Origin of the sequence: Mesorhizobium sp. M5C.F.Cr.IN.023.01.1.1 (assembly GCF_003997585.1) — a bacterium.
GTDB lineage: Bacteria > Pseudomonadota > Alphaproteobacteria > Rhizobiales > Rhizobiaceae > Mesorhizobium > Mesorhizobium wenxiniae.
In genome coordinates this window covers 57,672-115,342 of the sequence record NZ_RZSU01000003.1, presented here as the reverse complement: position 1 = coordinate 115,342, position 57,671 = coordinate 57,672, and the positions used below count along the sequence as shown (strand labels likewise).

At 58.2% G+C, this 57,671-nt stretch carries 48 protein-coding genes and 1 pseudogene (1 of these 49 only partly in view); 32 read left to right on the top strand and 17 right to left on the bottom strand.

Annotated elements, in window-relative coordinates; translation table 11 throughout:
- The first annotated feature begins 162 nt into the window (after positions 1-162).
- The 4 genes from EOA78_RS02425 (at position 163) to EOA78_RS02410 (ending at position 2,956) form a co-directional block, all read left to right on the top strand.
- Positions 163-369 carry a sugar phosphorylase gene (locus EOA78_RS02425; RefSeq protein ID WP_127313710.1) on the top strand — a complete coding sequence of 69 codons (207 nt, stop codon included), beginning with the start codon at positions 163-165 and terminating at the stop codon, positions 367-369.
- Between the two features lie 63 nt (positions 370-432).
- Positions 433-1,839 carry a Do family serine endopeptidase gene (locus EOA78_RS02420; protein ID WP_127313709.1) on the top strand — a complete coding sequence of 469 codons (1,407 nt, stop codon included), beginning with the start codon at positions 433-435 and terminating at the stop codon, positions 1,837-1,839.
- Positions 1,840-1,997: 158 nt separating this feature from the next.
- Positions 1,998-2,435 (top strand): DUF2267 domain-containing protein, encoded by a 438-nt coding sequence (locus EOA78_RS02415; RefSeq protein ID WP_127313708.1) that lies wholly within the window; start codon positions 1,998-2,000, stop codon positions 2,433-2,435.
- Positions 2,436-2,491: 56 nt separating this feature from the next.
- Positions 2,492-2,956, top strand: coding sequence for a YbhB/YbcL family Raf kinase inhibitor-like protein (locus tag EOA78_RS02410; protein ID WP_127313707.1), 465 nt, complete (start codon positions 2,492-2,494; stop codon positions 2,954-2,956).
- A gap of 28 nt (positions 2,957-2,984) precedes the next feature.
- Here the strand turns inward: EOA78_RS02410 and EOA78_RS02405 are convergent, their stop codons facing one another.
- Both EOA78_RS02405 and EOA78_RS02400 read right to left on the bottom strand, forming a co-directional pair.
- Entirely contained in the window at positions 2,985-4,460 is a 1,476-nt protein-coding gene (locus EOA78_RS02405) for an FAD-dependent oxidoreductase (protein ID WP_127313706.1), read from the bottom strand.
- Positions 4,461-4,539: 79 nt separating this feature from the next.
- Positions 4,540-5,451: a hypothetical protein gene (locus tag EOA78_RS02400; protein ID WP_127313705.1), complete on the bottom strand. Its 912-nt coding sequence runs from the start codon at positions 5,449-5,451 to the stop codon at positions 4,540-4,542.
- 300 nt (positions 5,452-5,751) lie between these two features.
- On the opposite strand from EOA78_RS02400, the gene EOA78_RS02395 reads away from it, so the two are divergent.
- Positions 5,752-6,711 carry a PfkB family carbohydrate kinase gene (locus EOA78_RS02395; protein WP_164783607.1) on the top strand — a complete coding sequence of 320 codons (960 nt, stop codon included), beginning with the start codon at positions 5,752-5,754 and terminating at the stop codon, positions 6,709-6,711.
- A 211-nt stretch (positions 6,712-6,922) separates the two neighbouring features.
- Complete coding sequence (locus EOA78_RS02390) at positions 6,923-7,567, top strand: hypothetical protein (protein WP_127313703.1); 645 nt, start codon at positions 6,923-6,925, stop codon at positions 7,565-7,567.
- Between the two features lie 112 nt (positions 7,568-7,679).
- Here EOA78_RS02390 and EOA78_RS02385 read toward each other — a convergent pair whose 3' ends face one another.
- Positions 7,680-8,738 (bottom strand): LacI family DNA-binding transcriptional regulator, encoded by a 1,059-nt coding sequence (locus EOA78_RS02385; RefSeq protein ID WP_127313764.1) that lies wholly within the window; start codon positions 8,736-8,738, stop codon positions 7,680-7,682.
- A gap of 208 nt (positions 8,739-8,946) precedes the next feature.
- Between EOA78_RS02385 and EOA78_RS02380 the strand changes: the two genes are divergently transcribed.
- The 7 genes from EOA78_RS02380 (at position 8,947) to EOA78_RS02350 (ending at position 16,534) form a co-directional block, all read left to right on the top strand.
- The gene (locus EOA78_RS02380; protein ID WP_127313702.1) at positions 8,947-9,936 is read left to right on the top strand and encodes an autoinducer 2 ABC transporter substrate-binding protein; all 990 of its coding nucleotides are present in this window, start codon (positions 8,947-8,949) and stop codon (positions 9,934-9,936) included.
- Between the two features lie 89 nt (positions 9,937-10,025).
- Positions 10,026-11,540, top strand: coding sequence for a sugar ABC transporter ATP-binding protein (locus EOA78_RS02375; protein WP_127313701.1), 1,515 nt, complete (start codon positions 10,026-10,028; stop codon positions 11,538-11,540).
- Complete coding sequence (locus EOA78_RS02370; protein ID WP_127313700.1) at positions 11,533-12,534, top strand: ABC transporter permease; 1,002 nt, start codon at positions 11,533-11,535, stop codon at positions 12,532-12,534. The genes EOA78_RS02375 and EOA78_RS02370 overlap by 8 nt, the downstream gene beginning before the upstream one ends.
- Positions 12,531-13,526 (top strand): ABC transporter permease, encoded by a 996-nt coding sequence (locus EOA78_RS02365; RefSeq protein ID WP_127313699.1) that lies wholly within the window; start codon positions 12,531-12,533, stop codon positions 13,524-13,526. The genes EOA78_RS02370 and EOA78_RS02365 overlap by 4 nt, the downstream gene beginning before the upstream one ends.
- A 5-nt stretch (positions 13,527-13,531) precedes the next feature.
- Positions 13,532-14,380 (top strand): sugar phosphate isomerase/epimerase family protein, encoded by an 849-nt coding sequence (locus EOA78_RS02360; RefSeq protein WP_127313698.1) that lies wholly within the window; start codon positions 13,532-13,534, stop codon positions 14,378-14,380.
- A 4-nt stretch (positions 14,381-14,384) separates the two neighbouring features.
- Complete coding sequence (locus tag EOA78_RS02355; protein WP_127313697.1) at positions 14,385-15,845, top strand: FGGY family carbohydrate kinase; 1,461 nt, start codon at positions 14,385-14,387, stop codon at positions 15,843-15,845.
- Complete coding sequence (locus tag EOA78_RS02350) at positions 15,842-16,534, top strand: class II aldolase/adducin family protein (RefSeq protein ID WP_127313696.1); 693 nt, start codon at positions 15,842-15,844, stop codon at positions 16,532-16,534. The genes EOA78_RS02355 and EOA78_RS02350 overlap by 4 nt, the downstream gene beginning before the upstream one ends.
- A 92-nt stretch (positions 16,535-16,626) precedes the next feature.
- On the opposite strand, the gene EOA78_RS02345 is transcribed toward EOA78_RS02350, so the two are convergent.
- Positions 16,627-17,100, bottom strand: coding sequence for a phosphatidylglycerophosphatase A (locus tag EOA78_RS02345; protein ID WP_127313695.1), 474 nt, complete (start codon positions 17,098-17,100; stop codon positions 16,627-16,629).
- A gap of 362 nt (positions 17,101-17,462) precedes the next feature.
- Between EOA78_RS02345 and EOA78_RS02340 the strand changes: the two genes are divergently transcribed.
- Complete coding sequence (locus EOA78_RS02340) at positions 17,463-18,089, top strand: CDP-alcohol phosphatidyltransferase family protein (protein WP_127313694.1); 627 nt, start codon at positions 17,463-17,465, stop codon at positions 18,087-18,089.
- Positions 18,090-18,238: 149 nt separating this feature from the next.
- On the opposite strand, the gene EOA78_RS02335 is transcribed toward EOA78_RS02340, so the two are convergent.
- Positions 18,239-18,913 carry a protein-L-isoaspartate(D-aspartate) O-methyltransferase gene (locus tag EOA78_RS02335; RefSeq protein WP_127313763.1) on the bottom strand — a complete coding sequence of 225 codons (675 nt, stop codon included), beginning with the start codon at positions 18,911-18,913 and terminating at the stop codon, positions 18,239-18,241.
- A gap of 575 nt (positions 18,914-19,488) precedes the next feature.
- Between EOA78_RS02335 and EOA78_RS02330 the strand changes: the two genes are divergently transcribed.
- The gene (locus EOA78_RS02330) at positions 19,489-20,481 is read left to right on the top strand and encodes a glycosyltransferase family A protein (protein WP_127313693.1); all 993 of its coding nucleotides are present in this window, start codon (positions 19,489-19,491) and stop codon (positions 20,479-20,481) included.
- Positions 20,482-20,670: 189 nt separating this feature from the next.
- On the opposite strand, the gene EOA78_RS02325 is transcribed toward EOA78_RS02330, so the two are convergent.
- A complete protein-coding gene (locus tag EOA78_RS02325; protein WP_127313692.1) occupies positions 20,671-21,969 on the bottom strand; it encodes a polysaccharide biosynthesis/export family protein in 1,299 nt (432 codons plus the stop codon).
- Positions 21,970-22,096: 127 nt separating this feature from the next.
- Between EOA78_RS02325 and EOA78_RS02320 the strand changes: the two are divergent.
- The 5 genes and pseudogenes from EOA78_RS02320 to EOA78_RS02300 all read left to right on the top strand — a co-directional run.
- A pseudogene (locus tag EOA78_RS02320) lies at positions 22,097-22,201 on the top strand (molybdate ABC transporter permease subunit); the annotation flags it as partial.
- Positions 22,202-23,507: 1,306 nt separating this feature from the next.
- A complete protein-coding gene (locus EOA78_RS02315; protein ID WP_127313691.1) occupies positions 23,508-24,290 on the top strand; it encodes an FkbM family methyltransferase in 783 nt (260 codons plus the stop codon).
- 359 nt (positions 24,291-24,649) lie between these two features.
- Positions 24,650-24,865, top strand: a complete 216-nt coding sequence (locus tag EOA78_RS02310) for an exopolysaccharide production repressor protein (protein WP_127313762.1) — start codon at positions 24,650-24,652, stop codon at positions 24,863-24,865.
- A gap of 568 nt (positions 24,866-25,433) precedes the next feature.
- Positions 25,434-27,308 carry a Wzz/FepE/Etk N-terminal domain-containing protein gene (locus tag EOA78_RS02305; protein WP_127313690.1) on the top strand — a complete coding sequence of 625 codons (1,875 nt, stop codon included), beginning with the start codon at positions 25,434-25,436 and terminating at the stop codon, positions 27,306-27,308.
- A gap of 661 nt (positions 27,309-27,969) precedes the next feature.
- The gene (locus EOA78_RS02300) at positions 27,970-29,088 is read left to right on the top strand and encodes a glycosyltransferase family 4 protein (protein ID WP_164783606.1); all 1,119 of its coding nucleotides are present in this window, start codon (positions 27,970-27,972) and stop codon (positions 29,086-29,088) included.
- A 558-nt stretch (positions 29,089-29,646) separates the two neighbouring features.
- On the opposite strand, the gene EOA78_RS02290 is transcribed toward EOA78_RS02300, so the two are convergent.
- The 3 genes from EOA78_RS02290 to EOA78_RS02280 form a co-directional block, all read right to left on the bottom strand.
- On the bottom strand, positions 29,647-30,612 hold the full coding sequence (locus EOA78_RS02290) for a glycosyltransferase family 2 protein (RefSeq protein WP_127313687.1): 966 nt from the start codon (positions 30,610-30,612) through the stop codon (positions 29,647-29,649).
- Positions 30,609-31,889 (bottom strand): O-antigen ligase family protein, encoded by a 1,281-nt coding sequence (locus tag EOA78_RS02285; RefSeq protein WP_127313686.1) that lies wholly within the window; start codon positions 31,887-31,889, stop codon positions 30,609-30,611. Before EOA78_RS02285 ends, EOA78_RS02290 begins: the two co-directional genes overlap by 4 nt.
- Before the next feature lie 274 nt (positions 31,890-32,163).
- Entirely contained in the window at positions 32,164-34,218 is a 2,055-nt protein-coding gene (locus tag EOA78_RS02280; protein WP_127313685.1) for a hypothetical protein, read from the bottom strand.
- A 153-nt stretch (positions 34,219-34,371) separates the two neighbouring features.
- Here EOA78_RS02280 and EOA78_RS02275 point away from each other — a divergent pair, with 153 nt between their 5' ends.
- Complete coding sequence (locus tag EOA78_RS02275) at positions 34,372-35,223, top strand: sulfotransferase (RefSeq protein WP_127313684.1); 852 nt, start codon at positions 34,372-34,374, stop codon at positions 35,221-35,223.
- A gap of 195 nt (positions 35,224-35,418) precedes the next feature.
- Here EOA78_RS02275 and EOA78_RS02270 read toward each other — a convergent pair whose 3' ends face one another.
- The 4 genes from EOA78_RS02270 to EOA78_RS02255 form a co-directional block, all read right to left on the bottom strand.
- Positions 35,419-36,915 (bottom strand): lipopolysaccharide biosynthesis protein, encoded by a 1,497-nt coding sequence (locus EOA78_RS02270; RefSeq protein ID WP_164783604.1) that lies wholly within the window; start codon positions 36,913-36,915, stop codon positions 35,419-35,421.
- Positions 36,916-37,250: 335 nt separating this feature from the next.
- On the bottom strand, positions 37,251-38,480 hold the full coding sequence (locus EOA78_RS02265; protein ID WP_127313682.1) for a glycosyltransferase: 1,230 nt from the start codon (positions 38,478-38,480) through the stop codon (positions 37,251-37,253).
- Positions 38,477-38,713, bottom strand: coding sequence for a hypothetical protein (locus EOA78_RS02260; protein WP_127313681.1), 237 nt, complete (start codon positions 38,711-38,713; stop codon positions 38,477-38,479). Before EOA78_RS02260 ends, EOA78_RS02265 begins: the two co-directional genes overlap by 4 nt.
- A complete protein-coding gene (locus tag EOA78_RS02255) occupies positions 38,710-39,960 on the bottom strand; it encodes a glycosyltransferase (RefSeq protein WP_127313680.1) in 1,251 nt (416 codons plus the stop codon). The genes EOA78_RS02260 and EOA78_RS02255 overlap by 4 nt, the downstream gene beginning before the upstream one ends.
- 437 nt (positions 39,961-40,397) lie before the next feature.
- Between EOA78_RS02255 and EOA78_RS02250 the strand changes: the two genes are divergently transcribed.
- Positions 40,398-41,495, top strand: a complete 1,098-nt coding sequence (locus tag EOA78_RS02250; protein WP_127313679.1) for a polysaccharide pyruvyl transferase family protein — start codon at positions 40,398-40,400, stop codon at positions 41,493-41,495.
- A 324-nt stretch (positions 41,496-41,819) separates the two neighbouring features.
- The gene (locus EOA78_RS02245; RefSeq protein WP_127313678.1) at positions 41,820-42,557 is read left to right on the top strand and encodes a class I SAM-dependent methyltransferase; all 738 of its coding nucleotides are present in this window, start codon (positions 41,820-41,822) and stop codon (positions 42,555-42,557) included.
- Positions 42,558-42,871: 314 nt separating this feature from the next.
- On the opposite strand, the gene EOA78_RS02240 is transcribed toward EOA78_RS02245, so the two are convergent.
- Positions 42,872-43,324, bottom strand: a complete 453-nt coding sequence (locus EOA78_RS02240; protein ID WP_127313677.1) for a hypothetical protein — start codon at positions 43,322-43,324, stop codon at positions 42,872-42,874.
- A 306-nt stretch (positions 43,325-43,630) separates the two neighbouring features.
- On the opposite strand from EOA78_RS02240, the gene EOA78_RS02235 reads away from it, so the two are divergent.
- The 5 genes from EOA78_RS02235 to EOA78_RS02215 all read left to right on the top strand — a co-directional run bounded on the left by EOA78_RS02235 (position 43,631) and on the right by EOA78_RS02215 (position 50,594).
- Positions 43,631-46,207: an SGNH/GDSL hydrolase family protein gene (locus tag EOA78_RS02235; protein WP_127313676.1), complete on the top strand. Its 2,577-nt coding sequence runs from the start codon at positions 43,631-43,633 to the stop codon at positions 46,205-46,207.
- Positions 46,204-46,464, top strand: a complete 261-nt coding sequence (locus tag EOA78_RS02230; RefSeq protein WP_206523335.1) for an acyl carrier protein — start codon at positions 46,204-46,206, stop codon at positions 46,462-46,464. The genes EOA78_RS02235 and EOA78_RS02230 overlap by 4 nt, the downstream gene beginning before the upstream one ends.
- An 8-nt stretch (positions 46,465-46,472) precedes the next feature.
- Positions 46,473-48,035 carry an amino acid adenylation domain-containing protein gene (locus EOA78_RS02225; protein WP_127313675.1) on the top strand — a complete coding sequence of 521 codons (1,563 nt, stop codon included), beginning with the start codon at positions 46,473-46,475 and terminating at the stop codon, positions 48,033-48,035.
- Positions 48,035-49,183 (top strand): acyl-CoA dehydrogenase family protein, encoded by a 1,149-nt coding sequence (locus EOA78_RS02220; protein ID WP_029356095.1) that lies wholly within the window; start codon positions 48,035-48,037, stop codon positions 49,181-49,183. Before EOA78_RS02225 ends, EOA78_RS02220 begins: the two co-directional genes overlap by 1 nt.
- Before the next feature lie 259 nt (positions 49,184-49,442).
- Positions 49,443-50,594, top strand: coding sequence for a glycosyltransferase (locus EOA78_RS02215; RefSeq protein ID WP_127313674.1), 1,152 nt, complete (start codon positions 49,443-49,445; stop codon positions 50,592-50,594).
- A gap of 370 nt (positions 50,595-50,964) precedes the next feature.
- On the opposite strand, the gene EOA78_RS02210 is transcribed toward EOA78_RS02215, so the two are convergent.
- On the bottom strand, positions 50,965-52,332 hold the full coding sequence (locus EOA78_RS02210; RefSeq protein WP_164783603.1) for an exopolysaccharide biosynthesis polyprenyl glycosylphosphotransferase: 1,368 nt from the start codon (positions 52,330-52,332) through the stop codon (positions 50,965-50,967).
- Positions 52,333-52,721: 389 nt separating this feature from the next.
- On the opposite strand from EOA78_RS02210, the gene EOA78_RS02205 reads away from it, so the two are divergent.
- Positions 52,722-53,444, top strand: a complete 723-nt coding sequence (locus tag EOA78_RS02205) for a Crp/Fnr family transcriptional regulator (protein ID WP_127313672.1) — start codon at positions 52,722-52,724, stop codon at positions 53,442-53,444.
- A gap of 325 nt (positions 53,445-53,769) precedes the next feature.
- On the opposite strand, the gene EOA78_RS36390 is transcribed toward EOA78_RS02205, so the two are convergent.
- Positions 53,770-53,958, bottom strand: coding sequence for a hypothetical protein (locus tag EOA78_RS36390; RefSeq protein ID WP_206533400.1), 189 nt, complete (start codon positions 53,956-53,958; stop codon positions 53,770-53,772).
- A 206-nt stretch (positions 53,959-54,164) separates the two neighbouring features.
- On the opposite strand from EOA78_RS36390, the gene EOA78_RS02195 reads away from it, so the two are divergent.
- Entirely contained in the window at positions 54,165-54,458 is a 294-nt protein-coding gene (locus tag EOA78_RS02195) for a hypothetical protein (RefSeq protein ID WP_127313671.1), read from the top strand.
- Between the two features lie 264 nt (positions 54,459-54,722).
- Complete coding sequence (locus tag EOA78_RS02190) at positions 54,723-56,063, top strand: SGNH/GDSL hydrolase family protein (protein WP_245477098.1); 1,341 nt, start codon at positions 54,723-54,725, stop codon at positions 56,061-56,063.
- A gap of 61 nt (positions 56,064-56,124) precedes the next feature.
- On the opposite strand, the gene EOA78_RS02185 is transcribed toward EOA78_RS02190, so the two are convergent.
- Complete coding sequence (locus tag EOA78_RS02185) at positions 56,125-57,165, bottom strand: EscU/YscU/HrcU family type III secretion system export apparatus switch protein (protein WP_127313670.1); 1,041 nt, start codon at positions 57,163-57,165, stop codon at positions 56,125-56,127.
- Between the two features lie 84 nt (positions 57,166-57,249).
- On the opposite strand from EOA78_RS02185, the gene EOA78_RS02180 reads away from it, so the two are divergent.
- Positions 57,250-57,671: the 5' portion of a tetratricopeptide repeat protein gene (locus EOA78_RS02180; RefSeq protein ID WP_127313669.1), read on the top strand. The gene runs 382 nt beyond the window's last position; 422 of the gene's 804 nt are visible here — the first part of the coding sequence; it begins with the start codon at positions 57,250-57,252; its stop codon lies beyond the right edge, outside the window.

The following is a 57,671-nucleotide window of genomic DNA, read 5'->3' as shown; positions in this document are numbered from 1 at the left end:
TATGGCATTCAAGGACCGTTCTCTCGGGCTCTACGAGAGACCCTTGCGCAGAGATCATCGTGTGAAATTCCCGCAATCTCGTCAGGGAACTTTTCTGGAGGGACATGGTTGGAATGTGCGGCCGAAAGAATCCGGGCGTGTAGCCGTGCAAGGAGGTTCGCCATGAAGCTTCGCGAGTTGATGGACCAAGTGAAGGATCTGCCGCCGGATACCCTCGTCTGTGCCGCCGAGATTGACGAGGCCTTTGCGGCCAACATTGCTGGCATAGAAGCAGTAGAAAGTGCCCGGATTGAAAGCCGCAAGCCGGACGGCACCGAAGCTGTCGAACTCGCCAACGGGAGCGACAAGGTTGTCGTGATCCGCTGGTGAACCGCTGGCTCATGCTGGAGCTGTCGCGTGCCTGATCACTGAACGCTGGAGGAGTCGCAGACCATGCTTCCGGTTTTGAACAAAAGACTTTGCGCCTGCCTGATCGCCGGAACTCTGATGCTCTCGGCCGGCGGCTTTGCTCCGCTCGCAGCCCAGGAAATCCCAAACGACTTCACGGGAATCGTGCGCGAGAAAATTCCGGCCGTGGTCGCAATAACCACCCGACAGATTATCCAAGACCAGGCGACGTTGAACGACCTTCTTAGTCCTTTCGATGGCCGCGGCCTGGGACCGGCTCAACCGCGGGTGCGAGAGGCTCTTGGCTCCGGCTTTGTGATCAGCCCCGATGGGTACATCGTCACCAACAACCATGTCGTTGCCGATGCAAGCGAAATTCGTGTCGTATTCTCCGACAAGGAGACGCTGCCTGCGCGGCTCGTCGGCCGCGATGCGGCAACCGACCTCGCGGTGCTGAAGATCGACCCACGGCCCAACATAACAACGACCGCCTGGGGTGACTCAGATGCAGTACAACCCGGCGCATGGACCATCGCGATCGGCAGTCCGTTCGGGCTCGGTGGGACAGTCACCGTCGGCGTGCTTTCGGCCCGTTCGCGCGACATCAATGCCGGTCCTTACGACGACTTTCTCCAAACCGACGCCTCAATCAATCGCGGCAATTCCGGCGGTCCCCTGTTCAATGCGCGCGGCGAAGTGATCGGGGTCAACACGGCTATCGTATCTCCCACAGGTGGCAGCATAGGGATTGGCTTTGCGGTACCATCCCGTACCGCCCGTAACGTCGTCGACCAGTTGATCCGCACCGGCAGGATCGAGCGCGGTTTCATCGGGGTGCGTCTCCAGGAGATCACGCCCTCGATTGCCGAGGCGCTTGGAATACCCGGCAGCAAGGGAGCGCTCGTGGCCTCGGTCGAGCCCGGCAGTCCGGCAGAGCAGGCGGGTATACAGGCGGGAGACGTGATTACGCGCTTTGACGGCAAGGACATCCAGAGCGTCCACGATCTGACGCTCGCGGTTGCGAGCCAAACGCCGGGAACAAAAACGACGCTCACAAGGAACCGCGCAGGCAGCCAACAGGAGATAGCTCTGACTATCGGACAGCGCAACGATGAGGAGGGACAGACCGGCGCCGTTCCAAAGTCGGAAACGGCGGACCCGCGTCTGGGATTGTCGCTCAGCCCCATCCCGGATGAGGCGCGCCAGCAGCTCGGACTCCAGCCGGACACCACAGGCGTATTCGTGCAAGAAGTGGCTCCCAACAGCCTCGCCGCCGAAAACGGCTTTCAGCCTGGCGATGTGATCGTCTCGGCCAACAACCGGAATGTGACACAGCCGTCGGATATCCAAGAGGAGTGGACGAAATCGCGCCAGCAGAACAGGCCCATATTGTTCCGCATCAACAGGCAAGGACAATCTGTTTTCGTCGCCGTGGCCATGGCCAAATCTTGACGGGCCAAATCTTGACGGGAGCACACTGAGCGAAAGCTTGGCCGGATGGATCACACGCCCTCGCGAGAGATGGCCTTTAAGCTTGGGGGACGGGAACAACAGCCGACCACGGTCGTTTCGTCTAATGAGTCATTCAAACCGTTGAACAGGAGGCTTCGATGAGCGCCACCGGACTCGACGTATTCGACAAGACGCTGCAGACCACAAACATCTGGCTCGACGAGATCATGGCCGAGATGGGACCGGATCGGCAGATCGCATGGCATGTTCTTGGAGCGGTGCTCCACGCGCTGCGGGACCGCATGCAGCCGGACCTTGCAGCCCACCTCGGCTCGCAGCTGCCGATCCTGGTGCGCGGCGCCTATTACGACCAGTATCAGCCTTCCAAGACGCCCGAGAAGTTGCGGTCGCTCGACGAGTTTCTGGCCAAAATCAAGGCGGAGCTGGAATTCACCCGACCGGTCGATTCTAAGGATGCATTCAGGGTCGTATCCAAGGTACTCGCTCACCATGTGGACGAGGGGCAGATGATCAAGGTTTGGGAATCCTTGCCCGCAGAAATCAGGCGCGTCGCGGAAGCTCAGCAAGCGGCGTGAAATAGCGCCAGATATCGTTAGTCTCGGCTGTAGTGCTTCTTATTGGGGAAATGGAAATGCCACTCACCCTTATCAGCCCTGCGTTCCCGGCGGGCGGGAAAATCCCTGAAAGGTATACCCGCGACGGCCAGAACGTCTCGCCGCCACTGAAGTGGTCCGGTGTTCCGGATGATGCGAAGAGCCTTGTTCTTGTCGTGCAGGATCCCGACGCGCCGAGCGGGATTTTCGGGCACTGGGCGGTGTTCAATATCCCGCCCGATGCCAGCGAGCTAGCCGAGGCGCAAGATGGCAAGCCAGGTCCGTCGGCACTTCGGCAAGGCACCAACGATTTCGGCAATGCCTATTACGACGGCCCACAGCCGCCGGTGGGACATGGCGTCCATCATTATCATTTCCGGCTGGCCGCGCTCGACGTGCCGAGCCTCAGTGTGCCGGGACAGGCGGGCGTGCAGTCTGTCTGGAATGAAGCCCGCAAGCACGCGCTGGAGGAGGCTGAGCTGGTCGGAACCTACGCACGGTAACGCCGGGTCGTGTCAGTCGCCGCCTTTCTTACAGCACGGCCGGCGAAAGCGGTTTTCGAGCCGGGCCATGGATGACCGAACCGTCGGCGGCGAAAATCGACCCATGGCAAGGACAGTCCCAGGTGTTGTCTGCGTTGTTCCAGGTCACGGTGCAGCCCTTGTGGGTGCATGTCGCCGAAACCGGGTGAAGTACCCCTTCAGTGTCTCTCCACGCCGCGATCTTTTCGTCACCCCTGACGACCACACCGCCCATGCCGGGCACGATGTCGTCGAGGCTTGAGACAATCGATTGGCTGCCGCCATTCTTGTGAAAGTCCTCGGGATAAGACCGCGCCGGATCATAGAGCTTTTGCCATGGGCTCGGCCGAGCGCAGATCAAATCCGCGATCATCGTGCCCGCGGCCGTTCCGTTGGTGATGCCCCAGGCGTTGAATCCCGTGGCAATATGAAAGCCGGAGGCTTTGCCCGGATCGGGTTCGCCGGCATACGGAACTCTATCGGCCGTATCATAGTCCTCGTTACACCAGCGCCACGCAACGTCCCCAACCGGAAGGCTCATTCTTGCCCATTGTTCCAGCTCGACGAACCGTTTCGCCACGTCGCCGTCCTGGCCTGTGTCGAATTTGGGGCCGAGCGCGACCAGCAGCGGGCCTTCGGCATCGCGGCCGGTGCGGATGGAATGCGTTGGATCGTCGATGCCGATGAAGATGCCGTCGACAGCAAGAGGGTCATCGATCCGAAACGCCATGGCAGTGTGGCAGCGCGGCTGGGTCCGGTTCGCCATACCGACGGGGCTCTTCACCGTCATGTTGGTGGCGACGACCACATGCTCGGCGTGAACGGTGCCGCTGTCGGTGACGACGCGCCAGCGGCTTGCCTCGCCGATCGAGATCGCGCGGCTGTTTTCGAAAATCCCTCCGCCACGGGCCGTCACCGCTTGAGCCAGGCCAACCAGATACATCGCCGGATTGAACTGCGCCTGGTCTGAAAAACGCAGAGCGGCGGCCGTTTCGAAAGGGAGCGGCGCGCGCTCGAGACTATCGGCGTTCAGCCCAACTTGCCGCGCGGCCTCTGCCTCGGCCACGATCTCCGCGCGCCGAGTTGCATCGCAGGTGTAGGTATAGGCGTCTTTGGCCTCGAGATCGCAGGGAATGCCATAGTTGCGAACCCATTCCCGGATCTGGACAGCGCCGGCGGAATTCGCATCGGCATAGGCTTGCGCCAGGTCCCGGCCGAAGGTCTCGATGAGATGGCGATAGATCAGCGCGTGCTGCGTCGTGATCTTGGCCGTCGAGCGGCCGGTCACCTGGCCGCCTGTCCGCAGGCCTTCGATGACGATCACCGACCGACCGGCCTCGCAAAGGCGAAGCGCCGTCGTGAGCCCGACAATCCCGGCGCCCACGACAACGGCCTCGGCATGGATCGATCCCTCGAGCGGGGGATAGTTCGTAGCGGTGGCTGCCGCCACCCAACAGCTTCCCAGTTTTCCACAAAGAATGGCCATTTCACCGGCGTCCCATGCGTTTCGAGGCATCTCCATCGACAACCCGCGCCGGCGCGAAAACGTTCCGGATTTACCGTCTTCAGTTGTTGTTTGGCCGTCCGGAAGACACAAACGCACCGGGAAGATGCGAGATGCAAGCCATCACCCAGGTGATCGCCTCGCGATCGTATTCGTCGCCGGAGCGCCAATTCTCGAAGAAAGTGTTCAACCTCCCGATACGCTCGGGCCAGACGCCGGCGGCCTGCAGGCCCAGCGACACGCCGTAATTGGTGAAGGCGAACTTCGTATCGGGCAGCCACGGCGCGCGGCTGAAATAGCCCGGCGGGTCGACCCACATCGTTTCCAAATTCCGCAGCGAACGTTTCGTCTGCGCTTTGGCCCATGGCTCGGCGGGAAAGAAGTGGGCGAGCCACAGCATCATGCCGAGGCCGAGATCCTGTTCGATGTCGAGGGTGCGCCAGTCGCGCTCCATCAGGTCACGCATCTGCGCGATCTCGGGCGCCAGTGCGTCTTCATCGAGCATCCGGTAGGAGACGTAACCATCGTAGGCGTCCATACTGCCGAGACCGTAACCGGGATAAGGACTGCTCAAATCCTCCTGCATTTTCCAGATCACGCCGCGGCCGGGGATCACGAAGGCCGGATGAATGTCGCGCGCCAGCGCAACGCCGCGCGCGCGGTATTGCGGTTTCAGATCGCCGAGACGCGCCAAGGCGAACAGCCACATCGCCAGGTAGTGGAAATACTGTCCGTCGCGATCTGCCGCTTCGCCGATCCTCAATCCGCGCGGACGACCGAGCACACGCTCGACGTCCGCCACCAGCCGCTCAGCCTCACCCAGCCAATGTTCCTCGCCGAGATCCTTGTAAAGCGAGACATAGAGCACGACCCCAAAAGCATCGGTCCAGAGATAGCGCAGGCCGTTGGGCCAGATGCCTTCGGCGCGCATCCAGTCGAGTTTTCGCAGGACATAGTCAACGTCGCGCAGCATAACGCTGGTCTAGAGCCCGAACGGAAAGTATCGGGTGCTCCGGCCTTGGCATGCTTTGGCCCGAGCGGAGTGCCGACCGGCTATGTGCGCGTCGCAGTTGCGAGCATGCGGCATGTCGAGCATGTCTGCCTCCGTTGCGATTAGTCTGGGGTCAGATCGCAAACGATCTGGTCGGCGGCGGGTTCCTTGGCCATCGAACAAGCACCAGCGCGTCCGCCGGCCCGACCCCGGAACCCTCCGTCTGTTCCCGAGTTCTTGGTCAGTCGCTCACTTCCGCTCGAAATGGCTGAGGAGGTTTCATTGCCGCGCCCGATCGTGCTCTCGCTGGGCAGCATCAATGCCGATCTGCAGTTCGACGTTCAGGGCTCCCTTGGCGATGGCGGCACAGTTAGGGCCAGCGGCTTCGCCCAACGCGCCGGCGGCAAAGCCGCCAACGTTGCGTATTTCACCCATCGCCTCGGCGTTCCGACGAGGCTTATCGGGCGCGTCGGCGACGACCAGTTCGCGGAGATCGCAGTCGGTCCGCTGAAGGCGGCGGAACTCGACCTGGGGTCCGTCGGCGTCGCCCGCGACGTCCCGACTGGCGTTGCCATCGTGGCGGTTCCGAAGGATGGCACGAAAGCCATTCTATCCGCGTCCAATGCCAACATGTCCTGGAATGACGCGGCCGTTGACCATGTCGTGGCAGCCATCAGGAATTCTCCTGATCGATCGATACTCGTTGCTGATTTTGAAATTCCCTTGCCAGCCCTGAATGCCGCCTTCGCGACAGCGCAAGAACGTGGGTTCAGAGTCCTGGTCGACCCGACATTCGCCGACCAAATCGATCGGTCGCAACTCTGTCGCTTCTGCGCGATTACGCCAAACCAGCAGGAGGCTTCGGATCTGCTTGGCCTGCCGATCGCCACCAATGACGATGCGGCCCGAGCGGCGCTCCAACTGAATGCGCTCGGGGTGGAGATAGCATGCGTTAAGCTCGAAGGCGGTGGCTGCTTTCTCGCACTGGATCACGACGCAATGCAAATTCTCGCCCCGTCGGTCGATGTGGTCGACAAGACGGGTGCAGGCGACGCGTTTATCGCGGCAATGGCCGTCGCCTTGCTCGACGGCAAGTCCGCCTACGACGCCGCTTGCTGGGGCGTCGCGGCGTCGGCGATTGCCGTCCGGAAAAAAGGCGCACAGGAATCCTATCCATCGTTGATGGAACTCCAGCAGATGATCGGGTCAGTCGAACGCTGCAACGGACGTGAATTGGTATAGGCTGATGCCATTACTATTAGACCGGCGCCCGAAGACTGCGCCCGTTACGGCCTGTGGCGAAGGTCACCTGCGCGCGCCCGGCAAAGCCTAAAGAATGGTTCGAGCCACTAGGATGTACCCGCATCCAGTATTTTGGCGATAAACCAATTCGTACCTTGTTTTTCCCTGTGCAATTGCCAACCATAGAAATGGATTGATTCGGAGCTTGTCTATGCACGCACTGCAAGCGGCCCTGGCTGCGGTGATCTTGAGCACTTCAGTCAGTTCTGGACTCGCCGATGACAATTCTCCCTTTATTTATTTTGCGACCCAAGATCCTTTCACAGACGGTCTGCCGACCAAGAATGATGTTTATGTCTTTGGTGGCGTGTTTGCGAGCGGTGCCTTCGGGGACACGATCAATGTTTTTGGTGCCGACTACACGGACAACTATATAATCGGAGCTGCATACGGTCGCGATCTCGTCGATATAGGCGCTGGTTTCGTTCTTGGTGGCGTCACCGGCGCGGCCATAAGATTTGGCCAGGACGACGATACGTCTGGCGAACTTTGGGCCGGAGCGCGACTTCGCCACCAAGGTCTTGTCATTGGTGATTTGGCGATTGCGCCCGCACTGACCGCTGGATTTAGTGCCGTTACAGGCCCTACCGAGATCGAGCGCGATCGCGAGATCCGCTACGATGGCGATGCATCATTCCTCGGCTTCGTTGGTGCGGAGCTTTCTTTCAGAGTCAGGCAAGCTCCCAATGTCGAACTTGTCTACCAGCTCCACCATAGATCCGGCGCCGACGGCACAATTGGCGATATGAAGGAGGGTTCTAATGCGAACGCTCTTGGAATCCGTTATCGCTTCTAAGCTCGGTGCTATAGACCTTTTCCGGCGACTGCGCGCCCACCTTGTTGGCTCACCGTGAGGACGGCGGCACTCTCGTGAGGTCGGCGGGGTCGCCTGTAGCGCCTATTCACGCTCAGGCTATATCCTTCAGAGTGTCCAGCGGCCCTTTCAGTGCAGACCTGGGCTGGATCAACTCTGGCGCAATCAGGAAGGTCTGCGGTGCCGTCGGCGGTTCATCCATCAGCTCGAATGCCTTCGTGATCATCGCCTCAACATTCTGCCGCACCATGATTACCGGGAAGGGCAGGAACGAGCCGAATGGATCATAGTCGTAGCAACCGACGACGAGCTCGCTGAACATTTCTGCCGGCCGGCCCGCCATGAAACGCAGCAGACCTTCCATATTGATCGACGAATTGATGAACAGCGCGCGCGGCAGCTTGCCATGTCGTTGGTAATACGCCTCGAAGGCGCGCAAAGTTATATCAGGCGAATACCCGGAGGACTGCACACCGTCATCAGGGTCGGTGCCCAGCAGCGCCTTCTTGGTCGCATGGAAAGCGGCGATGCGTTCGCGGCTGGCGTGGTCGTTGCGGCCGCCAAACAGAAACAGCTCGTCCGGCCGCAGAGGATCGTCGTTGCCGAAGCGGCGGATGATTGCTTCCGTCAGCATCCGCGCGCCCTCATAATTGTCGCTGATCACCGAATGCGCCTTCGCTCCCGGCAGGTCGATGTTGATATGCCTCAGCCCCGCCGGTTCGCAGACCTCGTGGACGCCGTCCGGGTCGGTGGCGCCGACGATGAAGAGCTGGTCGATTGAATAGGAGATCAGCGTCTCAGCGGTCCGCCGTTCCTCGTCCGGGTCGCGGCTGGCGCTAACCACTACCGGGCATTGGCCGCGGCTGCGCACATGCCCCTCAAACGTCTGTGCCATGGAGGAGAAGTAGCGATTGTCGTGGACGGGCAGCATCAGGCCGACCAGGCCCGATCGCGAGCGTCGCAAACCTCGTGCCTGCAGATTGGTGGTGTACTGGTGGAGTTCGGCGAGGCCGAGAATTGTTTGCGCCGTAGTTTCCTTGATGCGGCGCTTGCGCCAAGTGCCGTTCAGCACGGCGCTCACGGTCGACGGCGAACTGCCCGATAGCACGGACAGGTCATAGATCGTCGCCTTTTTCTTGACCCGCTGATCCATCTGGCCCTCCCGCGCGTCTTTTAGAGCAAATATCCCGCTTGACGAGAGCTTCTCGATGCATAATAGTATCTGCACCATCGATTGTGCAAGCGGAAACCGGTGGATAATCGATGGGAAGTGCCCGCGTTTTTCGGGGAGGTTTCTAACGGCCGCTGTCATTCGACGGCTCGAGTGTGTTCCCACTAGGAACGTTATGGGAGGAGTACAGATGAAAAAGCTCATGATCGCGGCGCTTGCCGCGACCCTTATGCTTGGCGGATCATTCGCTGCGATGGCACAGCAGGCCGGCAAGGTCGGCGTCGTCGTAAAGATAGGCGGCATTCCGTGGTTCAACGCTATGGAGGCCGGTATCAAGGAGCGCGGCCAGAAGCTCGGCGTCGACGCATTCATGGTTGGCCCAACCAGCGCTGATCCGGCACTGCAAGTTCGCGCCATCGAGGATCTGATCGCCCAGGGTGTCAAGGTCATCGGCGTCGTGCCGAACGATGCGAAAGTGCTTGAGCCAGTGCTGCAGAAGGCCAAGGACGCCGGCATCATCGTCATCACGCATGAATCGCCTGGCCAGAAGGGCGCCGACTGGGATTTCGAACTGGCATCCGCGACGGGCTTCGGCGAAGCTCATGCCAAGCTCCTGGCGGAGAAGATGGGCGGCAAGGGTGAGTATGCAGTGTTCGTCGGCTCGCTGACGGTGCCGCTGCACAATGCCTGGGCCGATGCCGCAATCGAGTATCTGAAGAAGAACAATCCCGACATGAAACTTGTCGGCGAACGTTACGGCGTCGCCGAGGATGTCGACAAGAGCCGCAGCACTGCGCTTGACCTTATCTCCGCCAATCCCGGCTTGAAGGGCTTCCTCGCCTTCGGCAGCCAAGGCCCGATCGGCGCTGGCCGCGCAATCGAAGAGCGGCGGAAGGTGGGGGAAATATTCGTGCTCGGCCCGTTCTCGCCGGGCCAGGGCCAGAAGCTCATCAAGAACGACGCGATCTCCGGTGGCTTCATGTGGAATCCGAAACAGGCGGGCGAGGTTTTCGTCACGCTGGCCGACCATCTCATGAAGGGCAACGAGATCAAGGACGGCGATACGATCGAAGGGCTAGGGACAGTCAAGCCCGACTTCGAAAACCGTAACATCATCGTCGATCAGCTGGTGCCCATCAACAAGGATACTGTCGACGATCTCGCGGCGATGGGCCTGTAAAGCCTCCCAAGGCTACGGCAGCCGGGCTGGCCTCGAGCCGGCCCGGCTGCAGGATTTGTCAACGCGATTGGGTCCAGGGTTTCAACTCGATGGCTGATCAGGCACTCGATGGCGCTGCGTCACGGCCGCTGCTGTCGCTCCGCAACATCAACATGACGTTCGGCGGCGTAAAGGCGCTGAAGAATGTCAGCTTTGAGGTGCTGCCGGGCGAGGTGCATTGCCTGGCCGGCGAGAACGGCTCCGGCAAGAGCACGCTGATCAAGGTCATTACGGGCGTGTACAAGCCCGAGGCGGGCGCCGTGATCGACTATGATGGCCAGAGCTACTCCCATATGTCGCCGGTTACGGCGCAGGCCGGCGGGATTCAGGTCATCTGGCAGGACCTCGCCCTGTTTCCCGAGATGACTGTCGCCGAGAACATCGCGTTCCAGACTGTCATCGGCCGCTGGCCGCGGCTGGTGAACTATGCCGAAATGCGCCGTGTCGCGACCAACGCCCTGCAACGTCTTGGTGTTACCCTCGATGTCGATTTAGCACTCCACCATTTTCCCATCGCACAGCGGCAGATCGTAGCAATCGCGCGCGCCCTCGTCGGCGAGGCGAAGCTCGTCTTCATGGACGAGCCGACGGCGTCGCTCACCCAATCCGAAACCGACTATCTGCTGGACATTGTGCGCAATCTGTCGGCGTCGGGCGTCGCCGTTGTGTTCGTCAGTCATCGCTTGGCGGAGGTTCTTGAAATCTCCAGCCGCGTCACCGTGCTGCGCGACGGCGCCCTGGTAGGCGTCTATCCAACCAAAGGCCTGACCCAATCGCGCATCACCGAGCTGATGACGGGCAAGACCTTCGACTATTCCGTCCTGCATCGGGATTTGAGCAAGAGCCCGGTCGTGCTTGAGATTAAGGGGCTTTCGCGGCCCGGCGAATTCCAGGATGTGTCCTTGGCGGTCCGGCGCGGCGAGACGCTCGGCATCACCGGGTTACTCGGGGCAGGGCGCACCGAGCTGGCGCTGACATTGTTTGGCATGCGCAAGCCGAAATCGGGCTCTGTCGTCCTTGATGGCAAACCCGTTCGCTTCGGTTCCAACCGTGACGCGATCGCCGCCGGCGTCGCCTATCTTTCGGAAGACCGGCTGTCGCTCGGCCTCATTCAGCCCCAGGCAATCGCCGACAACATCGTCATCGCCTCGCTAGACAAGATCCTTTCGGGCGGTTTCATTTCGAGCGATCGCAAGCGATCTCTGGTTAATCGCTGGATAAGGGATCTCGGCGTCAGGATCGGAAAGCAGGACGACGCGATCTCGACCCTGTCAGGGGGAAATCAGCAACGTGTCGCCATTGCAAAATGGCTGGCGACTGATCCGAAGCTGCTTATCCTCGACGCACCGACAGTCGGCGTCGATGTCGGCGCGCGCGCCGGCATTTTCGACATCGTTTCCAAGCTCGCAGACAGCGGCCTGGCCATTATCCTGATCTCGGACGAGGTGCCTGAAGTCTATTTCAACGCGGACCGTGTGCTGCACATGGCTCAGGGACGCATTGTCGGCGAATATGCACCCGGCGCTACGACCCTCCAGGCGATCGAGGAGGCGGTCTATGCGTAGGTTTGTCCGCTCCCACGCAACGGAACTGGCTTTGCTCGCCGTTATCGCAGTCATCTGCGTCTTCCTTTCGTTCGCCACAGACCGGTTCTTCACCCTCGGCAACGCGTTTGACCTTCTGAACACCAGCTCGGTCAACATCATTTTCGCCGTCGGCCTGCTCGTCGTGCTGGTCGCTGGCGGCATTGACATTTCCTTCGCGGTTGCTGCCTCCGTTGTGCAATATCTGACGGCGACCGTCCTCGGCTGGGTCGGCGGCGGCAATTGGATTATCGGCGTCATCATCGCTGGCGCATTGGGCGTCGCGTTGGGCTGCATCAACGCCTTCCTGATCCACGGGTTCAGAATCATTTCGATCGTCGCCACGATTTCGACTTTCAACATTTTCTTCGGCTTGCTGATGTTCTTCACAGGCGGCGTGTCGATCTACAATCTTCCGGACTGGCTCACCAACCGTGTCGTGCTGTTCGAGCGAGAGATGGCTGACGGCAGCTGGGCGGAAATCACCCTACCTGTGCTCATTATGGCCGTCTGCGTGTTCGCTACCTGGACATTGATCACGCGCACCACCACTGGGCGCCAGCTCTACGCATTTGGCGACAATCCGGAGGGCGCGCGCCGCTTCGGCATCAATATTGGTGCCATGCAATTTATCGCCTTCGGCTGGCTGGGCCTGATGGCGGGCATCGCCGGTCTCGTCCAAGCGCATTACGCACAGGAAGTCGTGCCGAACGCCCTTTATGGGCGCGAACTCGACGTCCTGGCAGCCGTAGTCCTTGGCGGTGCGCGGCTCGGCGGCGGCAAAGGCAGCGTGCTCGGCTGCATTCTGGGCGTTCTGTTGGTTTCGATCACCCAAAACGGACTCAATTTGATGGGTGTATCGCCTTTCGCGTTCAAGATGATCGTCGGCGCCATTATTCTTGCCGCCATCACCCTTTCGAACACCAGCATCGAACGCCTGCTGCCGTTCCTGAAAAGCCGGCGGGTGCCTTCATGACGGTTTTGATTGAACGCGCCCGCAACGCGCTCGGCCCCGAACTGGCAGGCCCGCTCGCCGCGTTCGTAGCGGTCATGGTCGTTTTCGGCTTTGCCGCGCCGAACTTCTTTTCCCGTGCCACCTTTGGATCGGTCGCCTTCCAGCTGCCGGAACTCGGCCTCCTCACGCTTGCCATGCTGCTGCCGATCCTGACCGGCGGCTTGAACCTGGCCATCACTTTCACGGCCAACATGGCCGGCCTGACGCTGGCTTGGGTACTGCAAAGCCAGGGAGGGGTCGACGCAGGCATCGGCGCCTTTGTCCTTGGCTCGGTCCTTGCCATCGCGGTCGGAGCACTGAGTGGGCTGATCATGGGGCTCGTCATCGCCTACACCAAGGCTCACCCGATCCTGGTCTCGCTGTCGATGATGATCTTCCTGCGCGGTCTCGGCGAATTCCTGACGCGCGGCGGCGACGTGTCCGGCATTCCCGGCTTCTTCGCGGCGATCGGCTACGGTTCGATCTTTGGCATCCCGGTACCGTTGCTCATCTTCATCGCTTGCGTGCTGATCTGGCATGTCTTGCTGACGCGCATGAAGCTAGGCTTCAACACCTACATGATCGGCTCCAATATCGAGGCCACGCGCTATTCCGGTATCAATACGCGCAAGGTGCAGGTTCTCGTCTACACATTGTCCGGCGCGATGTGCGCGGTTGCCGGCATCATCATGCTGGCGCGCTTCAATTCGGTGCGTGTCGGCCACGGCGAGTCTTACCTGCTGATCACCGTGCTTGCCTGCTTTCTCGGCGGCGTCAATCCGTTCGGCGGCTTCGGTCGAGTGATCCCGGTCTTCGTTGCGCTGGTCGTGCTCCAGCTTCTGTCCTCGGGACTCAATCTGATGGGCGCAAACCAGCATCTTGCGACGGCGGTCTGGGGCATTTTGATGATCACGGTGATGATCCTGCGCTGGCTTGCCGGGCGCCTCAAATTCCTAAACACAAACAGAGGATGAGTTAGATGCATGGTTTTGGAGTCCACACCTCGATGTGGACGATGAACTGGGACCGGGCCGGCGCGGAGAAGGCGATCGCGGCTTCGGTCAAATACGGGATGGACTTTATCGAGATCGCGCTTCTGAACGCGCCGGCGGTCGATGCCGCGCATACACGCGCCTTGCTCGAAAAGCACAATCTTCCTGCCGTTTGCTCGCTCGGCCTGCCGGAGCGCGCCTGGGCCTCGGTGCGGCCGGATGCCGCCATCGAACATCTCGAAGAGGCCATCGACAAGACGGCGGAAATGGGCGCGCTGGCGCTTTCCGGCGTGATTTTCGGCGGTATCGGCGAACGCACCGGTTTGCCACCGACCGAAAAGGAATACGACAACATCGCGCATGTGCTGACCGTCGCCGCCAAGCACGCCAAGAAGCGCGGCATCGAGCTCGGAATCGAGGCCGTAAACCGCTACGAGAACCATTTGATCAACACCGGCGCGCAGGCCGTCTGGATGGTCGAGAAAATCGGGGCCGACAACATCTTTGTTCATCTCGACACCTACCATATGAACATCGAGGAGAAGGGGGCAGCCAATGGCATTCTGGCCGCCCGAGATCACCTGAAGTACATCCACTTGTCCGAGAGCGATCGCGGCACACCAGGCACTGGCAACTGCCCCTGGGACGAGATTTACGCAACGCTGGCGGCGATCGGTTTCAAGGGCGGACTTGCCATGGAAAGCTTCATCAACATGCCGCCGGAAGTCTCCTACGGTCTCTCGGTCTGGCGCCCGGTCGCGAAGGATGAGGCCGAGGTGATGGGCAATGGCTTGCCGTTCCTGCGCAACAAGGCTCGCCAATACGGTTTGATCTGACACGATGGGTGACGGGCAGAAGGCGGACCGCGCGAGGATCGCCGTCTTCGATGTCGGGAAGACCAATATTAAGCTCTCCGCGATGACGCTCGACGGCGTGCTCGTGGAGAGCCTCTCTGTCCACAACGAAGTGGGGCCCGGTCCACCTTGGCGGCAGCACGATCTCAAGGGCATTAGCGGCTGGCTGTTCGGCTCGCTCGCCAGTTTGTGCCGTCATCATCCGCTGGAAAAGGTGGTCGGCACCGGACATGGCTCCGCGGGAGTTCTGGTGAACGCAGATCCCGACGAGACATCCGCCCTGCCGATGATTGACTACGAGCAGGATCTGCCGCCCGCAATTCGCGATGGCTACGCGCCGCTTTCGGGCGATTTCTTCGATCGTGGCAGCGCGATCATGCTGAAGGCCGCCCACCAGGCGCGCCAACTGTACTGGATGCAGCAGGTTGATCCGGAGCGCGTCGCTCAGGCTCGCTGGTATCTGGGCTTGCCGCAATATTGGGCCTGGCGGCTGTCAGGCGTGCCATCGGCCGAAACGACGATCCTCTCGGCGCAATCGCATCTATGGAACAATGTGCGCAAGCAGTGGTCGCCCATTGTCGCGGGGCAGGGGTGGCAGCGCCTCATGCCACCATTCCATCCGGCCTGGGGGACGTTGGGGCCAATCCGGCACGATCTGGCGCGCCGGCACGGCATACCGGAAAAGCTGTCTGTCCTGACCGGCGGCCACGACAGCAGCCTGAACCTCTACCGCTACCAGGCGGCAGGCATGCGCGACGCCTGCGTGATCTCTACCGGAACCTGGATAGTCGGAATGTGCGCGGCGACACCTCTCGACCAACTCGATGAAAACCGCGGAATGGTGCTGAACAGCGACGTGACGGGACGCCCGGTCGGCGGCGTTTTGACCATGGGCGGACGAGAGTTCAGTCATGTAGCAGGACAGGGGCAAGAAGAAACTGCGGCCGACGCTGCGCTGGTCAGCTTGTTGATTGAGCGCGGCACCTTCGCATTGCCGTCGTTCGGCGACGATGACGGCCTGTTTCCCGGCAGCGCTGGCCGCGGCCGGTTTGAAGGGCCGCCTGCAGAAACCCCTGCTGAGCGCAAGGCGCTCGCAGTGCTCTATGCCGCGCTGCTGACGACCGAATGTATCGATGCGCTGAACGAAGACGGGTTGGTTGCATTGGATGGCACCTTCCTGAGGGATCCGCTCTACGCCACGCTGGTTGCCGCGCTGCGGCCAAACGCCGAAACAGTCTACAACCTCGACTCCTATGGCACCGCTTCGGGTGCGGCGTTACTTGGCGAACATGAAACTCGTGACACGCCGGCTCCCATCGCACTCAGCCGGCCGACCGCCTTTGCCGGCGACCGTGAAGCGCTCGCAGCCTATGCACAGCGATGGCGCGAACTGGCGAAGCGAAACAACTTGCAACAGGGCAAGACCAGCAAAAGGAACGATCGATGACCGATGACAGCGCTCTGCGCCGCGAGATGGTGGATGTTTGCCGCCGGATGAACTCCAGCGGTATCAACCAGGGCAATGCCGGCAACCTGTCGCTGCGCTGCAGCGACGGTTTCCTGATCACGCCCTCGTCGCTGCCCTACGAAACGATGAGGCCCGAAGACATCGTCGAGATGGGCTTTGACGGCACCTATGTCGGCCGACGGCCCTCCTCGGAGTGGCGCTTCCACCGTGACATTTTGAGGGAGCGGCAGGAGATCAACGTCGTGCTGCATTGCCACTCGCTCTACGCCACGACATTGGCCTGCCATCACAAGACGATCCCGAGCTTCCACTATATGACAGGAGTGGCTGGCGGTACGACGATCCGCTGCGCGGAATATGCAACCTTTGGCACGCAGGCCTTGTCCGACAATGCCTTGGTTGCACTCAAGGATCGCTTCGCCTGCCTGCTCGGCCAGCACGGCCAAATTTCGCTCGGCAAGACCATGGAAGCCGCGTTGTGGCTGGCGAACGAGGTCGAAACCCTTTCGCGCATGTATGTCCAGGCGCTTACACTTGGAGAGCCGCCGGTCCTTTCCGACGAGGAGATGGCGCGGGTGATCGAGCAGATGAAGAAGATGAGCTATGGCCAAGCGCCGGATCCGGAGGGAACGAACGATTTGGCACGGCCGCGCGACGCTGCGGTCTAGCGCTGCTCCGGCAGATTTTGGTGGAGAGAGGTCTGTTTTTCCCGGTGGCCGCAACAAGCTCGACAGTGGCAGGTGAAGACTGAGATGTCCCCTTACGGCAAACGTTGAATCAAATCGTTCAGCAAAAGCAGCAACGCGCCGGCAAAGACAGCCGCAGCCGCATCGTCCAGCATGATGCCGAGTCCGCCCCTTACCCTCTCATGCACGATGCCGATGGGCCAAGGCTTGGCCACGTCGAAAAACCGGAAAGCAAGGAAACCTGCTGCCCACCAGACCGGGTCGAGCGGCAGCATGGAAAGCGTTGCGGCGGTGCCGAAGGTCTCGTCAATGACGACGATCTGCGGATCCTCTGTCCCGGTACGGGAGACGACATGCGACGACGCCCATACTCCCACGGCGAATACGGCCATGTAGGCAACCACGATCAGCCAAGGCGATGCAGGTATCAGCATCGCGGCAAGAACCACTCCAACAGCCGCGCCGGCCGTGCCCGGCCATAACGGAGATAATCCTGCGCCGGCAGAGGTCGCGAGCAGGTAAGCAAACTTAGGCAGCAATTTACGCATGGAGGTTCGGGCGGCTTCCCCGTGAATTGTAAATAGGCATTATAGTCACATCTTTCGGGTTACTGCCGGTAGACTGCCAGTCGATGTGCGGCGGCAGACGCGACGGGCATTGCAGAAACTTCGCAACAACATCGGACGGTTATCGCAGCGACCGGAGTTTTTGTGTTTCGCCGACAGCTTGACAGTTCTGTGGCTACCTTAATCCATTGGCCACGTTCGCCAAAGAAACGCTGCTGGTTGAGCCGGGCCTGATCCGGTCTCGGCCGCGCTGATCACCTCGGTCGGCGACGACGGACTGGAACGAACCCACAATTTGCCGGTTAAACTTCGCGGAACGACATCATCAGAGGAGCCAAGTCATCATGATCGCCGGTCTCATGAAACGTCGTATCGACCCGCTATGGGAGCACGCCGCTTCTCCGCTGATCGGGATCGGCATGACCCCGAACCAGGTTACAGCCGGCGGTCTGGTGCTCGTCGCCCTGTCCTGCGCCGCCTATCTGTACCACCAGTTAAGCCTTGCCTTTGGCCTTTGCCTCGCGTTGGCCTTCACCTTCGACGCGCTGGACGGTGCGGTCGCCCGTCGGAGACATATGAGCACCAAGGCCGGTGGCTATTTCGACGCCATGGCCGACCGTTATCAGGAACTTGCCGTGTTTGCGGCAATAGGCTGGGTCGCCGATCTGTGGGCGATCGCAATGGTCGCATTCGCCGGCGGAATCCTCACCAGCTACGCCAAGGCGCGGACGGCGATCGAAATCCCCATAGAAAACCAGGCGTGGCCGGATTTCTTCGAACGGATGGAACGCCTGGTGTTCATTTGCGTGCTGTTAGTCGCCGATGGATTGGCGATCGCCATGGGCGCCGCTTCGCCTTGGATTCTCACGGGCGGGTTCGCGCTTTACGCACTGCTGGCAAACGCCACAGCTCTGCAACGGATCAATCGCGCATTTGCCATGCTCAAACGAGCGGACGCGAAGCAGCCGTGAGACGCGAAATCCCATACTGGTTTTGGGCGGCGGAAAACGCGAGGCGCTGTCGCGGGCACAGTCGGGTTAAAAACAATCCTCCCGCGGGCTGCCTCATCTCTGGCCATAGCGAAGTTGCTGACCCTGTGGGCCAGATATCCGCACCCTCATTAGACCGTTTCGAGCCGGCTGAACCGAACCGGGATGAGTTTGCGAGTCTTCAGTTGCCCTACCGAATCCTTGTCGATGACCGTCAGCAACTGCCCTTGTTCAGGGCCCACAGGCAGAACCATGCGGCCCCCCGGCTTGAGCTGCTCAACCAAAGCCGGCGGCGCCCGCCCAGCCGCGACGGTGACTAGGATCTTATCAAATGGGGCGTGCTCGGGCCAGCCGCGAGACCCGTCTCCGACACGAATGCTGATATTGGACAGACCGAGGCCCTGCAGGAGAGTCTCGGCATGGCTTGCGAATTCCTCGATGATTTCGACGCTCCAAACGTGCCCGGCGAGTTCCGCGAGGATTGCGGTTTGGTAGCCCAGGCCGGTGCCGATCTCGAGCACCGCCTCGTGCGGCCGGAGAGCAAGGAGATCGGTCATGAGAGCGACGATGAACGGCTGCGAGACGGTTTTGTCGAAGCCGATCGGCAGTGGCATGTCCTGGTAGGCATAAGGCGCGACCGAGCTTGGCACGAAGAGATGGCGCGGCACCCGCTGCATCGCAGCCATCACCCGTTCATCGAGCGCCGCCTTGCCGAGTTCTTCGCTTGCAAGGTCGGTATGGATTGCAATCATCTCGACCATGTGTCTGCGTAGAACTGCGAGGTGTTCTTCATTCATTGGCTTCATGACGGTGGGGCTTTCCTCAACCAGCTTGCTGCCAGATAGACTTATATCCTGTTCGTCACAGCAACGCCCACCATCGTTTCCGGTTGCGGGTGGCCCGCGGCGACCGAAGGTAATTTTGGCGTTGCGTCTTGGCATCGGCGGCGGCCCCGGAGATTCCGTGCCATGTCGCCATAACGGGTATGTCCTCGATCGGGGTGATCGAACAATGAACGGGTGCATTGCGTGCATGCGTGGCAGCCGGCGATCTCGACCGGGGCGCTGTCGTTGCAGTAGTGGACGCCTGTTTCACCGAGCGATGCTGCGACTGCTGCGTGGCTTCGGGCAGCGGGAATGCCGCGACGGGCAGTTCGGGAGGTTCCTCACTCACCTTCACAATCGGAGTTCCTAAATATCCAGCTAAAGTCCGGAAGCCGCTACTTAATCGCTTCCAGGAGTGCTGAGTGGAACTCGCCGGGGCCTCTGCCTTGCCGCTCGGCCGTCGTGGTTGAATACTCATCAACTAAAGTAGTGAAATCTGATGGAACTACCGGCCCTGATGTGCCATTTTACCACGTCGTGAGAGAAGACGAAGGCAAATGAGCCAGCACAATGCCACTGTGATAGGCGTCGTGGTGCCGATGTTCAATGCCGAGAAAACCATTCTCCCGACGCTGACCAGCATCTGCCAGCAGAGCCACCAGGCGCTGGACATTATCGTTGTGGACGATGGGTCGACGGACCGGTCCGCGTCAATCGTGGCCGCCTATGCCGAGCAAGATCGGCGTATACGCTTTTTCAGGCAGCCGAACGCGGGTGTTGCGCACGCACGCAACAGCGGCGCCGCTGCCACCGATGCCGAGTTTCTAGCTTTCGTGGACGCGGATGATCTTTGGGCTCCATCCAAAATCGCACTGCAACTGCGCGTCCTGCAGGAAGGAGGCTCGTCAGTTGGCCTGGCATATTGCTGGTTTGCGGAGATCGACGAGGACGGTCGGATATTTTCATTCAAACAGCCCGATGCCGATGGTCGCGTGCTGCAACGCATGTGCAGAAACAACTTTGTCGGTAACGGAAGTTCGATGCTTGTACGTCGCTCCGCATTCGAGCGGGCGGGACAGTTTGATCCTTCCCTGAGGGCGAGGAACGCACAAGGCTGCGAAGATCTTCTAATGTGCCTCAGAATAGCGGAGAATTACGAGTTTCGTGTCGTGCCCCAATATCTTGTGGGTTACCGTAGGACGAGCTGCAACATGTCGAGCGATGTCATGCAGATGTTTCGTTCGTATCAAATTGTCCTAGCCGAGTTTCACGAGAAATATCCGCAATTTGGGAGCGATCTCAATGCCCATCTGCTTGACACGATCAATGCGCTTGCCGTGAGAGCTTTGCTTCAAGGGCGGCCTTCCGCAGCCTGGTACCTGTCGAAGAAGCTCTTTGTACTGGAGCCGCGCACGGCCATTTCACGTCTGCCTCACACGGTCGACGTCTGCTGCCGCGGACTGGTCCCTCGCTGGATCAAGGTTCGAGTGAAACGGATGCGAAACGCCGAGTCTCGGCCTCTCTATGACAAGATTTATTTGGAGAGGTGAGTGCGTCCCTGTTCGGGCGTACCGAGCCCAAGCTGTTGAAGCTAGATGCTTGATCCCAGGCTTTGGCGGCGCACGTGGCAATCACGTCATTGCCCGGACCCTGAGCTGCCACCAGAACGATCTTGGCCCGGACCACAATTCCATAGGACACGTGCAACTACCCGCCGCCTCTATACAATACTTAGTTGTTTAATTCGCGACCGCCGCTCCTGATGGGGCCTTCAGCGTAATTGTGATGGTGTCACCCGGAGCTAGCAGAGTATCTTCAGTCGCCTCGGTCGTCGCTGCTTGTCCGTCAGTGGAGCGGGTTACACCGATCGTAATTCGGTTCCCTTCGCCTACAAGGTCGCTGCGCATCTGCATCACGTAGGCGATTTGTTTGGTCAATGAATCCATCTCAGCGCGCATTTGCGTCATCGCCGCGCGTTCAGCCTGCAAGTCAGCCAACAGGTCGATTCGACCCTGGTCGATAAGCTTATCAAGACTGCGCTGCAAATCCCCTTGGTCGCGTTCGAGTCGAGCGATCTCAGCATTGGTTTGCAACGCGCGGGTCGCTGACAAGAGCACTGCGCGTTGAGCATCGTTGACCCTCGTGATCTGGATCAGACCTTTTTCGAAGAGCTTCTTGAGGCGATCAAGTTCCGCTGCATCTGCGGCTGCGCCCGCTTGATCCGCCTTCTGCTGCTCCTTCAGGTAGCCCATTCGCTCCGCCGCCTTGGTTGTAGCCAACTTAATTGAAGCGCGCTCTTTCTCCTGATCCGCATAGACAGCTTCAAGATGCTTCCCCTCCTGCTGCAAAGCTTCGTCGCGACGAGGTTCGAGGCTTGGGTCACGTTCTGTGTCCGGAACCTCAATCGCTCTGGCGCCGCTCAGCTGCGCCTCTATGCGAGCAGCCTTGATTTCGCTTTCCTGGTACTTGATGCGCAGAATGTGGAGGCGGCCGCCAAGGTCCGCTGCTGTCATTTCAGGGTTTTGAAGCTCACCGCGACCGAGCTGGTAGCCGCCGCCAGTCGCCACAGCCTGTCGGACAGTCATGCCTGGTCTGAAGGCCTGAGTCCCAGGAGAGGCAATGTCCCCGTCAATATAGACGGGTCTGTATTCCTCAATATCAACTACAATCTGATCCGGGTAAAACCCAGTCCAAGTCTCAGTGCCGTCGGCGGATCGTTGTGGAAGGGATTTTGGTTTTAAACCCTCAATTACCTCCTTGCGAACATCCTCTATTGTCTTCCCGAGAACGGATAGGGGGCCCAGGACCGGCAACACGATTACACCGCTTTGGTCGATGACAGCTCGCTTTTGCATCTCGGGATAGCCTAAGACAGCGAAGCCGATCACGTCGCCAGTCTGCAGACGGTACTCGCCGACATTGTACTCCTCCGCTAGGGCAAGGCCATTCGACGGAATCGCGTATGCGAAAAACAAAAACACGCATGCGAGCGCAGCGCAGCTGCCTGCCCGCATCCAGCGCACCGATCTATTCAACATTCGCGATCACCCCGCAATGTTAAGCATGACGTCGACGCAGACCTTTCTCACAACGCCATTCCTTTGAGGCGAATTTACGCTCTGAACAACGGCAACAAGGCAGACGATATTCCGAGATCGCGCCACTCTGATCGTCATCCGGCTGGAAGAATACAACTATCCGGCGGCCACCGCGATCGCGTCGATCATGGTTTTGCTATCGTTCGCAACGCTCCTGGTCGTCGATCTGGTCAGTCGTGGAGCCCAAACGCTATGGCTGACGTCACCGGCGTGTCGTCGGCCGGAAGCGACACCGCCGGCCAGCGAGCAGCCGGTCGCGCGCTACTGATGGCAGTCGCGTTCTGGTGGCCTGAGCGGCGTTGGCCCGCCTGACGCGCGGCCGCCATGTCCACCGCTCCGCTAAACACGGAAGCTGCGCGGCGGACACACCAACGTCTAAGCCGTCCCATTTTGCTCAACTTGACGCACACAACTCTACTCAGCCTCTGCCTAAATCCAGATCGCATGGCATGGCCAGTCCGTGTGGCAAACCTCTCTTGGCCGCCGAACGGGAGTAAGCGCTCGTTAGGCCCCTTCGATTTTCCGACCTGCTCGGCCTGACCCGACCATGCGAAGATGCCTCCGATATGGACGAGGTCTTGTGCATGGCAAGAGACGGCAAAATGGACGTCCCAGGGAGTGGTGTAACTGAGAAGATGCCGATGACCTCGGGGTGGCGGAGGTGGCGCGCAAGTACGGGGTGACGCGCTGGCAGGCCTATGATTGGCGCAAGCGGCTGCGGCATGGGTCTGTGACGCTGCCCGAAAGCATGGCCGCGGCTCCGCCTTTGCGGCGCTGCTGGTCGAAGAGCCGTCTCAGCCGAGGCAGGCCAGCGCCAGCATTGATATCATCCTGGGTGATATCGTGATCCGAGCCGGGCAAGGCCGACGACAGGCATCTGTCGCGGGTGATCCGCGCGGTGCCGGCCGCGATACGATCACTTTTCCGTCATCGCCATTGACCGAGCTTCTTCTAGCTCTTTGGTCAGCGTTCCGACCGAGATAAGCGCCATGTCGCGAGCCATCGCCTGGAGCTCTGCCACCCTTGCGGACACCTTAGGGTCGGCCAGGAGGCGAGAGGCTTCGGACCAGATGGTTTCTGGCTTGGTGTTCTCCCTTACATCGAAGGCGCTCCGGTAGGGTTTGCCCTGTTGCCGCACTCGACACAGGCCAGCGCGAACGCTTCCCGCTTTGCAGTTAATTCGCTCATGTGGGGAGATTTTTCTTTGTTATGATTGTCGTGCTGCTAATTGGGGACGCAGATGACAAACCTAAATTTCATCCGCCGAGGCGAAGTTGCGCCATTTGCGCGACGTGATGAACAACCCATCCCGTATTCGCGGTCGGAGGTCGAGCGGATATCAGCCGGGCGGGTCATGCTAATGATAGTTTCGTGAAGACCCTAATGCTACTCTCCCTCGGAAGGGTGATTTAGGCAGAGCGCGGCCAACTTATTATCTTAATATCTTCCTTTGCACGTCATCTCCTTAGGAGGGCAACGTGGACCGCGATTTGGTTTATGACGTCGGTATGCATAATGGCGATGATACGGCATTCTATGTGAGCCAAGGTTATCGTGTGGTGGCGATTGAGGCAGACCCTGCGCAAGCGGAAGCACAGCGAAAACGTTTTGCTGCTGAGATCGAGAAGGGCCAAGTTCACGTCGTTGAGGCTGCGATTGGGCCAAGTCACGGACAATCCTCATTTTGGATCAGTAGTAATCCCGAGTTCAACTCGTTCGATAGGCAAAATGCGGAGATGTGCAACAACACTTCTCATGAGATCCAGGTCACTTGCCGACCGATGAACGACATCTTGGCCGAGTTTGGAACACCCTTTTACCTCAAGGTTGATATCGAGACTGCAGATCATTTCTGCTTGGAGGCACTTGACCCAAACGATCTCCCTCAATTCGTCTCGTTTGAGAAGAGCCGTTTGGAGGATCTGTTCTTTATGCACAATCTCGGCTATTCGCGTTTCAAACTGATTGCGCAGGAGGATTTTCGGCAGCTAAGTTATAGCCCCGATCAGGTCAACAAATGGTCGCGAAATCTAAGACCATTGCGAAGTCGTGTTCGACGTATGCTGGGTCGCCGTGCACCAGAGAATGTTGCAAAGAAACATTCTGCCTACGGCTCCTCGGGTCCATTCGGTGATGAGACTGATGGCCCGTGGCGGCAAATGAAGGAAGTTGCATTTACGTGGCTTGCCTTTGATCTTGGCCACACCGGTGATCCTGACCCTGTCTGGCATGACTGGTTTGATGTGCATTGCGCACACTAACAAGGTATGGCCCCGGAGGGAAAGCCATCCGTATGAAATAGCCCGAATGAACCGGACACGATCTCCATGTTGATAAGAGATAGGAGTAATGTCGTGTCTATGACTGGTAGCATTCCGAAGATTGAGATCCTGAACGGCCGCGAGCGACGGCGGCGGTGGTCGACGGCCGAGAAGCTGTGGATGGTCGAACGGGAGTTGGTCGCCTGGAAGCAAGCGTCCTGGCACAGGTTGGGCGTATTTATTCGCACATGCTAATATATCGGTCGCCCTGACCCGTTCCGATATGTTATGATGGTTAACGCGCTGAGGCCTGGATAGCCAAGGAGCGCGTCACGTCAGTGGCTGCGAGTGGGACGGCGATGTCCTTTTTGCTTTTTTTGCGAGGCCTTGTCATAGTACTGTTGGCATTCGCCATCAGTATATATTTGCTCACCGGCTCCCTCTGGGGCACGTTTGTCCAGACGTTAATTTGTGGGATCTTGATACAGATCGGGTACTTTGTTGCTGTCATGCTGCTAGTCTGGCGCTCGGTCTCCAAAGAATCGGTGACTCCGAAGTCACACATCGCGCGATGAGTCCGAAAGGGAGCAACTGCCGAGCCACTTAGCAAGTGAGGCGGGCCACGCTCTGCCTTTATAGGCTCTGGCTGCTAGAGCAGGACGATCAGCAAGATGACACCCCACACCACGAAACAAAATGTGACTGCAACCTGTCTTATTCGGGCACCGGAGAGGCTTTCCGCGAGGCGCCAGATGCGCGCAGGACACTTGCGGTGATCGTTAGCGCGCGTCTGTGATCGACGAGCCATTCCTGTTTCCCGCAGGACAGGCTCAACCGGAGCCCGGAATCTCTTGCTCAGATGTTTTGCCATTTGGCAACACGACTCAATTTCTTCCTTCAGTTGGAGCTTACGACATGCAGCGGAATTGCGGCAGTCGGACCATGGGCCGCGTGAGGTTTCGTTTATAGCATGAGGCTAGGAGTTGCGCCTTTGACGAAGAGCGGGCTGATGCCCGCCCCGAGCGGTGTGCCTGTGCTCCGCGGGCGTCGATACTGAATTTGCAGACATTTAGTCAGATAATGTGGTATGGTGTTTGCCATTACCAATGCGCTGCCAGTCTCATCCCACGGGTTTGAAGGCTTATGCTCCGCGAAGTTGAAAAGCACCCGGATTCTGCCTTCACATTCGGCGATCCTCAGTGGGGAACGATTGATCTCGAAACACTCGTGGCGGCAGCGCAACGGCAGTTGAGGTTCGTCCTTACATGCGCGCTCGCAGGACTTGTGCTGGGGCTGGCGTATCTTTGGGCTGAGGTGCCCTTGTACGAGTCGACCGCCAGAATCCTGATCGACAAGAACCAGCCATCCGTCGTGACGAAGTTAACAGAGAGCGGAAGCTCCGCACCGCTTGACCCGATGATGCTGAGTCAGGTCGAATTGTTGCGGTCCGACCGCATCGGGCTAAAGGTCGTTGACAGCCTCGGTCTTGCTACCGATCACTCTTTCTTGTCAGCACCATATTCATTGCTCAACAGTCTCACAGGATCGGTCGCTCGGTTGTTTTGGCCATTCATCGGCAGTTCCGAAGCAAGTGGAGCGCCGGTGAAATCGAGTGCCGCGCGAGGATCCGATCCTCGATGGCAGGCATTTGGCATTCTGGCTGAGAATATAACGGTAGATCGCGTAGGAGATTCTTACATTCTGCAAGTCCAATTTCGGTCGCCTAGCCCCGAAATGGCGCAAAAAATAGCCAGTAAATATGCAGAAATCTATATCGCTGACCAAGTCGGAGCCAAAGACGAGTCGATTATCCGAGCTCGCAGCGCACTGGCGGAAGAGCTCGAGACGGTGCGGAAGCGATCGGTTGATGCCGAGCTCGCAATCCACAGGTTCCGAACAGACAATACGCTGACCAAGGAGACGCTGGTTACCTTGCGCCAGCTCGAACTTGAGGCGTCCTCTCTCAAGTCGCAATATGAACAGGTTCTGCAGCAGTACCAAGCGAGCCTGCAGAACCTTTCGATAGCGTTGACGGAGGCGCGGACTATCTCGGAGGCACCATACCCCGGCAGACCGAGTTCTCCGAACAGCAGTCTTACGTTGGCGTTCTGCGTCTTGCTCGGCGGCATGGTTGGCGCCGGTGTGGGCGGAATTCGGGAGTACCGTGAGCGCTTTTTCCGCACGACGGCTCAAGTGCGCGATGAGCTCGGACTTCAGACGCTCGGAATGATCCCTTTGCTGGACGGGAAGCCAATTCGGCGAAACCAGCACGATCGTGCTGCCGGAGAGCCGCCATTCATCGAGGTGGGGAACAGCGCTTTCAACTGGGTAGAACAACATCCGCGCTCGGAATTCGCCGAAGCGATGCGAACTGTGAAAGTCGCTGTTGACGTCGAGTTACCAAGGAAGAGCACCAAGGCGCTCGGCATCGTCTCTTGCCTCCCGGGAGAAGGGAAGTCTCTGGTCGCTGCTAATTTAGCGATGGTTCTTGCTATGCAGCGTTGTAAGACATTGTTGATCGATGCTGATATCCACAATCCTGGATTGTCCCCTATGTTAGCCAACGGCTGGGAACGAGGCGTGGCCAACTTGTTGGCTGGAGAACTCAATCCGAGAGACGTGCTGGCCCATCAGTCATTGCCATTGAGGTTCCTGCCCGGCGTGAACCAGAGCCAACAAAAGCTCGCAAACACCGTGCAGCCTATCGAGAAAATGGGCGACTTTCTACTCAAGGTGGGCCCTATGTTCAATTACGTTGTCGTTGATTTGCCCCCGTTGGCTCCAGTCGCGGACGTGAGGTCCTTTATCCAGCACCTCGACGGCCTTGTTCTGGTTGTTGAATGGGGTGTGACCGCTCGTACATTCGTGCGCGAAATCCTCGACAACAACCCGACCCTGGCGGATAAATGCATCGGCGTTCTGCTCAACAAGGTCGATATCAAAAGAATCAAGCGGTACCAAAAATTCGGCAGCGCCGAATTTTACAGTGAACGTTATCATCGGTATTACCAGGCCTAGTTGTGGAGCAGGCATATTGAACAGAGGGGTCTCGTGAAGATCGCAATTGTACACTATTGGCTCGTCACGATGCGCGGCAGCGAAAAAGTTGTTAGGTCGTCTTGCGAATGTATCCAGGGGGTCCCGGTCGCTCTTGAACCAGAAAGGGCAGCATTACCCGCCTTGGGCCAGTAGGCTCGGGGTGCTGATTCCACGAAGGAGAGCAACGCCATGAGAAAGCATAGCAAGAACGGATTGCTGATGTCTGGCAGGAAGTTGAGTAGGCTTGGCAAGCTTTGGAAGCAAGCTTCGAGCGCTTCTGCCTGACCGCAGGCATCACGGCGATGGAGGATCTGCTGCGGGTTGACGCCGAGGGGCTGAATGGAGCGCGCCACGCACGCAGCCCGGCGCCGCGGGCTCGCAACCGTTACGTGGCGTCTATTAGATCGGGCGCGCAAACTGGGAAACCAAAGTTGCTTGGCGACAGTAGCGAAGCGGCCCGGTTTTCTGCGATTCGCGGATCAGTTGAACGCATGCAATTGCAGAGCATGGCATCGCTGATCATCGCGGGACTGTTCTGTCGGCCCGCCTACAGTATCCCCTCATATCGGCTAAAGGCGAGGCGGGCGGCATTGGGAGTTCTTGACCCATGATATCTCAGCCTCCGCACGGCATCATCCTGATGACGTTCGAATATCCTCCATTTCCTGGTGGCATCGGAACATACGCCGGACGGTTGGTCGACATCGTTCGTGCTGGTGGCCACGCTGCGACCGTCATAGCGCCTGCCTATCCTGATCTTCCTGCCGTTCCCCAGGAGCCGGATACCCATCGCATTCTGCGGCATCATCAAATTTCTCCATTCGGGGCGCTGCGGGCGCTTTCTATTCTGCGCAACGTTCCTAAGGACAGGTTGTTTTTGGCCGCCGACATACGCAGTGTACTTGTGACATTTGTGCTACGACCGTTCCATCGCAGAGCGTATCGAGCGATGATTCATGGCAGCGAAGTCAGCAAATTCAGGACCGATTCCATCCTTTTTCGGTTTGTACGCCGCGCCTACGAAGGAGCAGATGTCGTTTTCGCCAACTCACATGCGACCCTGCGGATCTTTTCCGAAAGTTTTGGAATGCCCCGGAAGGGTGTCGTCACGTATCTCGGCGTGGATCCCATGTGGTTTCAGCCAATCCATGGGAATTTTGAACACCCGCAACTTGCAGCTGTACCACAAGCTGCAAGCGTCATTTGCGCAGTCGGACGTATCGAGCCTCGGAAGGGCCAGTTGGAAACTGTCCGGGCTATCGCGAGCGCGCGCGATGAATACGGATTAGACAATCCGATCTTTGTGATGGCTGGACGGGCCGAAGATCAGGCCTATGCCTCAAAGATATTGGATGAAGCGGCACGAGCTCGTGTTCCAGTGATCGCTACCGGTAGGCTGTCCGACGACGACTTAAAGCGCTTATACCGCCGTGCGGCGTGCCACACATTGTTCGCACGAGAGCTACAGGGAAAGATCGAGGGCTTCGGGCTAGTGTTGGTTGAGGCCGGTGCGCAAGGATGTCCTTCGATAGCGACGGCCGTCGGCGGCATACCCGAGGTCATGGGCTCCACTGGTGTGCTGGTGCCCCCGGAGGACGTGAACGCGATGGCCCGCGCGATAGCAACCTATGTGGCCAATGCAGAACTGCGTGAGCGCGACGGTGCTCTTGCCAAATCACGGGCACGCACCTTCGACTGGGCAACCTGTGCAGGCGCGACGTTTCCGGAGCTGAATGGGCTGAGCCCGAGGCCAAAGTAGCTGCTCAGCTTTTCCGGAGTCGGGAACCAATGAATATCGCCAAACGATGAAAGGATTGTTGAAGCAACCACGGAAGTCCGCCCGGTAGCGTCATCAACCGGAGAGCTCGTGATCCTTGAGCGATTGTTTGGCGAGAGTTTTATCAAGCTCGGCGAGCTGCACCGATACATGTTCGAGCTCGTTGACGCCTTTGTTAACAATGCCGCCGAGCGCGCTCCTTGCGGTATCGCTCTGGGGCGTACAGATCGAATATACTGGCCTGGATGGTGCGTTCTTGGCCCGCCTCCGGGGACGGGACGCAGCGATCGATGCTGCATCGACAACGTGGCTTCAACGCCGTTGGCTTGCAGAACGCGGTGGAATCAAAACCCGGCGAGTGCTGCCGCCTTCATCGCGCGAACCGGGAAGCAAAACCGGATAGTCGGTCGTTTGCGCATCGGAGAGCTCTGATTTCGCCTCCGTTATGGTCCTGCCGTCGCGGTACAGAATAATCGCTACGGAAGGATTTCCAGGGCTGCCGCCTGAGATGCTCGAACTCTCGCCATTCCGCCAGCATCTTTAAGAGCTGTCAGCAAAGTCTTTGCGCAAGGCGCGGTAGAACAATAGCTTGGCTGCACGGCGCACCTGCGGATCCATGCCCCTCGGCAGGGCGCAAAGAAAAAAGTAAACGTACACCCGCCATGACAATGGATCGTGCCACATCGCGCGAATGAGCAAGCGCGCTCCGCGTTTCGTTTCGCCTTGAGCCACGCAATCATTGCCCGCCTTTGCGTACAAACGCGCGTTGCGCCGACGCGCGAGGTGCGCAAGTTCCGGCCGTCGGATGGCCCATTCTCGCGTGAGGCCTTCGCCTATCGGCAGAAGCGCGTCGAGTCTGCGGGTTATGTTCGAGCCATGGCGCCGTTTATAGACGAGTGCTCCGGCCACATGTTGAAATGTCCAACGCTCGGCTGCGCGCAGACAAAACTCTGTATCCTCTCCAGCCCTGAATGCCTCGTTGAATACGCCGATATCTTCGACCATCTCCCGCCGCATAACCATACTGGAAGGAATAATCGGCCCATCAAGCAGAAAATATGTCGGCAGCGTATCGCACTGGTCCGCGCGATAGCGGCGCACGGCGACGTGTAGAGCATCGGACAGATCCGGAGCGGAAAAATCGACAAAATCGCCATAGACAAGACCTGCCTTGCAGCCATTGCCCAAGACGGCTAATTGACGTTCAAGCTTGTCCTCGGCCCAGAAGTCATCGCCGTCGAGAATTGCAATAAGATCGCCAGCAGCATGTCTGATGGCAAGATTCCTCGCCGATGGAAGCCCGATCCCCGCCGTCGTCAGGACATGTGCGCGCGGTTCCCTGCGACCCAGCGATGCAATCACTTCCGACGAGCCGTCCTTCGAGCCATCATTGACAATGATGATCTCTTTGATGTGGCTCGACGCCGTCTGATTAATCACGCTTTCCACTGCCTGCACGATGAAGCGTTCTTCATTGTGACATGTCATGATAACCGAAACACTCATCTCGTGTTTCCTGGCAAGGGGCTCGCGAGAAATCGAGGATGTCTCATGCCCCTGGGATGGCTCCTCGGCATCCTGTGCAATGATAGGCAAAGCCCGTGCCGCGTCAATTCAGGCAGGAGCGAGACAAGACTCAGCGTAACGAAAGCTCGTGTGCCGGAGGCTTCTGTTCCAACGTAAAAGGCGCAGGGAACAAGGAGCACGAGGGGCAGAAGCCGTGCCTGGACCGCTCCGATCAATCCGAGAGAAAGCGCCCGGCTTAGAGTACGGCTTAAGCGAAACCATGCAGCAATCCATATGAGAACATAGAGGCTGAGCCCAATGATGCCGTTCTCGGTGAGGATACGTTGAAACTCGCCATGTATCCCAAGCTGCAACTCGTCAGGAAGTTCGCTGAAATCCGTCTCGATAATATTCTTGAATTGGTTCGTACCCACGCCCATCAGTGGATATTCGGAGATGAGTTGTCTGGACAGGGTGAAAGCAAACGCGCGCTGTACATTGCTCGGGGTGTCTCCGGGTGCATATTTCCCCTTCGCGGCCAGATATTCGTATTGCCCCATGCTCAGCGGATCGAGAATGGTCTGCATTTGCTTCTCGACATAGGCGTTATTGATCGTGGTCGACAGCACGAAAAGTGCCACGAAGCCAGCGGCGATCGCTGGCACCATCGCAGCGAGCCGGCCGCGCATCAGAAGCGCGGCGGTCAGAAAGAAGTAGATCAAAAACGCCTTGCGTTCCCCGGATAGCAGGAGCAGGGGAAGTATCCCTACCCATACCAACCAAAGGGTGCGCCGCTTGCCCCGGTTGACGAAGAGGAGGAGCCCTGCGAGCGCAATTGGAAGGAAGGTGAACGCGAGCCTCGGATCGACCAGATGCTTCCAACCGACCAAGTAGCCATGGGCGACATGCCAGGTGATCGTATAGGCGAGTATCAGCATCATGCCGAAAAGCAAGATGTTGACGGCCTTCTGCGTCTCGAGCCATCTAGCCTCCTGTGCGATGGCGAACGCAAAGGCGCCCACGGTGGACATCTGCAACAGCTCGCGCAGGCCGTTCTCTGGGTTGACGCTGAAGGCCGAGACCATGTGCCAGCCCAAGAAGGGCAGGAGCAGTAGAAAACCGGCTGAAAAAGCCAAATTTCGCCAACGCCCCGTCGCCAGGCCAAAAAAAAGCATCAGCAATGCGATCAGCTCGAACGGACGCAGCAATACAAGACCCGTCTCGAGCCTGATTGGCAGGAAGAGGCTCAGTATCGCGAATGTGAGGAGATAACGCATCTCAGCCCCCTCGCGGCGCGATATTCTTTTAGCACGTTCTCTTTCCCGGAAACAGAACTTGTTGGATTCAGTGCCAGCCCGCGGAGAAACACTTCACGCTGCTCCAGCCGACGACCCCATCGTTCCGCCCGCTGTGGCAATCGCATATCGAAGAGGTTTCCGCCTGTTGGGAAAACTCACCCTCCTCGGCTGCGGGGAGGCTTACTGGTGGCAGAGCTCGTCAGCAGTCCGACGAGAGTGATGACGCATCCTGGTGTCGCGCAGTCGATACGTTCTAGCCGACGGTCTCGCTCTCCGGGGTCCAGGCTTCTGGCTGGTCGAGCACAGAAACCGCGCGAACATGGCAGCGAATCTTATGCCCGACATCCCGCGAGCTGAGCTCATAACTTGTGCCAGTTTCGCCCACGATCGGAACGCCGTCACGATACCATAGACATTCTATTTGCGACGCAATAACGTTCGGTACGACGGTCAGCGCCTGGCCCGGTGAAGCCCGGCCCGAGAAGGCCGGCACTGCGCTGAAGCCCGTCGGGACCCTAGCCAGTTCCGTTTCCGTCTGCCGGACCCTTATATAGTCAATCACCATGTCATACGTCTGCGACGGGTCCGGTTGAGCGCGCCCCTTTTTTTTATCGTAAGCGAAATCCACGATGATGTATTTTTTTACTGCGAGCTCCGGTGTCGTCGGAACGCGCGCCACTTCATAGCCGTCGATCACGAAATAAGTATAATCATCTTCGATCTGCGCATACCACGTATGAAATTCGCCATCGTATACGTCGATCGTGCTAGGAAAACCACTTGATGGATCGACTTGATAGCCGGCGATTTTCCGGCGCACGTCACGTGGCGTGATATGTGGATCTGCATAGCCGAGTCTGGGTTTGTGCACGTGCTGGCTGATGTTGATATAGGCCCCATTGAGACCGTCATATTCCCAAAAGTCCGTCTCAAGACGATTGCGCGTCCGCCAGAATAGATGCTCCTTCCCATACGCCCAGAAAGCAGGGAAAAATCCAGGGCGGGGCGCGAGTATCTTCGGCAGTCTGGCGCGGATCTCAAAGATCCCCTTTCCCCAACACCGCCCTTGGCCATTGTTGTTCACGGAAGAGAACGCACCTGTTCTCCAACGGCCCTTATGCAAGAGCCGGAGCGCCAGCGTGTGGCTGGTGGCGTCGTGCACATAGGAGGAGGGCGACGCCGAGATCGGCGGGGTAGCGGCGTCAACACCAACGGTCGTCAGATGGGTCGGCGCATACCAGATGCTGCTTTGCGCGCCTGTGAAATCATCGACAACCGAGTTGGATTCGAAGTCGTCAAAAAAAACCGTTGTGTAAGCGCGGATCGGGGGCGCCGCCTCACCACGATGAGCATATCGCTCATCGCCGATGGCTGCCCAGGACGCCCACGAGGCTGAATCGAACGCATAACGTGCCGGTTTGTCGTTCGCATCCACAGCTGAAGGAGGGCTCTGGCGATAGGGATGATCGCCGGGCAGGGCGGATTGCCGGCCGACGCGCCACATGCCCCATCCCATTAGCCTGTCGATCTGGGAGTCATTTAGTTCGCTTTGTCCGATGATGACGCAGTCGATCGCGACATCTGCCCTCATCGGATTGTTCACATCGCCCATGAAGCTCTGCGATTTCATCCGGTTGGGTGCCAATGCATAAATCGTCTGGCCGGCCGTGTTGATCCCATTCACCACAGCCTGCGTCACGAATCCGCGGCGGTACCCGACCATGACATTCCAGTCGCCAAAATCCGTCGAGCATAGCCCTTCCTCGCTCTTGAGCTTGCCGTCATGGAGCCGCGAAACGAATGTGCCGGCCGAGGGCTTGAAACAGACCTGGGGCTGGCGATGCACCGGGCCACCCTCCGCGCCATTGACGCAAAGAACGGAAACGTTATTCGCGTCGGCGTTGACTGCCGAATTGCACCGGGCGATCACCAACCACCAGCGGTGAAGATACGGGGAATCGTTATCGGCGGGCCAAGTCAATGCCTGTTTCGTGCCCTTCTTGAAGAGAACGCCGCCGTTATTCGGAAGCTTTGTCGGGCGCAGGGAGGGCTCGGCTTGCATCGCAGCCACCGGCTTCACGCCGCCCGATTGCCACGAGGAGACTTCGCCTTCGGCCAGATCCTCCTGAAACCAGGATTTCACAATCATTTCCGGGAACAGACCAGGATGCCAGGAGTGAGCGTTCGGCTGCGAGCCTTGCGCCGGACCGGCGGCGCGAGCGTCCCGCCCCAGGCGACCCGATGCCCTCAGCACAAGGGCGGCGCATGCGGCCCGCGCCAGGTCCCGGCGAGAAAGTTGGTTGGTCATTGTCGTGTGCCAATAATCGCTGGTTTCGGGATGTGACTTCTTAATATCGCGCTTCTCCTCACAAGCTCCGCAGCATATCATAGGTTTCGGTTTAGCCTTTCAACGACAGCCAGGGAAAGTGTGTCGCGCCTGATGCTATAACGGAGAAAGCAGATGCAGACCGCCGACAGGATCGATGCTTCGCCTCTCACTAGGCCGGGCAAGGCTCTTCCGCCCAATGCACTTCTATTGAATTGCTTTGGCCGAGGTGGGTCAAGCATTGTCTGGAATATCATCGGCAGTTCGCCGGATGTGTTGATGCCAAAGTACGAATGGCATGTGGGAGTGTTCGGACGTTTCCACAAGCTGCGCAAGGCTGCGTGCCATATTGGCGGGGCCGTCAACTGGGCATCTGTTCCCGTCTTTTGGCGGCATATGCGCGCAGCGACTGCCGAGACCGTCCTCCCTGGGGAACGCAACGAAAAGGCCCAAGCACGCTACGTCGTTTTGAAGGTGATGGACTACTACATCGCATTCGACGACGCGATTGCGCGCGGCTTTATGGAAGCGCGGAACCTTGTGCTTACGCGGCATCCATTGCCGATGTGCGAAGGGCTGATACGCAGCGGTCTCAGCGAAGCGAGCGCGATCAAATGGTACAATGATGTGACTAGCCTGATGTTCAAAGCCTCGAGGAGGCGTGATGCGCTATCGCTTCGATTCGAGGATTTGATCCAATCACCGGATGCGTTTGTTAGAAGCCTTTACCACGCGCTCGGCATAGCGGCAGCGGAGGACGGAAAGATCAGGTTTAAGGTTAAATCATTTGGGACGGCGCGAAAGGCAAACGCAGACGCCGCAACTGGCGAAAAGCTGCGGATAAAATTGGACGAAGCATCCGATCACATCGCATCAGACGTCAACACCCGAGCGGTTGCCCGCCTCGATCATTCAGCACGACAGCGGATTTGGGAAGGCACCCGCGCAACCGCGGAATTGTTCGATTATGGAGGTGATAATTTCTGACTTTGTGCGGTTAACGGCTTGGAGGAGCAGCCGTTCCGGTGAGAGAAAATCGGCAATCGCCTCCTCGTCAAGGAGGCCAACCGTCTCAAGGCCACCGACTGTGTCTCCAATGCCCGTACTTATATGATGTGATTGCGCATTCCAAATCGTCGGATGGGCAGTCGGAGAGGCGCCGAGTGTGCAGGGTATCGTTGGCTATGCAAATCTAATCCATTTCGTTTTCTTGGATGTTAGAGTCTGCAAGACTTCCGCACCATGTTTTCCGAAGAGTAGCGACGCTCTCAGATAGACAGTGACAACGGACAATGTACCTATAACGAGAAGTCCGGTCGCGAGCACAAGATAGTCGGGCGATCCGGCAAGCAGCATTTTGACCGCCGAGCCGGTGGCGAACACCACAGCGGCGAATGCGACAGGCGGCGCATGGACGAGCGCGAAATCCAGAGCTGATAATCCCGTCATCCGACAAGTCATCGCCGCATAGAGGAAGAAACTCGTCGCAATGGCGCCGGACACTGAAAAGGCCACTGCGTTCACGCCGTAGGGCGCCGAGAAGAACGCGAATGAAGCGACAAGGGCCATGTAAATGATCTGCATGGAGGCCATTCGGTAACTTTGGCCCGTCGCAAGCGTCACGGCTGCGCACACTCTGTAACCCACGCGGAAATAAATTACTGCAGAGAATATGATAACGGGAGCGACGGCATCCGTCCATTTCTGGCCGAGGGTTGTCAGAACAATCTCTTTGGCGAAACAACATAGAAATGCGCTAGTCGGTAGAGCAAGCGCCGCCGTCAAAGCATACCCCTTGAGTTGAGCGCTGCATAGCTTGGCCTTGTCGTGATGAACCTTCGACAGGAGCGGGAAAATCACGCTCTTGTTCAGATTGCCGAACAGATTTGCTGGCATAGCAATCAGATAATACGCTCGCGAGTAAATGCCCAGTTCTGCAGTGCCGATCAACCGCGCGACAATGACATTATCGATATATTTGGCGGTGACGGATGATATACCAGCCAGCGAATAGCCTAGGCTCGGTCCGCGGATATCACGATAGGACTGCATGTCGAAACTGGGCCTCACAAGATAGTCCCTGGCGATGAAGAAATAGATGCTGGCCAGGATCAATGCCTCGGCCATATACGCGACCACCAAGGCCCAATAGCTGAGTCCAAAATAGGCGAGCGGAATGGCAAGCCCGACATGGGAAGCAATCCAAGCGACCAGACTCGCTGTGGAGGATATTCTGAATTTCAGGTGCCGCGACAAAATAGCCTCTGCGGTCAGATTGAACGCGTTGGCGACCATCATCACCGCAAGGAGGCGCGAAATGAGGACCAATTCCGGCACATGAAGAAAATCGGCAATCTGCGGTGCAAACACCCATTGAAGCAAGCCGAGAATGGCAGCGATTATCATGGACAAGAAAACTACGGTTCCGATATGGCGCTCGTCGACGTCCCGTCGCTGGACCAGGACTTGCGACATGCCGAGATTGGCAATGTTATTGCCGACGGCTGCGATGATCAGCGCAACGCCGGCAACGCCGTACTCCTGTGGGGAAAGCAGGCGCGCGAGAACGGCCGTGACCAGGACATTCAAAAAGGTTCGGGCCAGCAATGTGGCACCCGACCACGAGAGGCCGTTGGCTGCCCTTCGTGTCAGGTTTTTATGTCCAGTTACCTCGTCCAAGTTGACCTGCTCCGGACTGTCCAATTGGACTGCCACGCTTCAGTGCATGCAAGCGTGCTCCAACCTCATGAGCTATTTTCTCGCCCAACGCCTCGCGGGGTGGATCCCTCAGGCGCTCACCGTTTTCTCCATCGCTTCATAACCTAAGTCATTATGGCAGCGGCCGCATCCAGGGCACTTTTCCCTGGCCACGAAGCTCAGCTTTTCGCGAAAGTCGACCGTCATGGCTAATTACTTGGCCTCTTTGCTGCGTTGTAGTCGATCAAGAATCTCGTTCAGCGCCGCTCTCCGGCATCAATAGTCGTCATTGCTTGGGCCGGCTTCGGGGTTGCTCCTTAAAAACCTATCGCCTCACGACCTGGGTGGCAGTGTCCCACAAGAGTGGCATACAACCTCATTTGCCGTGTTGCGACGCTTTCCATGCTGAATCGCGCAGTGACTGTTTGTACTGCGCGCCGCGCCATATCATCGCGCTCGGCTTCCGATAGGCCGAGCGCGCGACGAAGGAGTCCGCAATACTCCACCTGCGAGCGAGCCAAGAAGCCGCTGCGCTCATGCTCCACAACGTCGGACGCACCGCTGACATCGGTGACGATCGGCACCACGCCGCAGCTCATGGCCTCGAGCAGGGCGTTTGACATGCCTTCCGACGCCGAGGTGGAAAGATAGAAATCAGCCTCCCACAGAAAGGGAAACACATCTTCGACCGCCCCGGCGAATGTGACCTTGCCGGAAAGGCCCAACCGGGCCGCCTGTTCCTCGAGAGGGACGCGGCACTGGCCATCGCCCAGGATGGTGAGTTGCGCCTTTGCGTCGGCGGGAAGTGCCGCGAACGCATCGATCATGTGCTCGACGCATTTTTCCGGATCGAGACGGCCAAGGCAGATAAAGCGTCGGCTGCCATCGACGCTCGGGTCGCGGTGCGGCTTGCGGGGCAGATCGATCCCATTCGGAACCATATGAATGCGATCTGCGTCGATGCCGTGTCTCTTCAGATCATTAGCGATTTGGCGGCTATTGGCCATGAAGGCCGTGACGTGACGTTTAATCAAGGCGGACGCCCAGCGACCGATGATCTTCTTTTCGCGCACAACGTCGAGATCGAAACACCGTCCGCCCCGGGCCAATTTTGCGAGAACCGGTTTGCGCAGGAGGGCTCCTGCCAATGCCGCCGGAACAGCGTGAAGACGGGCATGGATGATATGTACGACATCGAATTCGTCGCGACGGCGCAGCATCCAGATCAAAACCTGAACACACCACGACAGGAACGACAGCATATGGCGCCCGCCCAAATACGGAGCCGCGCGCAAACGAAGGCGATGGATAGGGACCCCGTCGATGGCGGACCGTTTCGGGGTCGAGTGCGACAGTCTGGGTGCCAAAACGGTTGCGGAAACGCCGCTCTCAACCAGTGCCCGAGCAAATCGCCGCGCCTGTTGTTCGCCGCCGCCATATGACTCAGGAAAATAGGTTGGGAGCACGAGCAGAACACGTATGCTGGGAAGAGCTTCGGCTCGCGGGGTCTTCGTCGGATAAGCGGAGGCAACTTCTGCTTCAATCATATCAATCCGCCGGATAGCGTTCCTGGAGCCAAGGCGGCCACCAAGATTACAACCCCGTCCCCTGTGCAAAAAAGAAGATGCCTCTTTGGCATCTCACTGCCTTTCAGCGCATCGATCCCCTTGTCGTCCAGATCGACGCACTCCACCTCATCTCCGAAATCGGCAAAGTTTGCACCGCTAACCAATCCGGCAAGCTGCCCGATCACCGTCAAACCATAGGCTGCACCGTTCACCGCGGAAGCGCCACATTTCGGGCAGGAGGTGTTGTTGACACTCCCTTGCTTGCCCGATGCTGGTCAAGAGCCTCCCGGTAAATGGCATCGGTCCGCTTGCCCACCAGCTTGACGTCCCAGTTCGAAAGATCCGTCGCCGCGGCGGCACCTTGGGCGAGGCAGGCCAGTCTTGCACGATTCTCCAGGAGGGCGGCAATGGCGTCGGCCATGGCTGCCAAATCGTCCGGGGGTGTAATCACACCGTTGATACCAGGGCGGAGCACTTCGCGAAGACCTGGCAGATCGCAAGCGACGCAAGGCTTGCCACCGGCGAGATATTGCATGACCACGCGGGGCAATCCCTCCCGCATGGAACAGAGCAGGCAGAGATCCGCGAGCGCGATCAGCCGCTCGGGGTCGTCCCGATAACCGGTAAAGATCACTTGCCGCTCGAGCCCAAGCTGCTTGGCCCGCGATTCCACGGTCGAGCGAAGCGGCCCGTCGCCCGCGAGCACAAGCACCGCGTCGTGGAACCGGGCGGCGACTTTGTTGAAAGCGTCCAGAAATTCCGTGTGTCGCTTGCGTGGCTCGAAAGCCGCGATCATCAAGAGCACGGACGGGCGCGGCGCGTCCGGGGTCAAGCGCAACAAATTGCGCCAACCGTCGGGCGGACCGGCGTTGCGAAAACGATCGAGATCGAATCCGGATTGGACGACATAATGTTTGTCTGGATGTCCCACTCCTGCACTCAAGCATAAGTCGCGGATGCCCTCGCTCACACTGATGAACGCGCTGGTGATCGGCGCTGCCAGCCTTTCCAAGGCGAGATAAGCAAACCGCTCGGCGACGCCGACATTGACAAAAGGCACGATATGCACGCCATGAACGATCGCTGGAACGCCCGCCGCCCATGCGGCGAGACGCCCGAGAATGCCTGCCTTGCTGGTATGCGTATGCACGATGTCGGCATTCAAGGCGCGGAATCTCCGGGTGAGCGCCAACAATGCCCTCAGGTCGGAGACAGGCGAAATGGAGCGAGTCAGGCCCGGGACGCCAATGAGTTCCACCCGCGGGTCCACTTTAGCTATGATTTCCGGCTGGACCGTCTCGCCATGCAGCAGGACAACATCATGCCCCCTTTGCGCGGCCCAATTGCAGGAATGGACAGTATTCTCATCAGCACCGCCATTGATGAGACGGGTGATGACATGAGCGATACGCAGTCGACGCCCCAACTCAATCTTGCCTTCCGCACCCTGTACTTTCATGTCGCCACACCGATCGCGCTGAATTTATCCGTTGGGTGCGTTCCCACGCCCAGCCGCGCTTTTGGTCCATGTGTCCCGATATCGGCGCTACTGCATTGGAGTGACATGCCACGCCCCGGTGGGTGCATGCCGTATGGAGATGAACCCCGAGTCCTAAGTGTTGCCTTCCTTCTTGGGCCAGCACTTACAGTCCGTAAGGAGGGTTATTCCAACGGCTTCCAGTCGATCAGATCTAACTTGTTGGATTTAAACGTCTCAGAGAACTGCCGCTGTTACCCCGGGCACAGCGGAGTGATTTTTTGTGGTATACCTTGTACCAATACTTCTGCCCTATCGCGTGTGCGCGAAATTCGAATCGGAACCAGACTCGTTCAAAAAAGTAGTCGCTCCCCGTTCGCCCATAAGCCCGAGCGCCGAGCACTTCAGAGGAGCGCAGCATGACGCCGGTTCTCCGGGTCGGGATATTTGGCTTTTACAGCTATCAGAATCTCGGCGACAATGTCATGGCCTATCTTTTTTCCAAGCGTGTAAAAGATGATGGGCATGATCCAATAGTTTATGCGAAGCGGCGCTCCGATAAAATGGATTGGGGCGTTAAGATATGCTCTGATGTCAAAGAATTTATCGATTCGGTCGATGTAGTTATATTTGGGGGAGGTGGATTACTTATCCCGAGGCAGCAACCATCCGAAATTGTGCAGGATTTCAACGATGATCTTGGGCTCATTCTAGAATACACTAAAGAAAAATCTATCAAGCTATTTGCCTTTTCCATAGGAGGCGCAGGAAAAGACATCGATGAAATTGTACCCGTTGCACGCCAAGAACTTATAAGGCGCCTAAACTATGTAACACTGAGAAATCGCGAGGATCTAAAACTCCTTGCACAAGCGAACACCGAAGGCGAGTTCTTGGATGATGTCGTATGGACGACCTCCCGCAGAATTTCTGGAAGTAGATATGACAAAGGGCGCTCGCGTCTACGTGTGGGGCTCAATATCTACCTTGGTTCGTCCCGTCGGTCTCGGTTGGCAAAACGCATACTGCAGATTGTAACACGAATTCGCAAAGATATTGATTTCATTTTCTATGAAATCAATCCAAAAAAAGATGGGCATTTCGGAGCATTTTGCGCCAACCTGACACAAGATAATTGCAGCAGCAAAATTTTAACTGACGTGGAAGATGCATGTGGCGAGGCGTCTTCGCTTGATCTGCTGATTACCACTCGACTGCACTTTGGCGTAATTGCAATGAGCTACGGCGTGCCATGTATTGCATATTCGGGAGCGGAGAAAACAAAACTCTTGTACAAGCGTATCAACCGATCCTCTTTTTTCTGGAGAATCGGGGATATTCACAAGCTGCTTTTTCTGTTTCTATTTCCAGGCGCCATACAAAAGATCGTACGCGACGGTAGCGAGGTTATTAACCCCGTGATTGTAGAAAATGCGATGCAACACTACACACGACTGTCACGGTCGCTTGAAGGGGTACTCGGAGCTTCTTCCCGGTCGGTGCATCATCTGCAATAAGGCTCTTCGCCTCGATCGCATCGATCATGTTGCTCGGATCGAAGGCGGCCAAGGCAGATAGAGCGTCGGCTGCCATCGGCGTTCGGTTCGCGGCGCGGCTTGTGGGGCAGATCGATCCCATTCGGAATCGGCTTCCAATCTTAGAGACGGGGTCGCTGTTACCCCGGGCACAGCGGAGCGATTTATTTCTGATACGCTTATGTACTGGTACTTCTGCGTTTGCGCGGAACCGGACTCGTTGCGCGGCGAAGGTCCAACGGATCGCCAGTTTAAACGATCGTAGCGCTGTGACTACACGATCAGCTTTGGCGAGGAAGGACAAAAATGGACCTTATCTCATATCTTAGAGCAACCCAGGAGCGGACCCAATCGTGCGGTGAGGCGGCCATTGCAGCCCTGCAATTGGTTCGGCTGTACGACGCAGCGGCTGCGCGACCGAATGGCACATTTCTAGAACTTGGGACGGATCGGGGGCAGGCCACTAAAATGATTCTTGCTGCCTGCGAGAAGAACGGCGGCAACCTGGTCTCGGTCGATATCCGAGATTGCTCAAGTGCGGCAGTTAGCTGTCGCTGGACCTTTGTTCAGGCAGACTCCACAGATCGCAAGACCATCCTAAACAAAGCGCCCATTCTGCAGGATGGAATCGATTTAGTCTATGTCGATAGTCTGCACACGCCAGAACACGTGTTGAATGAAGTGTATACGTGGTTCAGCCTGGTTCGAAAAGGAGGCACAATCTGCTTCGATGACATTGATCCGAACCCATATATGCGAGGGCGAAGGAAGGACAATCCCCAAATTGAGATTGCTAACCGAAGGATTTTTTATGTAGTTCAGAGCATTTTCTACGACAACTTAGACCAGCTTCAGATGACGGTAGACTTCGGTAGTACCGGCCTTGCGATGCTAAGGAAAACATCTGAGATTGGATCGGAACTCAAGCCGTTCAACCATTTGCCTGCAGAACGCAATAGTACGTTTCTGGCGAAGCTCAGCGTGCGGTTTGGAGAAAGATACTACGCGCACAAAGGCGATGGATCGGACTTTTTGACAGCGTGAAGTACCGGATGCCGTGAGGTATTTTGATCCTGAGCACTCCATTTCTCCTTGGCGTTCATGACGCAGCTCATCATTATTGTCGGTATACGAAGTATGGCCTGAAAATGGCTGCTTAACGATCGACGAATGTGCCGAGCTTGCTGGCTTTGGGAATGAGGTCATGATCGCGATACAGCTCGGAGCTTCCTGTCCAGAGGTCAAGCAGATCCAATAGAGCCCGCGCATGGGTGGCGGACGCCCCGCTGATGCCCCGACGGCTAAAAACGCGCGCGGCGTTCCTGTGGCGCTGTGAGCCTTTGGCTCAAAAGACAGACTCAAAAGACAGATTCCAGCGTTTCTCGGGACAGGCGGTTCAAGATCGACAGGGCTCGCTTGGTCTCGATTGGCTCGCATCGGCGAAACGGTGAAGAAAATTCCTGTGCGGATGCATCAGACTCGCATGCCCGTTCGCCAAAGGGAATCCATGCAACGATCCTCAAGGAAGAGAGGCTGGTTGCAGGGCGTTGACATGCCTTCCGACACCGGGGTCGAAAGATAGAAATCAGCGTCCAGCAGAAGGGAAAGACATCTTCGACCGCGCCGGCGAATGTGACCCTGCTGGAAAGGCCCAACCGAGCTGCCTGTTCCTCGAAAGTGGCGCGGCATTGGTCATCGCCCAGGACGGTGAGTTGCGCCTTTGCCTCGGCGGGAAGTGCCGCGAACTCGGCGAAACGTGCTCGAGCGTTCCCGATTAAGATGGCCACGGCAGATAGGGCGTCGGCGGCCATCGGCGTTCGGCTCGCGGCGCGGCTTGTGGGCAGATCGACCCCATTCGGAATCGGCTTCCAATCTGGAGACGGGGTCGCTGTTACCCCGGGCACAGCGGAGCGATTTGTTTCTGATACACTTGGGACTTCTGCGTTTGCGCGGAACCGGACTCGTTCAAAGAAGTTAAGGCAACGCTCCAAGGACCGGGCGCTTTGCCCGTCAGGGATGGGAGCCATGGGAGGGGGACCAGCAGCTTGCGGATCTTTCGCGTGCCCCAAAGCGACTTCCTGTCGATGTCCGCCGGCAGCTGATTGAGGCGCGCGACCGTGCATTCGATCAAGACATTGTCTCTTCCCTGGTCGGCGGATCCTACGGGGACCGAGTCGAGAAGCATACTGGCTTGGTCCGCCATAGCCGGCGAGCTGGCCCTCTTCATCGCGCTGGTCTATCTCCTCAGGCTCGAGACTACTGCGCTAGTCCGCGTCCTGCTTGTTGCCCTCGCCGGCTGGTGCGTGCACTACTTCCTGCCGCAGCGTTACCGGCTGCCGTTTTTCGTGCTGCTCTCGTTCGCGGCTATCGCCGCAGTTTTCGCGAACGTGGGGCCCAATTGGCACCACTGGAGATTTGAGGGCCTCATCGATGCCGCCTGGATCGTCGCCATTGGGCTCGTACTGATCGGAATTGTCCACCTACCGATCGCTTTTGGATGGAGAGTGCTGGCGCTGGTTGGCGCCGGCTGCGGGCTCGCCGCCGCACGAATGGACTGGATTGCGATCCCGTGGACGCGCGCCGTCTGGCCCGTGCTCGCTTCAATGTTCATGTTCCGTCTCATTGTCTATGCGTATGAAATGCGGCGTGACCAGAGGATGGCGACGGTTTCGGAACGTCTCGCGTATTTTTTCATGTTGCCGAACGTGTGCTTCCCGCTCTTTCCGGTCGTAGATTTTAGAACTTTCCGTAGCAGCTACTACAATGCTGACCGGCATTATATTTATCAAACAGGTGTTCAGTGGATGTTTCGCGGCGCTATCCATTTAATATGCTACCGTATCGTGTACCAGCGGTTTGTGATCGATGCTGCGGACGTACACAATCAGATTGAGCTTTTGCAATTTGTCATATGGCCGTTTTTACTTTATCTGAAGGTTTCAGGGACTTTTCACATAATCACCGGGATTTTGCATTTATTTGGATTCAACCTTCCAGAAACCCATAATCTGTACTTTCTCTCCTCAAGTTTCACAGATTTCTGGCGTCGAATAAACATATACTGGAAGGATTTCATAATGAAAATTGTATACTACCCGTTGTATTTTCGTTTTCGACGCTGGGGAGAGAGCGTAGCGCTGGTCAGCGCGACCCTCCTCGCGTTCCTCGCGACTTGGCTGCTGCACAATTATCAGTGGTTCTGGTTACGTGGCACCTGGGTGTTCACCTGGAACGACTTCCTCTTCTGGATGATCCTGGCCGTGCTTGTGACGATCAACGCCCACTATGAAATGCGGCACGGTCGCACGCGGCGCCTGCGTGGCGGGGCACTAAGCTGGAACGGTGCGCTGCAAACTGCGAGCCGGACCATTGGGGTATTCGTCGTCATCTGCCTCCTTTGGTCGTTTTGGAGCGCGAGCTCGGTCCCGCAATGGTTGTCGGTCTTCGATACTGTGGGCGTGGAAGCCCCTGGCAAAATGACGCCCGCCCTCGTACTGGTCGCGGTAGCAGCTATCATTGGCATTCCTGCGCTTGCGCTCGCGCGCGGCGGCGCCGACCGCCAGTACAGTTTCCGACGGTCGGTTGCGTCGGTCGGTGTATGCGGGTTGATCGCGGTTTGGATCTCGCTCCCGGTGGTTCACGATCGCCTCGGGGAGACGGTCAGTACCGCAATGGCCGACATTAGAGCGCCGAATCTCAATAGCCGCGACAACGCGAACCTGGAGCGCGGCTACTACGAGAACCTCGTCAATGTCGGCGCATTTAACCCAGAACTCTGGATTGTCTATGGCCAACGACGACACGACGGTTGGGGCAATTTGGACAAGACGCCGCTGAGCGAGTTCACGGGTGCGCTTCCCACGACCTATCTGCGACCACTCTCCCAAGCAGACTTTAAGGGAACGCGGGTCCACATCAACCGCTGGGGCATGCGAGATCAGGACTACGAAAAGATTCCTGCTCCCGGCACCTCACGAATCGCAATGGTCGGCTCTTCGCATGTCTTCGGCGAGGGCGTCGCAGATGACGAGACTTTCGAGGGCCTGTTGGAGCGACGGCTGAATGCGCAGGCAGCCGACAGCGGGTATCGACACTACGAGGTGCTGAACTTTGCCGTTGGGGGTTATCTTCCCCTGGACATTCTGGCCATCATCGAGGATCGAGTGCTCGCATTCAAACCAAAGTACATCTTTTACTTCGAGCACAGCGCGCTTGTTCGACGAACGCTAAAGCGTCTCGGGAAAGCAATCCAGAATGGCTCCGCATTTCGCTACGACTTCGTGCGCGACATTGTACGCGAGAGCGGGATCGATCCCCGTGCCGACCTCGAGGTACTTCAAAGAAAGCTCACGCCCTACGGAGACAGAGTTCTGCGTGCGATCTATTCTCGAATCGTGGAAGCTGCGAAGCGAGAAGGGGTCGGGGTCTTTTGGATTTATCTACCCAGACCAGACGAGAGGACCAGTACCGAGCTGGAGAAGCGCCTCGCTGCCGAGGCTGGCTTTAACGCTCTCGATCTTTCCGGTGTGTATGACGGGTATGACTGGCGGACGCTTCTTGTAGCACCTTGGGACGATCACCCCAACGCCGCCGGCCATCGGCTCGTCGCCGACAAGCTTTACGAAATGCTGCAGCAACACCAGGATTTGGTTCCCCTGAACCTTGCGGTTGCTCCACAAGAGGAGGAACAATGAACGCGATCCAGATCAGGACGATGGCCAAGGATTTCATATTGAAGGAATTTCTGCCCGGTGAAAGGCCGGAGAATCTGACGGATTCAACGGAGCTGATAACTGACGGCATTCTCGACTCGTTGGCGACGCTTAAGCTCGTTGCCTACCTGGAAAAATCCTGCGGTATCGAAATCGCCCCTGACGAACTCGTGCCGGAGAACCTGAACTCCATCACCCAAATTGCCAATTTCGTCCAGTCGAAGCAGGCGTCCACATAGAGCTCGCCATGACGGTCGCTGCCTTACACGAGTATCTGGAACAGAGCGCGAGGCGGTATCCCCAGAGGTGCGCCGCTGCCGAGGCGAGCTCTGGGCGGCAGATCACCTACGGCGAGCTCGACGCGCTGTCGGACCAAGTCCGCGACCATCTGCGTCGGATCGGCGTCCGGCCGGCGGACCGCGTCGGCATTTGCCTTCCAAAATCGATCGCCTCGCTCGCTGTTCTGTTCGGCATCTTGAAGGTGGGCGCGGCCTATGTGCCTGTCGACTCTCTGGCACCGCCTGCGCGTAACGCGTTCATATTTAACGACTGCGGCGTGCGCGCGATTTTCGTGGAGGCGTCCCGAGCCGAAACTTTGCGCTGTGAGTTGGCGCGCTTGGCTGCGGAACCTTGTCTCTTACCGCTCGACTGGTCCGACGGTCCCTCGCCGCTCGCGACGTACCTGGCTCGCGTAGAGGCCGACGGCTTGGCGGTGGAGGACGAATCGGCGCGGCCGGGGCCGGACAACCTCGCTTACGTGCTTTACACTTCGGGCTCGACCGGCCAGCCGAAGGGCGTGATGCTGACGCATCGTAATGGCTCGAGCTACGTGGACTGGTGTTCCGATATCCTCGCCCCTAACGAGAACGACCGCTTCTCCTCCCATGCGCCTTTCCACTTCGACCTGTCTATTCTCGACATCTTCGTACCGCTGAAGCACGGCGCGACCGTATTCCTCATCGGTGAGGAGCTCGGCAAGAATCCGACCCGGATGGCGTCGGTTATCGCCGAGCGGCGGTTGACCGTCTGGTATTCCACGCCCTCCGTACTCACGCTTCTGGTCGAGCACGGCAGCCTTGATGCTCGCGACGACCACGCTCTTCGGTTCATTCTATTTGCCGGCGAGGTTTTTCCGGTCAAGCATCTGCGCAGGCTAAAGGCTGTGGTCCCACGCGCACGCTACCTGAATCTCTATGGCCCAACCGAGACCAACGTCTGTACCTACTACGAAATCCCGCAGACGATCGCCGAAGACCGCTCGGCGCCGTTTCCGATCGGGCGCGCCTGCTCGCATGTTAAGGCACGCGTGATCGATGCGAATGGTCGCGACGTGCCGCGAGGCCAGGAAGGCGAGCTCGCAATCAGCGGTGCTCCCGTGATGCTGGGCTATTGGAACATGCCTGAGCGAACAAGCGCCGCTTTTCATGTCGATTCAAGCGGTCGCTGGTACCGTACCGGCGATGTAGTGATCGAAGGCGATGGCGGAGTCTACACCTTCCGCGGTCGACGCGACCGGATGGTGAAGAGACGGGGATATCGGATCGAACTCGGCGAGATCGAGACGGCGCTCTATCGCCATCCAGCGATCTCCGAGGTGGCGGCGATCGCTCGCTCGGAGGAGTCGGGCGTCTCCATTAAGGTGTTCTATGCCTCGCGCGACGGCCATGCGCTGTCGCTCATCGAGCTGAAGCGGTTCTGCGCCCACAACTTGCCGGCCTACATGGCCCCGGACTGGTTCTCGCATCAGCAGTTACTTCCCAAGACATCGACAGATAAAATCGACTACCAGCATCTGATGAGGATGGAGTAGTGGATTTCGCGCTGAACGAGGAGCAGCGTATCCTGCGTGGCCAGATCCTTCGCTTCGCGCAAGATAAGCTCAATAAAGACGTCAGGCAGCGCGACCGAGACCAAGTATTCCAGCGCGAGTTGTGGGGGGCTTGCGCGCAGATGGGCCTGACCGGCCTGCCAGTCCCCCAGGCCTACGGGGGACCCGGTCTCGATTCCCTGTCCACCGCCGTTGCAATCGATGCGCTTGGCTACGGCTGCGAGGATTCCGGCTTGGTCTTCTCGATCTGCGCCCACCTTCTGGCCTGCGTGGTGCCGATTTGGAAGTTCGGCACTGAAGAGCAGAAGAATCGATATCTTCCGGGGCTCTGTGATGGCACTTTGATCGCAGCCAATGCGATGAGCGAACCGGAGTCGGGCTCCGATGCATTTGCGATGCAAACCCGGGCGGAGCCTCATGGCGACGGCTTTCTAATCAACGGCACGAAGACCTTCGTGAGCAACGGGCCGGTGGCAGATGTTGCCGTCGTCTTTGCTGTCACTGACCGCGCCAAGGGGTATTTCGGCGGCATCACGAGCTTCCTCGTGGACCGCGCGCTGCCCGGCTATCTGGTCGCGCAAAAGTTCGAAAAAATGGGACTGCGGACGTCTCCGATCGGGGAGCTTGTCTTCGAGGACGTATTTGTTTCGAAGAACGCTGTTCTCGGTGGAGTGGGCGGCGGCTCCAGGCTGTTCGCTCATAGCATGGACTGGGAGCGGGCGTGCCTATTCGCCAGTCATATAGGCACTATGGAGCGGCTTCTGGAAAAAGCAGTGGCCTATACGCGCACCCGACGTCAGTCCGGCCAGGCCATCTCCAAGCACCAGGCGGTCGCCCATAAGATTGCCGACATGAAGATGCAGGTGGAGGCGGCCCGACTGCTCGTCTACAAGGCGGCGTGGGGCCTTGAGCGCTCCCAGTCCGTATCCCTCGACGCCGCCGTTTCGAAGCTCTTTGTGAGCGAATCGCTAGTTCGCACCACGCTCGATGTCGTCCAGGTCTTCGGCGGCTATGGTTTCTTGAGCGAATTCGACGTCGAACGTGCCGTGCGTGATGCCATCGGCAGCAAACTCTATTCCGGAACTTCTGAGATACAGCGCAACATTATTGCTGGCTGGCTGGGGCTTTGATGACGGCTGTGGTCAGAACCTGTCCGTGAAGGGCGGCGTGTGCTGTCGCTGGGCCTGCCCTCAGTTCGCGAAAAAAGGCGACGCTCGATTTTGGTGAGGCAACCGGAGAGTGGTACTATCGCAACCCATCGAGCCACCGGGGCGGAGAGCGCTTTTGTCGTTCGACTTGGGTGCGTCTGCCCAGCCCGTGATCTCCGAACTTGCGGCTCAGAGGCGAAGAACCAGACCAGCCGCGACGCGTGAAATATAGGCTTTGTGGATGCGGCTTCTCTATATACATTCTGCGCACGTCCCGGCGCCGGCCGCCAATGCGGTACAAGTCGCAAAAATGTGCCATGCATTTTGGGTTGCCGGAGCGGAGGTCGTGCTAGCGCTTCCACGCGCCTCCATGAATGCACGGGATCATTATGAGAAGATCGCGCGCGAATACGGATTCGGTACCGAGTTCCCATTCCGCGTTCTCCCTGTACCCTTTTGGCCTGTGCCCGGCCGGGAGCTTTTTTTTGCTGTGTTGGCGCTTCTTGCTGCGGTCTGGCTGCGGCCGCATCTCGTCTTTACACGCTCGGCTACTGTAGCGCTTGTTTCCGCCGGACTTTTCGGGTTCACGACCGTTTTTGAGCTTCACGACCCGATTGGCAGTTTGAGCAGACGTCAGCGTCAGCGCCTTGCCAAACTGATAGGCCTAGAGACATTCCGTATGCTGGTCGTCACGTCGCAACGTCTGCGGGACGACAGCATCCGCCTCTTTCCTCAACATGCGGGAAAATTTCTGATCGCGCCCAATGGCGCGGATCCTGTTCCGCCGAATGTCGAGCCATGCAGCCTCAGCGGCACGTTCAAGGTTGGTTATGTCGGACATCTGTATAAGGGAAAAGGCATGGAGATAATAAGCGCTATTGCGCCTCGATGCGGCTGGGCGACATTTCACATCGTCGGGGGAACACCAGGCGATATAGAGTATTGGACATCGAAGCTGGCCAAATGCCCGAACACAGTGTTTCACGGCTACGTTCCTCACGCCGCGACATGTGCCTACTTGGCCGAAATGGACGTTGTACTCGCGCCCTATCTTAGAGATGTAGAGGGCCAGGGCGGCGGTCGAAATATCGCTGAGGGAATGTCGCCGCTCAAGCTCTTCGAATATATGGCGCATGGCAAACCCATAGTGTCCTCCGACCTGTCAGTTATACGAGAAGTTTTGAGGGATAGCGTCAACAGCATTCTGGTGTCGCCAGACAACCCGTCCGACTGGGTCAAAGCTCTTCAGCGCCTGCGCGCAAACAAGGCGCTTCGGGATCAGATTGGTCAGCAGGCGAAGGCAGACTTTCTGGCCAGGTACAGCCGCATCGCACGCGCAACCAACATTCTAGAGGAAATCAAGAGCCGGATGCCGTCGAGCGGAAGCTCGTAGGACTGCATAGCTTCTCTTGTTGAGGGCGGCTGCGCCGCCAGCAAGCCTGCTTTCCGTTCGCCGCAATGAGCCCGTGGTCCGTCCTGAACCATTAAATGGCAAGATCCGACTGCCCCGGCTTTTGCTGAGGTTCCGTCATGCGTTGCTCCGACCATCTCCCCGCGTCGCGTTGATTTTCCCATTGAGCTAAATTTAGCCTGCGAGACGCGCCACTGTCCGGCGACTGAACCGGCGCGAACCCGATAATGAGGCTCGATGTACTCGCAGGCGGCGGGATCGCCCGAAGCATCAGAATCAAAATTATCCGTTCAATCGGTCGGAGGATAGACTACATACATCAGTTAGCTTCCCTGAGAAGCTGCTATATACCTCAGTAGACATTACGATCCGAAAAGATCAGTAGTGCAGTTTTCCAAATTATCTTAACGTCGAGAAGCATGCTCCAGGATTTTATATACCAGAGGTCGTGCTCAACGCGTTTTTCCATCCTCCAGAGTTCCTTCGTTTCCCCTCGAAAGCCATTGATCTGAGCCCAGCCTGTCAAACCGGGTTTTACATGATGACGATAAGCATAGCTCGCAATGATCACACTATAGGTATCGTCATGAGCGATGGCGTGAGGTCGGGGCCCAACCAGGGACATCTCTCCCCGAAGCACGTTGAATAATTGCGGCAGCTCGTCGATGTTTGACCGGCGCAATATTCGGCCAAGTCGGGTAACCCGCGCATCATTACGCTGAGCCTGGCGAATTTGTGTACCGTTCTCCTGCACCGTCATCGATCGGAATTTGTAAATATTGAACGGCTTACCACCAAAACCTCGTCGCGTCTGCCGGAACAGCACAGGGCGACCGTTCTCAAGCGCTATGGCACATGCGACCAACGCCATCAACGGACATAGGAACAGCAGTAGCAGGGATGCAACAGCAATGTCGAACAACCGCTTGAGCAGGCGTTCGGCAGGCCTCAACGGGATACGCTGGACTTCGAAGGCTCGCTGCCAGCCGGTGTGCAGCGGGCTTCCAGCCAGAATTCTATCTATGTAGGCGTCGGCGAAAAGATAGATCGGCAGCGGGAGGCGGGACATTTCCTCCAGGATGCGGTCGATTAACTTCCGCTGGTCCCAAGAGCAAAAGAGATAAACTGCCCCATACGAGCCATTACGGAACGCAGCCTGTGCAGTTGCGACGGCGGCATGCACCGATCGTGCTGCGATCGTGCCATCATCGTTCTCGATGTTCGAAACACCACAAACCGCGATGCCCTGTTGCCTAAGCTTGCTGATTATCCCCTGTTCCTTTCCAGGAACGCCAGAGTAAAACAGATAAACTGTGCGCAACACGAGTTTCTCAGCCGCCAGAAGCCGTTTCAGCCCACGCGCTAGAACCGCGTGGGCAGGCAGCAGGGTTGGGAATCCGACCGCAAACGCCAGCGTCAAGGAGCCGCGCGAGAACGTCGACGTCGTCTTCGTGAGAAAGGCGAGCCAGAGAATTGAAAAGAAAACAAACAGCCAGCCGCTGATGAGTGTTTTGATCCTGCAGTGATCGTCCAGGATGCCACTAACCGTGTAGGCGCCCCTGGCGGTCATGAATGCGACCAGCAACAGACCGGCGGTAACACTTAGGCAGATCGAATCCCAGATATCTGGCGGCCTCACGCCGAAGGCCCTATGGTAGAGCTCAATTGACGCAAGAAGTATTGTCTGTCCAAGGAGGAAATCAGCAGTTGCGAGAAGCACGCAAACTGCTCCCACAGGAAGCCGTAGCGGCTCTACCCTTCGATTCCAGAGCGCACGCGACGCCTCGGTTGGTGCATGCCGCATAGAGACGAACCCCCCGAATCCTGTTGCATCCCTTCTCCTTCCTGGCTCATGGCACACGCCATCCCATAAGGAGGGGAGTTATCCCAACGGCTTCCAGTCGGTTAGATTTGATTTAAATGTCTCAGAGAAATGCCGCTGTTACCCCGGGCACAGACGAGTCGCTATTTTATCGTATCCTAATGTGTTAATTTTTCTACCTGAACGCGTCTGCGCGAGAACGGACCGGAAATCGGACTCGTTCAAAGAGGTGGTCAAGGCAACGCTTTAGGGGACCGGGGCGCTTACCCTATCAGGGAGAGAGAGCCATGGCAGAAAATGGCGCTGAGGTTCGGGTCAAACAGCTGAACAAAATACGCTTATTTCGGCAATTTGGGCAAGATACTCTTAGTGAAATGGCGAAAGCAGCCATCCTAAGGAGGGTTCCAAAGAATAAAGTCTTAACTCGCCTCGGGGACATACCGCGTTATATTTACTACGTAATTCACGGAAAAGTTCGTCTTAGTGTTCCCCTCTCAGACGGCCGAGAGTTCATCTTTTCCGATCTTGGTCCCGGTGACACTTTCGACTTGACTAGATTGTTCATCGCGCGACACAGTAACATGAACGCTGCGTCAGTCGTGGACAGCGACTTGCTCCAAATCGAAGCAGCTTTCATGGCTAGTGTCTTCGACAAGCACCCTGATCTCGCACTGAAGGTGATCCCGTACTTATGCCAAGCAACGCACGACGCGCAAGAGCGAGTGATCCACAGTGCGTCCAGTGCACTATCCATTCGATTGGCGAGCACGCTCTTGCGATTGACTGAGACCCCGCACAGCACGGCTACCGTGAATGGAGCTCTGAGCATCCACATTTCGCAGACCGACCTCGCGGCAATGATCCCGGCGTCTCGCGCGAAAGTGAATCGTTGCCTGAGAGAATGGGAACGGCGGTATCTGACCCAATACGACCACGGCTCGCTGACAATTCTCAATCGCACCGCATTAGAGTCTGTTGCTCTTGGCTACTCGCGTTTGACCGTTCAATGATGCCTTTCCTGTGTGCTCGGGCATCTCCACGCCATTCTCCGGGAAGTTAATGAACCGGAAGTGGTGCCGCTCGTGCTCGGATCGCTCGGTAAAGTCCTTACGTCGGCGTCGTCTCGCCGCACCGGACATGTCGCCTTCGTAGGTAACGAGACACCGCTCACTGCCGTGGGACGGGCGGTTCGGGAGGTTCCTCACTCACCTACACAATCGGAGGTTCCTAAATATCCAGCTAAAGTCCGGAGGCCGCTACTTTATCGCTTCCAGGAGTGCTGAGTGGAACTCGCTGGGGCCCCTATCTGTGGTGAATGGCCAAGCTCTGGGAATTCTACGAGCGTCGCGCTCGGAATGGCCGCGGCTGCGGCGCGTCCGAGTTTTGGACGTGGCCGAGCGTCTTCGCGACCTCGGCGCTGGCGCGATTGCCGCCCGGGGCTGTACGGTCCTTGCCCCCGATGATCAGCGTTGTCGGCACGGAGATATTGCCAAACTCGTGGATCACAGGTTGGGTGAAGATCATGTCCGAGGTTTGAGCCTGGTTCCACGCTACCATCTCCTCATCACCATGTCGGTACAGAGATAAACGATCAGTTGATCGTTGGGAGTCTTGATTGTGAGCCAATGGCACGCAGAGAGCACCGCCATTTTTGCTGTGCGCGATGCGACTTTGCTGTTGGGGAATCCGGGATTATTATCGGCCGCCCATGTATATCACGTCGGTGGAAAATGGATCTGCAAGCCTTCAGAGATTCGATTGCGAAATCACAGCCGCCCGCTGGCTTGAACGCTGCCCTGCAAGCGCTGTGGTGGGATGCAAAGGGCGATTGGGATAAGGCGCACGAGCGCGCGCAGGCGCGCGACGATACGGCGGGAATGCGCGTGCATGCCTACCTCCATCGCAAGGAAGGCGATCAATCGAATGCGGAATATTGGTATCGTCGCTGCGACGCCGCGCCGTCGACCTTGACGCTTGATGAGGAATGGCAAGAGTTAGCGCGTGCACTTTTGGGGCATAGCTGACGCCTTCAGCACGCCAAGTCTGGTTCTGGGGGCCTTCACTCGAACGCAGCGATGACCTTTGATATAGTACCGCGGTCACGGTCGAACGGCCTGCTCCAGTCCGCCGCTCGCCGAAACAGGCGGGTGGCATCCCTCTGCCACAGTCGGACATCTTGCCCCTGGCGCTGGTCCAAGATCGCAACGGAAGTTCAATTTCATTCCCTGTGCAGCCCGTCATAATAGGGGCGGCGGCGGCAGTACCAGCATGTCTCGAGGAGGAGATGAATGCGGCTCACCAGGTGTTTCAATTTTGCGGGTAAGGTTTCATCGGCGCTTTCTCCCGCAGCAGGGAGGAAACGGCGTCTGCGTCAGATTATCCTGATATGTGCAGCTGTGGCGGCCGGCTCCGCGACCGCTGGTTTCGGGGCACAAGGAGCGGAAAAGGGAGCCTGGATCACCACTTGGGCTGCCACACCTGCTCCGCGCTGGTCGGATGATCTTCCTGCGCCTTTCGGAGTGCCGGAAGTGCTGGAGAATCAGACCGTCCGCCAAGTTGCCCGCATCAGCGTCGGCGGCAATACCGTCCGGGTCGTCCTATCCAATGCTTTCGGCGCTAAGCCACTGACCATCGGTGCCGGCAGCGTCGGAATAGCAGGCAAGGACGGCGACGTCTATCAGGCGACCCTGAAGCCCCTGACCTGGGGCGGCAAGAGTTCTGTGGTCGTTCCGCCGGGAGCCCCGATCCTCAGCGACCCCGTCGCCCTCCCGGCAGAAGCGCTTTCCGAAATCTCGGTCAGCATCTTCCTGCCGAAGAAGACGGCGCTGTCGTCGGTGCATTGGGATGGTGTGCAAACCGCCTACATCTCCGGCCCGGGAAATTTCACAAACGACGCGACGTTCAAGGCTGACAGCACACTCAAATCACGCCTTTTTCTGAGCGATATATGGGTTGACGCCGCGCCGGAATCCCAGGCGATCGTTTTCGGGGATTCCATCACGGATGGGAATTGCTCGACCCCCGACGCCAACAATCGCTGGCCAGACCTTGTCGCCAAGCGATTGCAGGAGACCGCCCGCAAGGTCGCGGTGGTCAACGAAGCTTTTTCGGGCAATCGCGTGTTGACCGACGGTATGGGCGTCAATGCTCTGGCGCGTTTCGATTCCGATATACTGAGCCATCCCAAAGTCTCGACCGTCGTCGTAATGATGGGCATCAACGATATCGGCTGGCCCGGCGAAAATGCAATCACGCCGGACGACAAGGAACCTACCGCCGAAGACATCATCACCGGATACAAACAGCTCATCGACCGCGCGCATGCCCATGGCATACGCATTGTAGGCGCGACGTTGACCCCCTTCGCAGACACCTTCAAAGGACTTCCCACCGAGGGTTACTACACACCCGAGAAGGAAAAGATACGCGTCGCTGTGAACGAATGGATACGCACCGGTGGCGGCTTCGATGGCGTGATCGACTTCGACAAGGTGATGGAAGACCCGGCCAAACCGGGATATCTGCGCGACGACTACGACTGCGGCGATAACCTTCATCCCAACGATGCGGGATACAAGGCGATGGCAGACGCGGTCGATCTCGATCTCCTATTGGGTTCAGCTAAATAGGTCGCTGCCGACCTTGCCGCGCTGCTCAGATATTGCGCGGCAAGGTCGGTTCGACCATGCCTCAAGTGAGCCCGAGCCGGACGAGATGGCGCACGACCGGTGAGAACATCTCCTGACCGATGTAAGATCCGCTGTTTGCATTTTCGAAGAGTGGGCTGACGACGGCCGCATCCTCGACCACGGGAATACCTGCTTTGCGTGCCTGAGCCATCATCTCGTCGGCCGCTCGGCCCTGGCCCTTGCCGACGACCGTCGGCACCGGCGTTTCACCCTTGACGTAACGCAACGCCACTGCGCGGTCGCCAGACACGAAGACGATGACCGCGTTTTTTACGCCCAGCTTCGCAGGTTGCATCACGGCCTCACGCCGCTGTCGCTGCTGTTCATGCCGGATCAAGGGGTCTCCTTCGAGATCCTTGTGTTCGCGCTTGTATTCGGTCGTCGTCATGCGCATGTCGCGCAGGAACAGCCAGCGCTGAATGGGAACATCGATCACGCCGATAACGACAAAGGCCAGGGCGGCGGCAATTCCAAGTGGTATCAGCACCGCCTTCGTGATCGGCCCAAGGCATGACGGAGCGCATCCTGGAGCATCGACGAGCGGCTGCAGCCATGCGATCAAAATGAATGCAAAGAGGGCGGCCAGCAACACCACCTTGGCCAGGCCTTTGGTGAACTCGATGACGTTGCGCAGCGACAGGATCTTCTGAAGGCCCTTCGCCGGGTTTATGTGATCGAATTGCGGCTTGAGCGGCTCAAACGAGAAGACTGGCCCGAACGTCCCCAGCATGCCGAAGGCCACGGCGAGAACGACAACGATTCCGACGAGCGGTAATGTGGCAAGCATCAGCAACGACAACGAATGGCGGATGGCCCGCAGGCTGACTTCCCCGAACGAATCGCCCGGGGCCGTCACTGTCTGCACGAGTTCCGAAAAGTGCTCGATGAGCATCGGCCAGGCAAAATAAAGATAGCCAAGCGCTGCGAAAAGCGTGAAGCCGGAGACCAGGTCGCGGCTCTGCGAAACCTGGCCTTTCCGGCGGGCGTCACGAAGTTTCTTTTCGGACGCCGGTAGTGTTTTTTCCTCAGCTTCTTCGGCCATGTTGCAATCTTATCGCACTGTTGTGGTTCCAGTCGGCCAAGGCCGTGTGTAAGGTGCGGCGGGCTTGAATACGGAGAGGTGGATATGCGGCTGCATGTCGTGTTCTTGCCCGTCGTCGCCATGCTGGCGGTGGCCGGTTGTCAGACGACCAAAACCGACGCCGAGCAGGCAAAGGCGCAAGGCCCGTCGTCGCAATCGGAGCGTCTGATCAAGCTTGCGGACGATATAGATGCGCAGGGAGATAGCGACACCGCAATCGCGCTCTACCAGCGCGCGGCAGCGATGCCGGACGCCAAGCCGAGCGCCTTCGTCAAGGCAGGCGAGGCCTATATGCGAGCGGGCTATCCCGCCGAGGCCGCCAGAGCGTATCAGGCCGCGCTCGCAAAAGCTCCCAATGACGGGGGGGCAATGCTCGGGCTTGGCTCGGCGATGATAGAAACGGGCGATATCGATGCCGGCATGCGCGCGCTCGCGCAGGCTGCGCCGCTGGTCAATACTAGCAGCGC

Coding starts and splice junctions, on each gene's coding strand:
- EOA78_RS02365 (WP_127313699.1), top strand. CDS start 12,531: ATGACGGTTTTGATTGAACGCGCCCGCAACGCGCTCGGCCCCGAACTG.
- EOA78_RS02215 (WP_127313674.1), top strand. CDS start 49,443: ATGCGGCTTCTCTATATACATTCTGCGCACGTCCCGGCGCCGGCCGCC.
- EOA78_RS02195 (WP_127313671.1), top strand. CDS start 54,165: ATGGATCTGCAAGCCTTCAGAGATTCGATTGCGAAATCACAGCCGCCC.
- EOA78_RS02300 (WP_164783606.1), top strand. CDS start 27,970: ATGACGTTCGAATATCCTCCATTTCCTGGTGGCATCGGAACATACGCC.
- EOA78_RS02225 (WP_127313675.1), top strand. CDS start 46,473: ATGACGGTCGCTGCCTTACACGAGTATCTGGAACAGAGCGCGAGGCGG.
- EOA78_RS02385 (WP_127313764.1), bottom strand. CDS start 8,738: ATGGATCAGCGGGTCAAGAAAAAGGCGACGATCTATGACCTGTCCGTG.
- EOA78_RS02240 (WP_127313677.1), bottom strand. CDS start 43,324: ATGGCCGCCGACGCCCTATCTGCCGTGGCCATCTTAATCGGGAACGCT.
- EOA78_RS36390 (WP_206533400.1), bottom strand. CDS start 53,958: ATGATCTTCACCCAACCTGTGATCCACGAGTTTGGCAATATCTCCGTG.
- EOA78_RS02410 (WP_127313707.1), top strand. CDS start 2,492: ATGCCACTCACCCTTATCAGCCCTGCGTTCCCGGCGGGCGGGAAAATC.
- EOA78_RS02250 (WP_127313679.1), top strand. CDS start 40,398: ATGACGCCGGTTCTCCGGGTCGGGATATTTGGCTTTTACAGCTATCAG.
- EOA78_RS02325 (WP_127313692.1), bottom strand. CDS start 21,969: ATGTTGAATAGATCGGTGCGCTGGATGCGGGCAGGCAGCTGCGCTGCG.
- EOA78_RS02305 (WP_127313690.1), top strand. CDS start 25,434: ATGCTCCGCGAAGTTGAAAAGCACCCGGATTCTGCCTTCACATTCGGC.
- EOA78_RS02375 (WP_127313701.1), top strand. CDS start 10,026: ATGGCTGATCAGGCACTCGATGGCGCTGCGTCACGGCCGCTGCTGTCG.
- EOA78_RS02405 (WP_127313706.1), bottom strand. CDS start 4,460: ATGGCCATTCTTTGTGGAAAACTGGGAAGCTGTTGGGTGGCGGCAGCC.
- EOA78_RS02330 (WP_127313693.1), top strand. CDS start 19,489: ATGAGCCAGCACAATGCCACTGTGATAGGCGTCGTGGTGCCGATGTTC.
- EOA78_RS02190 (WP_245477098.1), top strand. CDS start 54,723: ATGCGGCTCACCAGGTGTTTCAATTTTGCGGGTAAGGTTTCATCGGCG.
- EOA78_RS02400 (WP_127313705.1), bottom strand. CDS start 5,451: ATGCTGCGCGACGTTGACTATGTCCTGCGAAAACTCGACTGGATGCGC.
- EOA78_RS02205 (WP_127313672.1), top strand. CDS start 52,722: ATGGCAGAAAATGGCGCTGAGGTTCGGGTCAAACAGCTGAACAAAATA.
- EOA78_RS02335 (WP_127313763.1), bottom strand. CDS start 18,913: ATGAAGCCAATGAATGAAGAACACCTCGCAGTTCTACGCAGACACATG.
- EOA78_RS02355 (WP_127313697.1), top strand. CDS start 14,385: ATGGGTGACGGGCAGAAGGCGGACCGCGCGAGGATCGCCGTCTTCGAT.
- EOA78_RS02345 (WP_127313695.1), bottom strand. CDS start 17,100: ATGCGTAAATTGCTGCCTAAGTTTGCTTACCTGCTCGCGACCTCTGCC.
- EOA78_RS02245 (WP_127313678.1), top strand. CDS start 41,820: ATGGACCTTATCTCATATCTTAGAGCAACCCAGGAGCGGACCCAATCG.
- EOA78_RS02265 (WP_127313682.1), bottom strand. CDS start 38,480: ATGATTGAAGCAGAAGTTGCCTCCGCTTATCCGACGAAGACCCCGCGA.
- EOA78_RS02290 (WP_127313687.1), bottom strand. CDS start 30,612: ATGAGTGTTTCGGTTATCATGACATGTCACAATGAAGAACGCTTCATC.
- EOA78_RS02340 (WP_127313694.1), top strand. CDS start 17,463: ATGATCGCCGGTCTCATGAAACGTCGTATCGACCCGCTATGGGAGCAC.
- EOA78_RS02350 (WP_127313696.1), top strand. CDS start 15,842: ATGACCGATGACAGCGCTCTGCGCCGCGAGATGGTGGATGTTTGCCGC.
- EOA78_RS02380 (WP_127313702.1), top strand. CDS start 8,947: ATGAAAAAGCTCATGATCGCGGCGCTTGCCGCGACCCTTATGCTTGGC.
- EOA78_RS02415 (WP_127313708.1), top strand. CDS start 1,998: ATGAGCGCCACCGGACTCGACGTATTCGACAAGACGCTGCAGACCACA.
- EOA78_RS02230 (WP_206523335.1), top strand. CDS start 46,204: ATGAACGCGATCCAGATCAGGACGATGGCCAAGGATTTCATATTGAAG.
- EOA78_RS02285 (WP_127313686.1), bottom strand. CDS start 31,889: ATGCGTTATCTCCTCACATTCGCGATACTGAGCCTCTTCCTGCCAATC.
- EOA78_RS02275 (WP_127313684.1), top strand. CDS start 34,372: ATGCAGACCGCCGACAGGATCGATGCTTCGCCTCTCACTAGGCCGGGC.
- EOA78_RS02390 (WP_127313703.1), top strand. CDS start 6,923: ATGCACGCACTGCAAGCGGCCCTGGCTGCGGTGATCTTGAGCACTTCA.
- EOA78_RS02280 (WP_127313685.1), bottom strand. CDS start 34,218: ATGACCAACCAACTTTCTCGCCGGGACCTGGCGCGGGCCGCATGCGCC.
- EOA78_RS02185 (WP_127313670.1), bottom strand. CDS start 57,165: ATGGCCGAAGAAGCTGAGGAAAAAACACTACCGGCGTCCGAAAAGAAA.
- EOA78_RS02425 (WP_127313710.1), top strand. CDS start 163: ATGAAGCTTCGCGAGTTGATGGACCAAGTGAAGGATCTGCCGCCGGAT.
- EOA78_RS02310 (WP_127313762.1), top strand. CDS start 24,650: ATGTCCTTTTTGCTTTTTTTGCGAGGCCTTGTCATAGTACTGTTGGCA.
- EOA78_RS02360 (WP_127313698.1), top strand. CDS start 13,532: ATGCATGGTTTTGGAGTCCACACCTCGATGTGGACGATGAACTGGGAC.
- EOA78_RS02255 (WP_127313680.1), bottom strand. CDS start 39,960: ATGAAAGTACAGGGTGCGGAAGGCAAGATTGAGTTGGGGCGTCGACTG.
- EOA78_RS02420 (WP_127313709.1), top strand. CDS start 433: ATGCTTCCGGTTTTGAACAAAAGACTTTGCGCCTGCCTGATCGCCGGA.
- EOA78_RS02370 (WP_127313700.1), top strand. CDS start 11,533: ATGCGTAGGTTTGTCCGCTCCCACGCAACGGAACTGGCTTTGCTCGCC.